The sequence below is a fragment of the Georgenia satyanarayanai genome (assembly GCF_023715365.1).
GTDB classification, from domain to species: Bacteria; Actinomycetota; Actinomycetes; order Actinomycetales; family Actinomycetaceae; genus Oceanitalea; species Oceanitalea satyanarayanai_B.
In genome coordinates this window covers 57068-113318 of sequence record NZ_JAMBNZ010000010.1, presented here as the reverse complement: position 1 = coordinate 113318, position 56251 = coordinate 57068, and the positions used below count along the sequence as shown (strand labels likewise).

Genomic DNA, 56251 nt, shown 5'->3' with positions numbered 1-56251 from the left:
CCGAGGCTGACCCGTCGACATCGCGGCCACCGTTGCCGCGGACCTCATGCGCCGGGCTGAGCTCGACTGGGGGTTCGGGGGCTGGGAAGGCCATCAGAGCCGGACGGGGCTCAACGGTCAGTAGTCCGCTCTCTCCGCGGCGGCGGTCGGGCCAAGTGATCCGTCCCGCGAGAGGAACCCGCGACGGCGATGCCCGACGCTGACGCGGCCCATCGCCCGCGCTCGCTCCTTGACCGTCCCGCAAGCCCCGTCCGGCGGTGTGGTCGGTCAGGGGGCGCTCTGCGAAGCGCTCAGGTCGAGGGTGACGGCTGCGGAGTCGTAGCGGTCGAGCACGATCGAGGTGAGCCGGGGGTCCGCGCCCAGCGGTGCCGTGACGACGTCGGCGCCGGCCTCCAGCACCCGGTCGTAGAAGTACCCCGGCGCGAGCAGGTACGCGGCGACTACGACCCGCGGTGTGGCCGCGTCCCCTTCCCGCTGTTCCGGGCCCGACGCGTCGGCGAGCGCGGCACGCGCGGCGGCGACGGCCTCGGGCACCGACGGCCGTGCCTTGGCCCCGTAGCCCACGGTCACCGGCCCCGGGTGCCAGTCGCGGAGCCCGTCAGCAACCCTCTCGACATCGCGGGCGGCACCGCTGCGGCTCGAGCCGGCGGCGGCGACCACGACGGCGTCGTGCGGTCGTACCCCGGCCTCGGTGAGCCGGTGCGCGAGGAGGTCCACCAGGCGAGGGTCCGGTCCGAGCGCCGGGCTGGCCACCGCTTGGCCGGGCTGTCCGTCGTGGTCCGCGACGGCCTCGGCGATGTCCACCTCGACGTGGTACCCGCCCGAGAGCAGGAGCGGCACGACCACCGCACGTCCCGATCCGCCGTCCCCCGTCACCACCGATGCCACGACGTCGGCCACCTCCGGCTGCTGCACGTCGACGAACGCCTCCCGCACGTTCAACCCAGGGCGCGCCGCGCGGACGTCGTCGAGGATGCTGCGGACCACCTGCCGGCCGGTGTCGTCGTTGGTCCCGTGCGAGCAGCCGACGAGCACGGGTGCCGCAGCGCCCGAGCGCTCCGGCGCCAGCCGGGCCGAGGTCTGCGTGGTCATGTGAGCACCAGTCTGTAGCCGCGTTTCACCACGGTCCTCACGAGGTCGCGGCGGCCGGTGGTCTCACGCAGCCGCGCGACGGCAACCTCCGCCGCGTGAGGGTCGCACGAGTCGCCGGGCAGGGCCGCGAGGAGCTCGTCGCGGGTCACGACCTCGCCGCCGCGGGAGGCGAGGATGCGGAGCACCTCCAGGGAGCTCGGCGACAGCGGCAGGACCTCGCCGTCGAGGACGGCGAGGCGCGAACGGATCTGCAGCGGACCGGCGACGGTCGCGAGCGCCACCGTCTCCGCGTGCTCGTAGTGGGCGACGAGGCAGCGCACGAGCGCGCCGAGGCGGCCCCGGTCGGGCTGCAGCGGGGTCACGCCCCGGCGCTCGAGCGGGCGGGCCGTCACCGGTCCGACCGCCGCCGCCACCATCCCGTCCCGGAACCGGTCGACGACGGGCGCACCGAGCCCCCGCTCCTCGGCCGCGCTCAGCCACGCCTCGGCGCCCGGCGCGGAGGTGAACACGACGGCGTCGATCTCGCCGGTCGCCGCCGCCAGCACCGAGGCGTGCAACGCGTCGGGGTCCGGAGGCGGGCCCCACCGGTAGACGACGAGACTCGCGACGGCCGCCCCAGCCTCGGCGAGCACGACGTCCAGCCCGTCGGCCCCCGCGCCGTGGTGCTGGATGGCGATACGCAGGCCAGCGACGCCCTCTCCGAGGAGGAGGTCGGCGATCTCGGCGGAGCTCTCCGACTCCGCCACCCAGTCGGCGGTGAGGCCGGCGGCCTGGATCGCACCGCGCGCCTTGGGGCCGCGCGCGACGATCCGCGCGCCGGCGAGGACCGCCAGGAGCGGGTCGGCGACGCCGTGGGCGTCGGCCGCCTCGATCCACGAACGGAACCCGATCCCCGTCGTCACGACGACGACGTCGGGCGGGTCGTCGAGGAGGGCGAGCGTCGCGGCGTGCAGCCGGTCGTCGTCGACGTGCGGAACCATGCTCAGTGCCGGCGCGTAACGCACCTGCGCGCCTCGGCGGCGCAGCGCCGCGCCGAGCTCCTCCTTGCGCCGGTCGGCCGTGACGAGCACCGTGCAACCCGCCATGACCTGCCGCAGCATGCGCTCGTTCGGCGCGGGTGCCGGCTCGACGGCCACCCCGCTCATGCGACGAGCACCTGGGCGAGCCGTCCCTCGGCGGCGACGTCCCCGACGACGATGACCGCCGGGGACCGGACACCGACCTCGGCCGCGCGCCTCACGACGTCGCCCAGCACCGCGCGCGTGACCCGCTGCCGCGGCGTCGAGCCGTTCTCGACGAGGGCGACCGGCAGCCCCGGGTCGGCCCCGGCCGTGAGGAGCTGGGCCATGAGGCGGGGCAGCTGCGACACGCCCATGAGGATCACCAGCGTCGCCGTCCGGTCACGCGCAGAGACCAGGGCCGCTTCGTCGAGGGTGTCGTGCCCGCTGGTGACGTGGAACGCGGCGACGGTCCCGCGGTGGGTCAGCGGGATGCCCGCCAGCGCGGGGACGCTCAGCGCGCTCGAGACGCCGGGCACGACCTCGACGGGGATCCCGGCGGCGTGGCACGCCGCGACCTCCTCACCGCCCCGGCCGTAGACGAACGGGTCCCCGCCCTTGAGCCGCACGACGCGTCGGCCTCTACGGGCCTGGGCGACGAGGATCGCGTTGATCTCCTCCGTGTCTCGTCGGGTCGTTCGCACGGTGAACCGTGCGTCAAGAAGAACGCACACCCTCGCGCGGGCCGGTGTGAGAAGCCGGAGAGAGCCGCCTACCGCCGTCGGCTCACGGCGCCGGGGCGAGGTGCTCGCGCAGCTCCCGGTCGATCGTGCGCGCCCAGCCGCGGATGGCGTTCCAGTCGCGCAGGTCGCCCTCGGGTGCCTTCGTCAGCCGAGTGACCGAGCGCTCACGCAGGTTGAGCACCGCCGGGTCGAGGCGGCCGCTGAAGACGGTCGCCCCCACGGGGTCGACCCCCGCGAGCACGGCGCGCTCGATCCGCAGCGGGTCGTCGGCCTCGGCGCCGGCCAGGCCGACGGAGAACACCCACGTGGGCAGGGCCGCGAGCGCCGCGGCGTTCCGCACGGCGAAGTCACGCGCCGGGCCCATCCACCGCGACATGTAGACCGCGGACCCGAGCACCACCGCCTCGGCGTCGCCAGCCTCAGCCGTCTCGACCGGCTCGCGTCGCACGACGTGGCCGAGGGACTCGAGCTCGGCGCCGATCGCGTCGGCGACCTCGGCGGTCGAGGAGTGCTTGGACGCGGCGACGACGAGGATGCGCATGCCTCCACCCTCACCCGCCCGGCGGCCAAGATCGAGGGACTTTCGTCCGCTTCTGCCCTGTTAGCGAGGGTCCTCGGCCCGCAGCCACTCGAGCACGGCGAGCACACGGCGGTGGTCGTCGGTCGACGGCGGCAGGTCGAGCTTCTCGAAGATCGCCGAGACGTGCTTCTCCACCGCCTTGGGCGTGACGACCATCGCCCGGGCGATCGCCGGGTTCGTCCGGCCCTCGGCCATGAGGGCGAGGACCTCCCGCTCCCGCGGGGTGAGCCGGTCCAGCGGGCGGGCCCGCCGCGCGGCGAAGAGCTGGGAGACGACGGTCGGGTCCAGCACGGTGCCACCGGCGACGAGCCGCTCCAGCGCCGCGGACAGCTCCGCGAGCGCGGACACCCGGTCCTTGAGGAGGTAGCCCACTCCCCCGCCGGTGGCGAGGAGGTCACCGGCGTAGGACTCCTCGACGTACTGGGACAGGACGAGCACCGCGGTGCCGGGCAGCTCCTCACGGACCGCGAGCGCCGCGCGCAGGCCCTCGTCGGTGAACGACGGCGGCATCCGCACGTCGACGACGGCCACGTCGGGCCGGTGCTCGCGCACGGCGGCCACGAGCTGCTCGCCGTCGCCGACGGCCGCGAGGACCTCGCACCCCGCCTCCTCGAGGAGACGGACGAGGCCCTCGCGCAGCAGGACCGAGTCCTCGGCCAGCACGACGCGCACGCGGCGGATGCTACGGGATCGCCGCGCTCACCACGGTGCCGTGTCCGTCCGCACTCTCGACGTGCAGCTCGCCGTCGACGCCGGCGAGCCGGTCACGCAGCCCGGCCAGGCCGTGGCCCTTGCCCGGGTGTGCCCCGCCCACGCCGTCGTCGGCGACGACGACGCGGAGCACGCCGTCGTCGTCGATGCCCACGCGCACGGCCACCCGGGTGGCGGCGGAGTGCTTGGCCGCGTTGGTCAGTGCCTCGGTGACGACGAAGTAGGCGGCGGACTCGCGAGCGGGGGCCAGGCGCTGGCCGGTGGCGAGGGCGATGTCGGTCTCGACGGGGATGGGGCTCTGCCCGGCGGCGGAGACGACGGCGGCGGCGAGGCCGCGGTCGACGAGGATCGGCGGCGCGATGCCCCGCGAGAGGGTCCGGAGCTCGACGAGGCTGCCCTGGACGTGCTCGAGGCTCTCGGTGAGCAGGGCGCTGGTGGCCTCGCGGTCCCCGTCGGCGAGGCGGCGCTGGGCGGCCTGCAGGTCCATCGACAGGCGCACGAGACGCTGCTGGGGGCCGTCGTGGAGGTCGCGCTCGATGCGCCGCAGGGTTTCCGCCTCGGCCCCGACGACGGCGGCCCGGCTCTCGGTGAGGGTGGTGACGCGCTGCTCGAGGGCGGCGTGGCTCGTGCCGGCGAGCGTGAGCCGTGCCCAGGCGTGGTGGACGTGGACGAGGCCACGCACCACCCACGGCGCGGAGGCGACGAACAGGACGCCGGTGAGCACGGTGACGGCGTTGTCGAGCAGCGGGCCGGGCGCGCCGAGGAGGTCGGCCAGGCCGATGTCGCCCTCGGGCAGCGCCCACGAGTAGAGCGGGTAGGTGAGGCCGCCGAGGCCCACGCCCCACCACGCGATGGTGAGGACGAAGGACGCGATGGAGATCGGGAAGTTGAGGAGCTGGAAGAGCAGGTCGAGCCAGGCCTGCCGGTCGGTGAGCCGCGCGCGGATCCACGCGGTCCCGCGCTGGCCGCCGCGGTAAGGCAGGACGGCGGGCAGCGGGAGGCCGACCCCGGCGAGGCGGCGGCGCTCGAGGCCGCCGAGCGCCTGCGCGGCGGCAAGTCCCGCGGCGATCACCACGAGGCCGAGGAGGAAGGCGGCGAGGGCGGTGAGCCCGACCGACACGGTGGTGACGAAAAGGATGAAGCCGACGACGGCGAGCGGGAAGGACAGCAGGAGGTAGCCGCTCTCCCGGGCGGTGCGCTGCAGGAGCCGGCGCGGACGAGCGCTCGCGGTCATCTCGGCGTCCTCTCGGTGGGGCCGACCACCGGTCGATCCTAGGGGGCGGGTGACGGACTGGGGTGTCGTGATCATGGCTCCAGCCTTCCGGGCGGCGGTCGCGCGGTCAGGAGGGCCACCCGGCGTCTTCCCGGTGGGGCATGCCCTACCCCTGCCCGCGGGAGCCGCCCCGGTCGCGGGCGGGCCCGGTGTCCAGTTCGATGGGCGGACCCTCTACGAACAGGAGCGTGTGATGGAACCCTGGGTCTGGATCGTCATCGGAGTCGTCGTGCTGGCGATCGTCATCGCCCTCGTGCTCTCGGCCTCCAAGAAGCGCAAGCAGCGGCAGCACGAGGAGCGGGTCCGCGAGGAGCGCAAGGCACGTGAGAACCGGGAGCACGCGCGCGACCTCCGGGCGCACGCGGAGGAGCAGGACATCGCCGCGCGCGAGCGGGAGGCCGCCGCGCTACAGCAGCAGGCCGACGCCCAGCGTGCCCGCCTCGAGGCGGACCGTCTCGAGCAGGCGGCCCGCAAGCGCACGGAGGACGCCGAGGAGGCGCGCCGGCAGGTGGAGCGGGAGCGTGCCCACGCCGACGCCCTCGACCCCGACCGCCCGGGCGGTAACTCCGCGCGGGAGGCCGCCGACGGGTCGGACGGCCACTCGGCCCGGACCGACGACCGCCACGACGGCGACGCCCGTCATGCCACCGACGGGACCGACGGCGACTCCCGGCGGGCCACCGACCAGCCGGACGACGACGCCACGCAGGGCAAGCACGCCGCCGGTGGTGGCGCGACGCCGGCAGGCGGTCACCGCTGAGACGACGTGAGGGGTTCGGGTCCGTGGCGGACCCGAAACCCTCACGTGCGCGGAGCTCAGACGATCCGCAGGCGGCGCTCGTCGCCGGACAGGCCGCGCGCGACCAGCTCGCGCAGCGCGTCCGGGGTGTCCGTGCCGGCCCGCACGTAGCAGCCCGACAGGGCGTCGATCTCCCCGCGGGCGATCATGACGACGAGCGCGACGACGTCGGCCGGGTCGGTCCAGTCGGTGCGGCCCTCGTGGAGGCGCATCGAGTCGGTCATGTCGGTGCGCACGACGCCCGGCGCGAGCTCGAACGCCCGCAGGCCCCGCTCGAAGCCGGCCTCGTGGAGAGCGCCACCGATGCGGAAAAGCGCCGTCTTGGAGACGGTGTAGGCGCTCGCCTCGGCGAAGTCCCGGGTGCCGGAGCCGGAGTTGACGTCAATCACCCGGCCACCGCCGCGGGCAAGCATCCCCGGCGCCGCGGCGTGGGCCAGGAGGAACGGCCCGCGCACGTTGGTCTCGACGACCGACCACCACCGCTCGGGGTCGGTCTCCCACAGCGGCACCTCGGCGTCGATGACGCCGGCGTTGTTGATCAGGAGGTCGAGCGACCCGAGCTCGTCCTCGGCGCGCCGGACGGCGGTCCGGACGGCGTCGGCGTCGGTGACGTCGGCGGTGAGGACGACGGCGCGGCGGCCGGCCGCCCGGACCTCCTCCGCCGTCGCCTCGAGGAGGCGCTCGTCGCGGGCGAGGAGGGCGACGTCCAGGCCGGCGCGAGACAGTCCGATGGCGAGCTCGCGGCCGATGCCGCGGGAGGCCCCGGTGACGAGCGCCGTCTGGGCGGCGGCGACCTCAGCCACGGAGCACCGCCCCGACCCGCTCGGCGGCGAGCGTGACGATCCGCTCGCGCACGGCGGCCGTCTCCTCCGCCGTCAGCGTCCGGTCCGCGGCACGCAGCCGCAGCGCAAAGGCCAGCGACTTCTTCCCCTCACCGAGCTGCTCGCCGGTGTAGACGTCGAAGAGGCGCACCTCCTCACCGAGCTCGGCGGCACCCTCGCGGACGACGGCGAGCACCTCGGCGGCGGGCACCGCGTCGTCGACGACGAGCGCGATGTCCTCCTTGCCCGGCGGGTAGGTGGACACGGGCGTGGGCTGGACCGGCTGGTCCCCGGCGGCGGCGGTCAGCGCGTCGAGGTCGAGCTCGAAGGCGACGGCGCCCGGGGGCAGGTCGAAGGCGGCGACGACGCGGGGATGCAGCTGGCCGGCGTACCCGACGACCTGCCCGCCGGCGGACACCGCGGCGCACTGGCCGGGGTGCCAGGGCGCGCGCTCGGCGGCGGCGAGCTCGATGCTCACGCCCACCGCGCCGGCCACCGCGTGGACGGCGTCGACGGCGTCGGCCCAGTCGGCGCTGCGGCCGGGGCCGCGCGCGCCGTCGGGGACGATCTTGCCGGTGAGGACGCCGGCGACGTGCCGCGGCTGGTGCGGGACGGCGGCGTGCAGGGCGGCGATCTCCTCCTCGGAGGGACGGCGGTCCACACCCGGCGAGGACGCGGCGCCCACCCCGGCGGGGCGGGTGACGAGGCCCAGCTCGAAGACCCGGGTGTCCTCCAGGCCGCGGCTGACGTTGCGGCGCACGGTGTCGAGGAGCGAGTCGAGCAGTGAGGTCCGCATCGCCGGTGCGTCCTCGGCCATGGGGTTGGCCAGGCGCAGGGCCAGGCGGCGCTCGTCGTCGGCCGGGAGCTGCTGGCGGTCGTGGGTGTCCCCGACGAAGGGGTAGGACAGCACCTCGACGAGGCCGACGTCGGCGAGGGCGCGGGCGACGTCGCGGCGGTGGCGCTGGCCCGGCGTGAGCCCGCGGCCTGCCGGCGCGGCCGGCAGGATCGAGGGGATCGCGTCGTAGCCGGCCAGGCGCGCGACCTCCTCGACGAGGTGCGCCGGGCCCACGAGGTCCGGACGCCAGCTCGGCGGGGTCACGGTGACGACGCCGTCGGCGTCCGCCTCGCTCACCGTCGCGCCGATCGTGGTGAGGAGCTCGACGACCTGCTCGGCCGGGTAGTCGACGCCGGTGAGGCGGCGCGGCTCGTCCAGACGCAGCCGGACGGGGGCGGGACGCGACGTCGTGTCGAGGTCGCTGACGGCCGGGTCGGCGGTGCCGCCGCCGTGCTCGACGAGGAGGTCGACGGCGCGCTGGGCGGCGACGGCCTGCAGCTGCGGGTCGACGCCGCGCTCGAAGCGCTTGGCGGCCTCGCTGGGCAGCTTGTGCCGGCGGGCGGTGCGGGCGACGGACACGGGGTCGAAGTGCGCGGCCTCGAGGAGGACGTCAGTGGTCCGCTCGCCGACCTCGGTCTCCGCCCCGCCCATGACGCCGGCGAGGCCGAGGATGCGGGCGCCCCGTGCGCCGTCCGGGGAGTCGGTGATGAGGAGGTCCTCGGGGTGCAGGGTGCGGCGCACGTCGTCGAGGGTGGTGAGATCCTCCCCCGCCGCGGCGCGCCGCACAACGACCGGCGCGCTCAGCGTCGCGAGGTCGTAGGCGTGCAGCGGCTGGCCGAGGTCGAGCATGACGTAGTTCGTCACGTCCACGGCCAGCGAGATCGGGCGCATGCCCGCCTGGACGAGCCGCTCGGTGAGCCACGACGGCGACGGCGCGGACGGGTCGATGCCGCGGACCACGCGGGTGACGAAGCGGTCGCAGCCGACGTTGCCGTTCACGGGAGCGGCGTCGTCGACCTCGACGGCGAAGCCGTCCTCGGTGGCGGCCGGCGGCGGGCCGGCGGGGAGGTTCTCCGGCAGGCCGAGGTCGGTGAAGGCCGCCCCGGTCGCGTGGGAGTACTCGCGGCCGACGCCGCGCATGGCGAAGCAGTAGCCGCGGTCGGGGGTCACGTTGATCTCGAGGATCTCCGCGCCCAGGCCGAGGAGCGCGATCGCGTCGGCGCCCGGCTCCGGCGTCGGCACGTCGGGGAGGAGCTCGCCCAGCACGATGATGCCGTCGTGGTCCTCGCCCAGGCCGAGCTCGCGCGCGGAGCAGATCATGCCGTCGGAGGTGTGCCCGTAGGTCTTGCGGGCAGCGATGTGGAAGTCGCCGGGCAGCGTGGTGCCGGGCAGGGCGACGACGACGTCGTCGCCGACGGAGAAGTTGTGGGCGCCGCAGACGATGCCGCGGGAGGGCACGTCCGCGGGCTCCTTGCCCTCGCCGGGGGCGTCGTTGTGCTCGGGCCCGACGTCGACGCGGCAGTAATTGATCGCCTTGCCGTTCTTGTGCTCCTCGGTGACGACCGTGAGCACGCGGCCGACGACGAGCGGGCCGGTGACGGCGGGCGGGATGATCTCCTCCTCCTCGAGGCCCACGCGCACGAGGTCGGCGGCGAGGTCGGCGGCGGTGGCGCCCTCGGGCACGGCGACGTGGTCGGCGAGCCAGGTCAGCGGGACGTACGGCATGTCAGTGCCCCTTTCCGGTGGTGCCGAACTGGAGGGAGAAACGGACGTCGCCCTCGACGATGTCGTGCATGTCAGCGATGCCGTGACGGAACATGAGCGTGCGCTCGGTCCCCAGGCCGAAGGCGAAGCCGGTGTAGACGTCCGGGTCGATGCCGGCGGCGACGAGCACCTGGGGGTTGACCATCCCGCAGCCGCCCCACTCGATCCAGCCGGGGCCGCCCTTCTTCTGCGGGAACCACAGGTCCATCTCGGCGCTGGGCTCGGTGAAGGGGAAGAAGCTCGGGCGCAGGCGGGTGCGGGCCTCGGGACCGAACATCGCGCGGGCGAAGTGGTCCAAGGTGCCCTTGAGGTGGGCCATCGTCAGGCCCTTGTCCACGGCCAGACCCTCGACCTGGTGGAAGACCGGGGTGTGGGTGGCGTCCAGGGCGTCGTTGCGGAAGGTCTTGCCCGGGCAGGCGATGTAGATGGGCAGCTCGCGGCTGAGCATGGTGCGCGCCTGCACCGGGGAGGTGTGGGTACGCAGCACGAGACCGGGGGTGTCCTGCTCGGACGTGCCCTGGACGTAGAAGGTGTCGGCCATCTGCCGCGCGGGGTGGTCCGGGCCGTGGTTGAGGGCGTCGAAGTTCAGCCACTCGTGCTCGACCTCGGGCCCCTCGGCGATGTCCCAGCCCATGGCGGTGAAGAAGTCGCCGATCTCCTCCTGGAGGGTCTCCAGGGGATGGCGCGCCCCGCGGGGGCGGCGCTCGACGGGCAGGGTGACGTCGACGCGCTCCTCGCGCAGCCGGCGCTCCTCCTCCACGACCTCGAGCGCGCCCTGGCGGGCGGCGATCGCCTTCTGCAGGCGGCCACGGGCCTGGCCGAGGAGCTTGCCGGCGGTGGCCTTGTCCTTGGGCTCGAGCCGGCCGATCTCGCGGTTGGCGAGGGTGAGCGCGGCGTGGTCACCGGTGTGGGCCAGGCGCGCGGCCTTGAGCTCTTCCAGCGTGGTCGCGGCCGTGACGGCGGCCAGCGCCTCCTCGACGGCTGCTGCGACGCCGTCGGCGTCGAGCGGGGACAGGGGTGGGGTGGTCATGCGAACCTTCCGAGCGTCGTCGTGCCTGTCGGCATCCAGCACAGGACTGTAGTCGTCGAGCCCGCTCGGGCTGCGCGCGCGTCAGCGCAGGACCCGAACGGGCCCACTAAATCGACGATCGCCGCGCATGGTGACCATCATCCCACAAGCCCCGATCCCGGCGAGAGCCCTTTCCCTGCCGAGAGCCGCCCCCCCATGCGCCGACAGCCGGATTCCTCCGCCGACACACCCACCCCCTTGCGCCGACAGCCGGATTCTCCGCGGACAACCGCGCTATCGGCCGAGCGGCAGCGCGGCCACGACCTCGTGCTGCGGCCCACCACCGCGACCAGCACCGGGGCGCGACTGGACGAGCTCGATCTCCCCCGCCTCCCACTCCGGGCCCCGGTAGAGGGACAGCGCGTGGGCGAGGGCGGGCAGGTCGACCGACGGCGCACGCGGTGCCTCACCCCGCCGCGACCGTCGTCGCCGGTCCGCCTCCTCCCGGTGCTGGCGGGCACTGAGCCGGGCCACCGTGACGTGGGCGCGGTGGCGGTCCCGCGGCTCGAGGTGCGAGACGCCCTCGGCGGCCGCGCCACAGTCGGCCATGAGGCGGACGAGGGCGGCGTCGTCGTCGAGGGCGCGCACCCCCACCCACAGGGTCGCGCGGGAGAAGATGCCCGCGCCGGCGAGCTGGAGCCGCAGCGGCCCATACTCGCTCCCGACGGCGGTGAGCGCGCCCGCCAGGTCCTCCAGCGCGCCGTCGGGCACCTCGCCGTAGAAAGCGAGCGTCACGTGCCGCTGCTCCGGCGCGACCCACCGCAGCGGCGGCGGACCGGCACCCAGCCACGGCGGAGAGACGGTCTGCAGCGCCTGCTCGAGGTGGTCGAGGACGTCGAGCGGCGGGCGCAGCGCGGCGAAGAGGCGCATCTGGGCATCGTGCCACGGCCGCCCGGGCGCGGCGTGTCAGCGGCGCTGGGCGCGGGCGGAGGCGTAGAGGCAGAGGGTCGCCGCCGTGGCGACGTTGAGGGACTCGGCCAGACCGTGGATCGGTACGCCGACGACGGCGTCGGCCAGGTCCCGCTCCTCCGGTCGGAGCCCGTGGGCCTCGTTGCCGAAGAGCCAGGCTGTCGGCCGGCGTAGGTCGGGCATGGCCGCGGCCCGGTTGCGCGGAGGAATCCGGCTGTCGGCGGGAAGGGTGGGGGCCGGGATTCGACTGTCCGGAGGAATCCGGCTGTCGGCGGGAAGGGTGGGGGCCGGGAGCCGACTGTCCGGAGGAATCCGGCTGTCGGCGGGAAGGGTGGGGGCCGGGATTCGACTGTCCGGAGGAATCCGGCTGTCGGCGGGGAGGGGGCCGGCGGGGAGGGGGCCGGCGCGGAGCGCCGCGTCGGCGAGGGTGTCGAGGTCCCACTCGCCGTCGGCGGCGGCGGCGAGCACCTGGACGCCGTCGGCCCGCAGCGACGCAACGGTCCTCGCGAGGTCCTCCACGGGCACGACCGGCAGGTGGAACAGCGAGCCCGCGGTCGAGCGCACGGCCTTGGGGTTGAGCGGCTCCACGCTGCCGGGGCCCAGCACCACGGCGTCGGCGCCCGCCGCGTCGGCGGCGCGGACGATGGTGCCGAGGTTGCCCGGGTCGGCCGCCCACGGCAGGACCGCCACGAGGCGCAGCCCGCGGTCGGGCAGCGACGCCGCCTCGGCGCGGACGACGGCGAGGACGCCCTGGGCATCCCCGCTCATCGCCGCGAGCACCTCGGGGGTGGCGACGTGGATGTGGGCCACCGCCCCGTGGGCCGCGGCGAGGATCTCCGGGTGCCGCTCGGCGGCGTCCTCGGTGAGGTAGAGGTCGCGCACCCGCTCAGGCGCGTGGCGCACGGCCTCCCGCACGCCCTGCGGTCCCTCGACGAGGAACTGGCCGTGGCGCAGACGCGCCGAACGCCCGGACAGCCGCTTGACCATCCGCACCCGATCGGATCGGGGGTTGGTCAGCAGGTCCGGGCGTTCGGTCATGAGGAACGTCAGGCGGCAGGCGCGTTGACGTCCTCGGGCAGGTTGGCCTTGGCCACCACGACGAGCTGCGCGAAGGCCGCCGCGTCGTTCACCGCGAGCTCAGCGAGCATGCGACGGTCCACCTCGACACCCGCGGCCTTGAGGCCCTGGATGAAGCGGTTGTAGGTCATGCCCTCGGAGCGGACCGCAGCGTTGATGCGCTGGATCCACAGCCGCCGGAAGTCACCCTTGCGGGCCTTGCGGTCGCGGTAGTTGTAGGTCAGGGAGTGAGTGACCTGCTCCTTGGCCTTGCGGTACAGACGCGAGCGCTGGCCGCGGTAACCGCTGGCGCGCTCGAGGGTCGTCCGGCGCTTCTTATGGGCGTTGACCGCCCGCTTGACGCGTGCCACGTCGTTTCTCCTTCAGTATGGGGCGGCTTGTTACTTGCCGAGAAGCTTCTTGATCCCGGGGGCGTCCGCCGGTGCGACCGCCTTGTCCAGGGCCAGACGGCGCGTGCGCCGGCTGGACTTGCCCTCGAGGAGGTGCCGGCGGTTCGCCTGCTCACGCATGAGCTTGCCGCTGCCGGTGACCCGGAAACGCTTCTTGGCACCGGAGTGCGTCTTGTTCTTCGGCATCGTCTTCCTCATTCGGGCCGCGCGTGGGCACGGCCGTGTCTGCCGGCTCACGCCGGTACCTGGCTCTGACGTAGCGGCTGCTACGCCTCCTGCGTGGCCTCGCCCGGGGCCTGGGTGGCCTCGTCGCTGGCCGGGGTGTTCTCGACGGCATCCGGGGCGTCGCCCGAGGCCTGGGCAGCCTCGTCAGCCTCGCGCTTGTCGCGGGCACGGCGCTGGTCGCTGCGGCCGCCCTGCTTCTTCTTGTGCGGGCCGATGACCATCGTCATGTTGCGCCCGTCCAGACGGGGCGAGCTCTCGATGGAGCCGAGGTCGCTGACGTCCTCCGCGAGGCGCTGCAGCAGCCGCATCCCCATCTCCGGGCGCGACTGCTCGCGGCCACGGAACATGATCATGACCTTGACCTTGTCGCCGCCCTCGAGGAACCGCACGACGTGACCCTTCTTGGTCGCGTAGTCGTGCGGGTCGATCTTGAGGCGGAACCGGATCTCCTTGAGCATGGTGTTGACCTGGTTGCGACGGGCGTCGCGCGCCTTCTGGGCCGACTCGTACTTGAACTTGCCGTAGTCCATGAGCTTGGCCACGGGCGGGCGCGCATCGGGTGCGACCTCCACGAGGTCGAGATCGGCCTCCTGGGCCAGACGCAGGGCGTCCTCCACACGGACAACGCCCACCTGCTCGCCGCCGGGTCCGACAAGGCGGACCTCCGGCACACGGATGCGGTCGTTGATACGGGGCTCGCTGATGTGCTGCTCCTCCTGCTCGTCGCTGTCTGCGAACGAAGAAGGCCTCCGTCCACAGGTGCGCACGGAGGCCTCACAGGGGTCGCCGCACGGTGTCACCCGTGCCGAGGGTTACCCCTCAGCGACCTTTGGACCCGGACTCTGTCGCTCTTGCGAGACTGTCGAGACAAGGTGGGAGAATCTCCGCTTGCACACCGGAACACGCGTTCCGGTCGGTCAGTCTGAGAGACTAGCACGCATGAGCAGCCGGACGCACAGGGACCAGGGCCCCGAGACCGCCCCGGTCCCCAGCGTACCCGCGGAGTTCCCGGCCGTGGCGGACCAGGACGAGCGGGACGGTGCGCGAGATCACCCGCCCCGGCCGTGGGTCGTGCCCGTCCTGGCCATCGCGCTCGTCCTCGCCCTCGCCGCGGCCGGCTACCTGCTCGCCCTCGCGCGTGCCTGGGAGGACCGGGCGGCGACGCTCGAGGAGACCGCCCGGGAGTTGGGCGGGGAGCTCGGCCAGGTGCGCGCCGACCTCGAGGAGTCGCGCAGCACCCTCGCGCTCGTGGAGAGCCAGCTCGAGGTCGCCCAGGAGCAGATCCACGAGCTCGCCGACGCCGTCGCCCAGACGGGCGACGACCGCGAGGTGCAGCGGCAGGTGGCCGAGTACCAGGCCCAGCTCTCGGCGAACGCGGCCGCCGTGGCCGGGGCGATGGACGAGTGCATCGCCGGCCAGGAGGACCTCATCACGCACCTGGAGGAGGCGGCTCGGCCCGCGCCGTCGCCCACGCCGTCACCCTCGCCGTCCGCCTCGGACGGTGAGGACGTCCCCGACGAGGAGCCCACGGCTCCAAAGGTCGACGTCGCCGCGCTGCGCGCGGAGGTCGCGGGCCGCTGCGCCCTCGCGGAGGAGGCTCACACGAGCCTGCAGGAGAGGCTGGCGGACCAGTGAGGACCGCGCGCCGCGCAGCGCTCGGCCTCGCCACGCTCGCCGTCCTCGCTGGCTGCGGCGTCGTGCCCGCGATGCCCGGCGACCTGCCCGAGGACTTCGTCCCCGACGTCGAGGCGCCCCACCTCGCCGACCCCGGCGCCCTCTCCCCCGACGGCGTGGACGCGGCCGAGCGGATGGCGGTCCGCATCCGTAACGTCGGGTGCGGGGAGCTGACGACCGGGTCGGGCTTCGCCCTCGACGAGCGCACCGTCATCACCAACCGGCACGTCGTCGATGACGCCGACCGCCTCCAGGTGACGACCTACGACGGCCGGGAGATCGACGCGGTCTCCGCCGGCGTCGCCGATGTCGCCGACCTCGCCCTCCTGCGCACGTCCGAGCCCCTCACCACGGTGCCGGGCCTCGCGGAGGTCGACGCCGCCGTCGGGGACGAGATCACCGTCGTCGGCTACCCGCGCGGTGGCCAGCTGACGACGGCGGCCGGCTCGGTGCTCGGCTACGAGCTCGACACCCTCGGCTCGGACCTCGGCATGGTCGGCCGGTCCAACGCGCGCGTGGACCACGGGTCCTCGGGCAGCGCGGTCCTCGGCAGCGACGGGCAGGTCGTCGGGGTCGTCTACGCGATGGACGTGTGGGGCAACAGCTACCTGGTGCCGGTGAGCACGCTCCACGACCTCCTCGCCGAGGAGGCCTTCGAGCCGATCACCTCGTGCCGGGACTCCGCGGGGGACTGAGCGTCAGCCCGCGACGGACATCGGGTAGAGCTCGAGGGAGTCGACCCGATCGGTGAAGACCGGGTCGGCGCTCAGCGCCTCCTGGGCGCGGGTGACGGCGTCCATCATCTGCTCGCGGCTCAGGCCCGGCGCCAGGGCGAGGAGCGCCCGCAGCTCGCTGCGCTCCCCCCGCTCGAGACGGACGGCGGTGAGCTCGGTGATCCCGCGCAGCGCGTCCACGGCCACCTGGGTGAGCTCGGGGTCGCGCCACGACGGCAGCCACGGCTCGTTGTGGACGATCGACCACACGGCGGGGCGCCCGAGGAGCACCGTCACCGGTCCGGCGGCGTCCAGGACGAGCATCGAGTCGGCGTCGGACACGGCCGCCAGCGCGGCACGCACCCCCTCGACCGGGACGGGCCGCGCGGCCGCGTCCCACCCCTGCATCGCCTCGACGGAGCTGAAGACGGGCAGCGCGGCCCGTCCGTCGGGGGTGCGCACGGAGACCATGGCGGCCGAGGCGCAGGCGTCGGTCTGCGGGTCCCCCGAGCCGTGCTTCGTGTGCCCGGCGACGGAGCCGTCCTCCTCGCGGCCGGGGTGGGCGTGGGCGACGACGGGCACGATGACCCGCGCCGTGCGCAGGACGTCGGCGACGGCGACGAGCCGCTCCGCCTCGTCGGCGGTGGCGAGCGCCGCGACGAGCTCGGCGGGCGCGGTGCCGTCATCACCCGAGAAGGGGTTGGCCTTGAGGGTGCGCCCGGCCCACGGCTGCCCGGCGGAGTCCGCCTGGCCGCCGGGCATCATCGCGGGGGGCAGCGGGCTCACGGACGCCCCGCGACGTCCAGCGCCTCGGGAAGGGTGAAGGCGCCGGCGTACAGGGCCTTGCCGACGATGGCCCCCTCGACGCCCGCGTCGACGAGCGTGCGCAGCGCCGCGATGTCCTCGAGGGAGGAGACGCCGCCGGAGGCGACGACGGGTGCCTCGGTCCGCTCGCACACCTCACGCAGGAGGTCGAGGTTCGGGCCGGTGAGCATGCCGTCCTTCTTGACGTCGGTGACGACGTAGCGGGCGCAGCCGTCGGCGTCCAGGCGCGCGAGCACATCCCACAGGTCCCCGCCCTCGCGGGTCCAGCCGCGCGCAGCGAGGGTCGTGCCGCGCACGTCCAGGCCGACGGCGATGCGGTCACCGTGGCGGGCGATGGCCTTGGCGGTCCACTCGGGGTCCTCGAGCGCAGCGGTGCCGAGGTTGACGCGGCGGGCGCCGGTGTCCAGGGCACGCGCGAGGCTCTCGTCGTCGCGGATGCCCCCGGACAGCTCGACGGCGACGTCGAGCTCTGCGACCATCCGGGCGAGCAGCTCGGCGTTGGAGCCGCGCCCGAAGGCGGCGTCGAGGTCGACGAGGTGGATCCACTCCGCCCCCTGCTCGGCCCAGGTGCGGGCCGCCTCCCCCGGGTCGCCGTAGGAGGTCTCGGAGCCGGCCTCGCCCTGGACGAGGCGGACGGCCTGGCCTTCGACGACGTCGACGGCAGGGAGCAGCTCAAGGCGGCGGGACATGCACATTCTCCTCGGTCGGCGCGACGCGCGGCGCGTCAGCGCAGGGTGCTCAGCCAGTTGCGGAGCAGCTGGATGCCGGCCTCGCCGGACTTCTCGGGGTGGAACTGGGTGGCCGACAGCGCGCCGTTCTCGACGGCGGCGACGAAGGGGGTGCCGTGCTCGGCCCACGTGACGAGCGGGCGCTCCAGCGGCGAGCCGGACTCGAAGTCCGACGTCGGGTCCTGCTGGACGGCGTAGGAGTGGACGAAGTAGAAACGCTCGTCCTCCAGCCCGTCGAACAGCATGGAGCCCTCGGGAGCGCGGACGGGCGACCAGCCCATGTGGGGGACGATCGGGGCGGCGAGCCGGTCGACGGTGCCGGGCCACTGGTCCAGGCCGGACGCGTGCTCCCCGTGCTCCTTGCCCGCGGCGAACATCACCTGCATGCCGACGCAGATGCCGAGGACGGGGCGTCCACCGGCGAGGCGGCGCTCGATCATGCGGGGTCCGCCGACCTCGCGCAGCTGTCGCATGACCGCAGCGAAGGCTCCCACACCGGGGACGACGAGACCGTCCGCCTCGGCGACGACGTCGGGGTCCGAGGTGAGCTCGACGTGGGCCCCGGCACGCTCGATCGCCCGGACTGCTGAGCGGACGTTGCCCGAGCCGTGGTCGAGGACGACGACGTTCGGCTGGCTGGTCACCGCAGAAGTCTACGCGTTCAGGGGCGCGGCTTGCGCAGACCCTTGGCGAACATCCGGGCCGCCTTCCAGCGGGGGAGGTCACCCGAGCGCGCGTGCCCGGGCACGTCGGTCACCCGGACGCGGCCCAGGACGAGGTCCTCCACGACGTCGTCGGCGCCGGCGAGGACGAGGCCCACGGCAACGTCCTCCCCGCGCTCCCCGCCGGCGTACCGGCGGGCGGTGAGCTGCCCGGACAGGCCGCGCTCGAAGCCGGCGTCCTGGGCGAGGGAGGCGGTGATGAGGACGACGCCGGCCTTGGTGAGCCGGGACAGGGTGCGGGCCACCTCGTCGGCGGCGGCGGGCACCTCCTCACCGGTGGCGCCGAGGAGCTCGCCGATGTCCCAGTCGTCCGACGGTGGCGCCGCCGGTGCAGCCTCGAGCTCGACGACGGCGACGGCCCCGGAGCGCGAGGGCACGACGTGGACGTCGACGTCCTGCATGGCGCACAGCCCCGCGAGCGCCGACGCGGACGCGACGGGCGTGAGGACGACGGCGACCGCCGGGATCTCGCTCACAGCGCGCCCTTGGTCGAGGGGATCCCCTCGACGCGCGGGTCGGGTGCGACGGCGAGGCGCAGGGCTCGCGCCACGGCCTTGAACTGCGACTCGACGATGTGGTGCGGGTCGCGGCCGGCGAGGACGCGCACGTGCATGGCGATGGCCGCGTGGTGGGCGATCGACTCGAAGACGTGGCGGGTGAGGGAGCCGGTGAAGTGGCCGCCGATGAGGTGGTACTCCTGCCCGGCGGGCTCGCCGCTGTGGACCAGGTAGGGACGGCCGGAGACGTCGACCACGGCCTGGGCCAGGGCCTCGTCCAGCGGCACGAGGGCGTCACCGAAGCGGGCGATGCCCCGCTTGTCCCCCAGCGCGACCTTGAGCGCGTCGCCCAGGGTGATCGCGACGTCCTCGACGGTGTGGTGGGCGTCGATGTGGGTGTCGCCGGTCGCCCGGACGGTGAGGTCGATGAGCGAGTGCTTGCCCAGCGCGGTGAGCATGTGGTCGTAGAAGGGCACCGTCGTCGAGATGTCGGTCCGGCCCGTGCCGTCCAGGTCGAGCTCGACGACGACGCTCGACTCCGAGGTCGTGCGCTCCAGTCGCACGGTTCGCGTCCCAGTCACAGCCCGAGCACCTCCTGTAGGGCCGCCCTGAAGGCGGCCATCTCCGCAGCGGTACCGATCGATACCCGCAGCCATCCTGGCGGACCGACGACCCTGATGAGAACTCCCCGGTCCAGCAGCCCCTGCCACACCCTCTCACGGTCCTCGAGGTGGCCGAAGAGGACGAAGTTCGCGTCCGAGTCCGCGACCGTGAGGCCCTGCGCGCGCAGCCACGTCACCGTGCGGTCGCGCTCGGCCCGCAGCTCGGCGACCTGCGCCATGAGCGCGCCGCGGTGGCGCAGGGCGGCCCGCGCGACGGCCTGGGTGACGGCGGACAGGTGGTAGGGCAGGCGCACGACCCGCAGGACGTCGACGAGCGCGGGCGCGGCCGCGAGGTAGCCCACGCGGGCGCCGGCGAGACCGAAGGCCTTGGACATCGTCCGGCTCACGGCCAGGTGCGGGTAGCGGTCGAGCAGCGCCAGGGCGCTGGGCGTGCCCTGGCGACGGAACTCGGCATAGGCCTCGTCGACGACGACGACGGACGCCGTGGGGGCGCCGTCGGCACCCGCCGGCCCGGTCGTGCGCGCCGCCTCGGCGACGGCCTCGATCGTCGCGAGCGGCAGCGCGGTGCCGGTGGGGTTGTTGGGGCTGGCGAGGAGCACGACGGCGGGGCGGTGCTCGCACAGCTCGGCGACGGCGTGCTCGGGGTCGAGGGTGAAGTCCTCCTCCCGGCGGCCGGCCACCCACGCCGTCATCGTGTCGCGGGCGTACTCCGGGTACATCGAGTACGTGGGCGCAAAGGACAGCGCGGTGCGCCCAGGGCCGCCGAAGGCCTGGAGGAGGTGGAGCATGACCTCGTTGGAGCCGTTGGCGGCCCACACGTTCTCGGCGCCCAGGCCGGCGGCGCCGGACTCGACGTGGAGGTAGTCGGCGAGGTCCGCGCGCAGCGCGAGGAAGTCACGGTCCGGGTAGCGGTTGAGCCCGGAGCCCACCTGCGCGACGGCGGCGGCGAGGTCGGCGACGACCTCGGCCGACGGCGGGTGGGGGTTCTCGTTGACGTTGAGGAGCACCGGGACGTCGAGCTGCGGGGCCCCGTAGGGGGTCAGGCCCGCCAGGTCCGGGCGCACCGGGAGAGAGGTCGGAGGCACCGCAGCAGTCTACGGCGGGCGCCGCGGCACCGGCCGGGGGTCTCGCGTGCCGGGAGCCGCCGTCAGTAGTAGACGGCCAGCGCGCCGTTCGGCCCGTCGATGACCTGGACGGGGGTGTCGAAGACCCGCGTGAGGACCGTGTCGGTCATGATCGACTCGCAGGTGCCGAACTCGGCGACCTTCCCGTCCTTGACCGCGCAGATGTAGTCCGCGTAGTGGCTGGCGAAGTTGATGTCGTGGAGGACGACGACGATCGTGCGGCCCAGCTCGGCGGCGGCCCGGCGCAGGTGCTTCATCATCTGCACGGAGTGGCGCATGTCGAGGTTGTTGAGCGGCTCGTCGAGGAGGACGAACTCGGTGTCCTGGCACAGCACCATGGCGACGTAGGCGCGCTGGCGCTGCCCGCCGGAGAGCTGGTCGAGGTAGCGGTCCTCCAGGTCCCCCAGCTCGAGGAAGTCGATGGCCTGGCTGACGAGCTCCTCGTCGACGGCGGTGAGGCGGCCCTTGGAGTAAGGGAAGCGGCCGAAGGCGACGAGCTGGCGCACGGTGAGCCGGGTGATGAAGTGGTTCTCCTGGCGCAGCACCGAGACGATCTTGGCGAGGTCCTTGGACGCGGTGCTCGTCACGTCGTAGCCGGCGATCTCGATGGTGCCGGCGTCCAGGCCCAGCAGCCGCCCGATCATCGTGAGGAGCGTCGACTTGCCCGCCCCGTTGGGGCCGATGAGGGCGGTGATACCGCCGGCCGGGATGGTGAGGTCGACGGGGCCGATGACGACCTCGCTGCTGTAGTCCTTGCGGACCTCGCTCAGGGTGATCACAGGCGTCCCTTCCGCAGGATGACGACGAGGAAGACGGTGCCGCCGACGAGCTCGATGATGATCGAGACGACGCCCTGGGCGTAGAAGACGTGGTTCATGACGAAGTACGCGCCGGCCAGGACGACGAAGCCGACGAGCACGGCCACCGGGAAGACGTGGCGGTGGTCGTGGGTGTCGGCGAACTGGTAGGCGAGGGTCGCCACGAGGAAGCCGAAGAAGGTCATCGGCCCCACGAGGGCGGTCGAGACGGCCATGAGGACGGCGACGAGGAGCAGCACCTTGACGAGCTCGCCGCGGTGGCTCAGGCCCAGCGACGTCGTCGCGTCCTTGCCCAGCGCCAGCACGTTGAGCCGCCGGGCCCGCGCCCACAGGAGACCGCCGGCCACGAGGACGAGCGGGACGGCCACCGGCAGGTAGGAGGCGTCGGCCTTGGTCACGGAGCCGAAGAGTCGGGCGGTGAGGACGTCGAACTCGCTCGGCGTGAGCAGCCGCTGCATGAAGGTCGACACCGAGCCCAGGCCTCCGCCGATGACGATCCCGATGAGGAGCATCACGTGGAGGTTCCCGTGCTTGCCGGACAGCAGCCAGCCGTACAGGGCCACGGCCAGGCCGACCATGAGGCCGATCTGGAGGACGAACTGCGGCAGGCCGGTGAGCGCGACGATGCCGGCAGCGCCGAGGAAGTAGACGGCGGCGGTCTGGACCGCGACGTAGAGGGACTCGAAGCCCATGATCGAGGGCGTGATGATGCGGTTGTTCGTCACCGTCTGGAAGCTCACGGTCGCGATCGCCTGGCAGAAGGCGACGATCGCCATGACCAGGACGTTCTTCAGCCGCAGCTGGGCGATGCGCCAGAAGCCGTCGGAGCCGGCGGGCATGGGGTTGTCCCACACGACCAGCCCGGCCGCCAGCGCGAGCGCGAGGACGGCGAGGGTGACGACGACGGCCACGTAGCGCCGTCGGGAGCGGGTCGTGGGCAGCGACCCGGAGGCACGCCGGCGCGGGGCGACGGCGGGTAACGGCGGCGTGGTGCGCGTCGGCCGGGGCGTGGTCCGCGTCGTCGCGGGCAGGAGGCTAACCACGACGACGCTGCCGGAGGATGAGGAGGACGAAGACGGCGGCGCCCAGGACGCCGAGGATGAGGGACACGGGGACCTCGAAGGGCATGATGATCGTCCGGCTGACGAGGTCGCAGGCGGCGACGATGCCGATGCCGAGGAGGCAGACCCACGGCAGGTTGCTGCGCAGGTCGTCACCGCGGACGAGCGAGACGATGTTGGGGACGATGAGGCCGAGGAACGGCAGGTTGCCGACGACGACGGTCACCACGCCCGTGGCGACGGCGATGAGGCCGGTGCCGAGCAGGATGACCCTGTTGTAGTCGAGGCCGACGTTGGTGGCGATCTCCTTGCCCAGGCCCGCGACGGTGAAGCGGTCCGCGGCGATGAACACGATAACGACGACCACCGCGACGATCCACAGCGGCTCGTACTGGCCGCGCAGGACGGAGGTGAAGCTGCCCGCGAACCACACGCCGAGGTTCTGGAGCATGTCGGTCTGCAGCGCGATGAAGGTCGACACCGAGCCGACGACGGCGCCGAGCATCATCCCGACGATCGGCACGATGAGCGAGGAGCGCAGCGAGACGCGGCTGAGGAAGAGGAAGAAGAGCATCGTGCCGATGAAGGAGGCGACGATGGCCCCGCCCATGCGGGCGGCGATGCTCGCGCCCGGGACGAGGATGGTGACCGCGAGCAGACCCAGGCCCGCCCACTCGGTGGTGCCCGTCGTCGTCGGCTCGACGAAGCGGTTCTGGGTGAGGAGCTGCATGACCAGGCCCGACATCGCCATCGCGGCACCGGCGAGGACGAGGGCGATGGTCCGCGGGACACGCGTGATGGCGAACATCTGCGCGCCGTCCGCGGCCCCGACGACGTCGTAGACGCCGGTGAACAGGGAGACGACGAGGAGCGCGCCGACGACGGCGACGCCGACGAGGAGCCGCCAGTCGAGCAGGCGGCCCTCGGGCCGGGTGCGGGCCCCGGCGGCAGTGGTCGTCATCGTCATCCTCGTCGTGGGGTGGTGGGACCGGCTCGCGCCGGCCCCACCGGGGGGTCTCAGCGACCGGCCTCGAAGGCGTCGGCCAGGGTGTTGAAGAACTCGGTGTACGTCTGGATGCCCTCGTTGGTGTAGGTGTCCGCGGGCATGTAGACGAGCTGGTCCTCCTTGACCGCGGTGACACCGGTCAGCGCCTCGGAGGCCTCGAGGACCTCGGCGGCCGGCGCGTACTCCGGGTCGTCCGCGGCGACGGCCGCGTCACGGTCCATGACGAGGATCCAGTCGGGGTCGGAGTCGGCGATGGCCTCGACGGAGATGTCGTCACCCTGGTGGTCCTCGCTGGCCTCGGGGACCTCGAGGGCCGGGGTGAGGCCGAGGACGTCGAAGACCGGGCCCAGGGTGCGGCCGGTACCCGGGGCGGAGTAGCCGATCTCCCCGCCGGAGGTGATGACGGCCATGACGGTGTCGGCGGGGTCGTAGGCGGTGCGGGCGCGCTCGATCGCGGCGTCGAGGTCGGCGTTCAGCGCCTCGGCCTCGGCCTGCTTGCCGAAGATCTCCCCCAGCACGGTGGTCTGGCGCTTGAGCTCGTCGGTGAAGGGCTCCCCCTCGCGCGGGTCCAGCTCCAGGACGACGGCCTCGGGGGCGAGGGAGACGAAGTCGTCGTGGTAGTCCGCGAAGCGCTGGCCGTTGATGATGAGGTCCGGCTCGGCGGCGACGACGGCCTCGAGGTTCGGCTCGCGGTGGTTGCCGAGGTCGATGATCGACTCGTCCTGCGCGTAGGGGATCGAGTCGGGCATGAGGGCCACCGCGGCGGCGCTCAGCTCGACGTCCCACGCGGCGAGGGTCTCGAAGGTCCGGTTGTCGGTCGCGACCACCGACTGCGGCGGTGTGGCGATCGTCTGCGTGCCGTTGTTGTCCTCGACCTCGACCGTCGCCGTGCTCGCATCGTCGGCGGCGTCGGCCTCGGTGGCGCCGTCGGCCTGGCCGCAGGCGGCCAGCGCCAGGGCCGCGACGACGGCCGCGCCGGCGAGGCGCGCCGGGCGACGAACGGGGGAAGCGATGCTCATGGGTGTCCTTCACTCGTGGGCTGTGGCGGCCGGTGGCGCCGGACCGGCCAAGGCCAATCTAACGGTTAGGTGAGCCTTACCTACAAGCCCTGCGACCTATTTCGCACCGGGGTCGTTGCGTAATTCGTCCTAAGGGAGGAGAGAAGTCCGCGCAGGGACGCCGTTCGAGCGCACGCACGGACGTTTCCGAATTCGCCGTAGTGTGAGGTACCTCACCGCCCAGCCCTGCTGCCCACCCCTCGCGCCCAGCGCTGAGTTGTTCCTGGGAACCCACGCGCGCCGACCTCCGCCCGGGCGGCCCTGACCGCGGGTGTCGGAGGGACGTGGGAGCGTAGGGACCGGGAGGCGACATGGACACAGTGACGACCGAGGCCCGGGCGCAGGCCGCGCTCCAGGCCCTCGTGGGACGGCCCGACGCCCGACTGCGGGCGGACCAGTGGCGGGCGATCGAGGCGCTCGTCGTGGACCGCCGGCGCGCCCTCGTGGTCCAGCGCACCGGCTGGGGCAAGTCGGCCGTGTACTTCGTCGCCACCGCGCTGCTCCGCGCGGGCGTCGAGGGCCGTCCCCCGGCCGGTGCCACGGTCATCGTCTCCCCGCTGCTCGCCCTCATGCGCGACCAGATCGCCGCGGCCGCCCGCGCTGGGATTCGCGCCGTCACCGTCAACTCCGCCAACGTCACCGAGTGGGAGTCGGTGCACGCCGCCATCGCCGCGGGAGAGGTGGACGTCGTCCTGTGCTCCCCGGAGCGGCTCAACAACCCCGGCTTCCGCAGCGAGGTGCTGCCGCAGCTCGCGGCCACCGCGGGTCTCGTCGTCGTCGACGAGGCCCACTGCATCTCCGACTGGGGCCACGACTTCCGCCCCGACTACCGTCGCATCCGCACGCTGCTGGAGGACCTCCCGGCCGGCGTGCCGGTGCTCGCCACCACCGCCACCGCCAACGATCGCGTCAGCGCCGACGTCGCCGAGCAGCTCGGCACCGGTGACGACGACGACGTCCTCGTGCTGCGTGGTTCCCTGGACCGCGAGTCGCTGCGCCTGGGCGTGCTCAGCCTGCCGGACCAGGCGCAGCGGGTGGCGTGGCTCGCCGAGCGCATGGCCGCGTGGCAGGGCTCGGGCATCGTCTACACGCTCACCGTCGCGCAGGCCGAGCAGGTCGCCGAGCAGCTGCGGGGCGCCGGCCTGGAGGTCGAGTCCTACACCGGGCGCACGGAGCCCGCGCGCCGCGAGCAGCTCGAGGAGGACCTGCGCGCCAACCGGCTCCGGGCGCTCGTCGCCACCTCCGCCCTCGGCATGGGCTTCGACAAGCCCGACCTCGCTTTCGTCGTCCACCTCGGTGCCCCCTCCTCCCCCATCGCCTACTACCAGCAGGTGGGCCGTGCGGGGCGCGGCGTCGACCGTGCCGACGTCGTGCTCCTGCCCGGCCCGGAGGACCGTGACATCTGGGCCTACTTCGGCTCCCTCGCCTTCCCGCCGGAGCACGCGGTGCGCGAGGTGCTCGCCGCCCTCGGTGACGAGCCGCTGTCCACCGTCCGTCTCGAGCCGCTCGTCGACCTGCGCCGCACCCGCCTGGAGACGATGCTCAAGGTCCTCGACGTCGATGGCGCGGTCGATCGCGTCGCGGGTGGCTGGCGGACCACCGGGGCGCCCTGGGAGTACGACGCCGAGCGCTACGCCCGCGTCGAGGCCGCCCGCGAGCGCGAGCAGCAGGCCATGGTCGCCTATGTCGGCCTCGGGGCCGGGCAGTGCCGGATGGCCTTCCTGCGCGCCCAGCTGTCCGACCCCGAGCTGGAGGAGGGCTGGCGCTGCGGGCGCTGCGACGTGTGCGGCGGCCTGGACCTGGACGCCACGGTGGACGAGGCCCGGCTCGAGCAGGCGCGTGCCGTCCTCGACCGGCCAGGCGCGGACGTCGCGCCCCGCAAGCAGTGGCCTACCGGGATGTCGGCCGTCGGCGTGCCCCTCCAGGGCCGGATCCCTGCTGAGGAGCAGGCGGCCCCGGGGCGCGCGGTCGCGCGGCTCGACGGCCTGGGCTGGTCCGCCGCACTGCGCGAGATGCTCGAGCCGTCCCCGGACCGGCCCGCCGGCCGCGAGGCGCGTGGCGGCCACGACGGCGAGCTGCCCACAGGCCTGCGCGGCGCCGTCGAGCGGGTGCTCACCGACCAGCTCGCCGCGATCCGCGAGCGCGGTGGGCAGGTGGAGGGCGTCGTCGTCATCTCCTCGACCACCCGGCCGCAGCTTCTCGACCATCTCGCTCGAGGGGTCGCGCACCTGGCCCAGGTGCCGCTCGTGGGGGCCGTGGCCCCGGACCCGGCACGCCCGCCGGGCCGGCACGACGTCAACTCCGCCACCCGGCTGGCCGGTGTCCACCAGCGGCTGCGGCTCGACCTGCCGGAGGCGGCCCTCACGGGGCTGCCCGGCCGCTCGGTCCTCCTCGTCGACGACCTCACCGACTCCGGCTGGACCCTCACCGTGGCGGCCCGGCTGCTGCGGCAGGCGGGGGCCGCGGCCGTGCACCCCTTCGTCCTCGCCCAGCGCTGACCGGCGCCCCGCCGTACGATCGGGCGCAGCCGACCGGAGGAACCATGCCCTCGTTCACCGTTGACCTCAAGGACGCCGTCGACCCTCTCGTGCTGGCCGTGGACGTCGGCTCGACCGCGAGCCGTGGCGGGCTCTACGACGGTCGGGGCCTGCCCGTGGACCGGATGAAGCACAAGGTCCCGCACGCCTTCACCACGGCCACCGACGGCACCTCCGTCATCGACCCCCTCCAGGTGGTCGACGAGGTCGCGGCGATCATCGACGCCCTCGCGCGCCCCGAGCTGGCCGGCCGCATCGCCGGCGTCGCGCTGGACACCTTCGCCTCCTCCCTCGTGGGCGTCGACGCCGCGGGCGAGCCGCTCACCCCCTGCTACACCTACGCCGACTCCCGCTGCGCACCGCAGGTGAACACGCTGCGTGCCGAGCTCGACGAGGCACAGGTCCAGCAGCGCACGGGCACGCGCCTGCACTCGAGCTACCTGCCCGCCCGGCTGCGCTGGCTCCACGAGACTCACCCCGGCGTCGTCGCGCGCGTGAGGCGATGGATGTCCCTGGGTGAGCTCGTCGTGCTGCGCCTCACCGGGACCACCGCCGTGGGGACGTCGACGGCGGCGTGGACGGGCCTGCTGGACCGACTCACCGGCACCTGGGACGAGGGCATGCTCGCCGTCGCGGGCATCACCCCGGACACCCTCTCCCCCGTCCACCACCCCGACCAGCCGCTCACCGGGCTCACCACCCGCTGGCCCGCGCTCGCGGGAGCGGCGTGGTTCCCTGTCGTCACCGACGGCCTGGCCGCGAACATCGGCACGGGTGCGACCGATGCCCGGACAGTCGTCGCGTCCTTCGCCACGAGCGGTGCCGTGCGGGTCCGCGTCCCGGCCGAGGTGCCCGAGCTGCCCTCGGGGCTGTGGGCCTACCGGGTGGACGCCGAGCACGCGCTGCTCGGCGGTGCGCTCAACGACGTCGGGCGTGCCGTGAGCTGGCTGGAGGCCACGCTCAAGCTGGACGGCGTCGACCTCGACGGCGTGCTCGCCGCCGACCCCGACCCGACGACGCCACTGGCGCTGCCCTTCCTCACCGGCGAGCGCAGCACCGGATGGGCGGCCGACGCACGCGCCGTCGTCGCCGGCCTGTCAGCCGCGAGCACGCCCGCGGCGATCGCCCGCGGCCTGCTCGAGGGCGTGGCCCTCAGCTACGGCCGGGTCGTCACCGAGCTCACCAGGGTCGCCCCGAGGCCCGAGCAGATCCTCGCCAGCGGCCGGATGAGCCAGTCGCTGCCGCACCTGCTCCAGCTCCTCGCCGACGTCACCGGGGTGCCGGTGACGCCGGTGACGATCAAGCGCTCCACCCTTCACGGGACGGCGCTGCTCGCGCTGGAGTCCCTGGCGCCGCAGGTGGAGCGGGCGGCGCCCACCACGGCGGCCACCGTCGAGCCGGTGGCCGGGCGCGCCGACTACTACGCCGAGCGCGCCGAGCGCTTCGCCGCGCTCTACTCCGCCGTGGTGGGCTGACCGCTCACAGGTGGTAGGTGATGTCCGCAGCGCCGCGGAGCTGCTCGAGGAGTGTCTGGACGGCCGCGCTCTCGTGCTCCTGCTGGAGCTGCGCCTCGATCTGGGGGCGCACCTCCTCGAACGGGGGCAGCTCGCCCTCGGCCCCGCCCTGCTCGGCGGCGGAGTCGTAGAGCTCGCGCGCGTCTTCCTCCGAGGGGCTGAACTCCCCGGCCTCGTCGGCGAAGAGCTGCTCGAGAGCCGTCTGCTCCTCGATCTGTGCGACGGCCTCCTCGCGGCCCAGCCCCTGCTCCTCGAGGGCGGTGAAGAGCTCGTCGGCCGAGCCCAGCCCGCTGGAGGCGGCGATCTCCTCGGTGGCGGCGTCGATCTCCTCCTGCGTGGGAGAGATGTCGCGGGCCTCGGCCTCGGCGAGGAGCAGCTCGGTGTCCACCAGGCCCTCGGCGGTCGTCTGCTTGAGGGCCTCCTGGTCGACCTCCTCGCCCGTCATCTGCGACTGCATGAACGCCTGCTGGAGCTGGCCCTCGTACACCTGGGTGAACTCCTCCAGGGTGACCTCGGTGCCGTTGACCTCGGCGACGACGTCCGGCAGGCCCTCAAGGTCGGCCGCGGGGGGCGTGGGAGCCTGTGGTGCTGCGCTCTCCTCGGCGGCAGTCGTGCTCGTCCCCGCGGTGGGTTCGGCGTCGTCGTCGCCCGATCCGCAGGCCGTCAGGGCCAGCAGGAGGGCAGCGGTCGCCACGGCAACCTTGGTTCGCATGGGGATTCCTCTCGAAGACGAGGGTCCAGCGTGCGCGCCGCACCGCCCACCACGCAAGTCCCCGCTGCCCCGCGGCCCTTCGCGCCGGCAGTCCGCCCAGCGCCGCCGGGCGACCTGCGGCTGACGGCGGGGGCTGTGCGCCCTCGGCGAACGAGTCAGGCGAGCCGGAGGTCGACGGCGTCGGCGTGGGCCGGCAGGTCCTCGGAGACGGCGAGCGCGCGCAGCGGCCCGGCGACCTTCCGCAGCGCGGCGGCGTCGTACTCGATGACCTGCACCGGCTTGAGGAAGGCCATGACGCTCAGGCCGGAGGCGAAGCGGGCCGTGCCGCCGGTGGGCAGCACGTGGTTGGAGCCCGCGAGGTAGTCCCCGAGCGGCACCGGGCTGTAGGGCCCGACGAAGATCGCCCCTGCGTTGCGGATGCGCTCGGCGACCGCAGCGGCGTCCGCGGTCTGGATCTCGAGGTGCTCCGCGCCGTAGGCGTCGCACACGGCGATCCCCTGCTCGAGGTCGGTGACGAGCACCGTGCCGGACTGCGGGCCGGACAGGGCGGTGCGGACACGCTCGGCGTGCGTGGTCGCGGCGGCCTGGCGCTCGATCTCGGCGTCGACGGCGTCGGCCAAGTCGGGGCTGTCGGTGACGAGGACGGAGGCGGCGGCGGGGTCGTGCTCGGCCTGGGAGATGAGGTCGGCGGCCACGTAGCGGGGGTCGGCCCCGGCGTCGGCGAGGACGGCAATCTCCGTCGTGCCGGCCTCCGCGTCGATCCCCACCCGGCCCATGACGGCCCGCTTGGCGGCGGCGACGAAGATGTTGCCGGGCCCGGTGACGACGTCGACGGGCGCGCACAGCTGTGCGCCGTCGGGGGTGCCCTCCTCGCCCGCGGCCCCGTGGGCGAGCATGCCCACGGCCTGGGCACCGCCGACGGCGTAGACCTCCTCGACCCCGAGCAGCGCGCAGGCGGCGAGGATCGTCGGGTGGGGCAGGCCGCCAAAGGCCTGCTGGGGCGGGCTGGCGACGGCGAGCGAGCGCACGCCGGCCACCTGCGCGGCGACGACGTTCATGACGACGCTCGAGGGGTAGACCGCGAGGCCACCGGGCACGTAGAGCCCCACCCGGCTCACCGGCACCCAGCGCTGGCGGACGTGGCCGCCGGGCAGGATCTCGGTGTCCCGCTCGGTAGGCAGCTGCGCGGTGTGGCCGGCGCGGTTGTGCGCGATCGACAGCTCCAGGGCCTCGCGCACCTGCGGGTCGAGACCCTCGAGCGCCTCGGCCAGGGCCTGGGCCGGGACCCGCAGGTGCTCGGGCCGCACGCCGTCGAAACGCTCGGCGAGGTCACGCAGGGCGGCGCCGCCGCGGGCGCGGACGTCCTCGATGATGGGGAGCACCTGCGCCATCGCGGCCTCGACGTCGAGCGTGGCGCGCGGGAGCACGTCGACGAGGGCGGCTGGGGCCAGGTCGCTGGCGCGGAGGTCGATTCGCCTGAGCATGGACCGATCGTATGCCGCGCGGCAGGGCGCGGCGGGGGCCGTCCAGCCCACGACAGGGCATGATCGGTGCCATGGAAGCGCAGCACGTCGTGCCCGTCGAGGGGGAGATCCGGCTCGGCCAGTTCCTCAAGCTCGCCTCGCTCGCCGAGTCCGGCGCCCATGCCCGCGAGCTCATCGCCGACGGCGAGGTGAGCGTCGACGGCGTCGTGGAGACCCGCCGCGGCCGCCAGCTCGCCTCCGGCGCACGCGTCGAGGTGAGCACACCCGGCGGGGTGCTCGTCGCCGTCGTCGGCTGACCACTACAGACCCACCGTCCCGAATCTGTGCGGGTCCGCACCCCGTCCCGCGCCCGCCACTCGTTAGCGTGGCCGGTGTTCCCCACGAGAGGTATGCCATGACCACGACCACCCCCGCCGCCGTCCTTGCCGATTCCCTGCCCGCCGGCCTCGTCCGTGACGCCTCCCTCGTCGCCGCCGGCGCCGCCGTCACCGGCGTGCTGTCCCAGGTGGTCGTGCCGCTGCCCTTCACCCCCGTGCCGCTGTCGCTCGGGACCTTCGCCGTCCTGCTCGTGGGGGCGTCGCTCGGGCCGGTGCGCGGGACGCTGAGCATGGTGCTCTACCTCGTCGCCGGGGCGGCCGGCGTGCCGTGGTTCGCCGAGCAGTCGGCGGGGTGGCACACCGCGTCCTTCGGCTACGTCATCGGTTACGTCCTGGCTGCCGGCATCGTCGGGGCGCTCGCCCGCCGCCGCGCGGACCGCAGCCCGCTGTCGATGGCCGGCGCCGCCGTGCTGGCGACCCTCGCCGTCTACGCCGGTGGCGTGCCCTGGCTCATGGTGAGCCTCGGCGTCGGCCTCGGGGAGGCGCTCGTCCTGGGCGTGCTGCCCTTCCTCCTCGGTGACGTCCTCAAGGCCGCGGCCGCCGCCGGGCTGCTGCCGGCCGCCTGGCGTCTCCTGCGCCGCAGGGGCTGACCGGGCTGCAGGTGAGCGGGCGGCGCCCCGGGTCGCCTCGCCCGAGCTCGTCCACGGCGTCCGGCTCACGGGGTTGCGCGTGGCGGCCTCTCACGCCGACGGCTCAGCCCCGAGGCGGGACTGCTAGACGAGGCAGCCGGGTCCCAGGAGGGTCTTGAGGTCACCGAACAGCGCCGTGGAGGGCGCGACGCGGAAGGAGTCCTCCAGGCGCATCGTCGTCGACCGGCCGGGGCTGGTGAGCCGCAGCCGCACCTCCGAGCTGCCCGGGTGGTCGGTGAGGATGCCCTTGAGCCGCTCGACGAGCGGCGCCGTGCACCGGTTGGCGGCGAGCGTGAGCTGGACCGGCCCGTCGGTGGCCTGGGAGACGTCCGGCAGGGTCATCTCCGCGGCGTAGATCGTCGGGATGTCGTCGCGGCGGTTGAGACGGCCGCGCACCGTGATGATCGAGTCGTCGGCGAGCATCGTCGAGACCGTCGAGTAGGTCTGCGGGAAGAACAGCACCTCGATCGAGCCCTCGAGGTCCTCGACGGTGGCGATCGCCCACGGGTTGCCGTTCTTCGTCATCTTCCGTTGCAGGGAGGTGACGAGGCCGGCGACGGTGACGTTGGAGCCGTCGGGGCGGGTCTCGTCGGTGAGGAGCGTGGCGATCGAGACGTCCGCGGCGCGCTGGAGCACGTGCTCGAGCCCGAACAGCGGGTGGTCCGAGACGTACAGGCCGAGCATCTGGCGCTCGAAGGCGAGCTTCTCCGGCTTGTCCCACTCGGGCAGGTCGGGGATGTCGATGGTGAAGCCGGCACCGCCCGCCCCGCCCTCGCCGCCGAGGCCCGCGAAGAGGTCGAACTGGCCGACCGCCTCGTTGCGCTTGACGTCGATGACCATGTCGATGGCCTCCTCGTGGCGGGCGAGGAGGGCGCGGCGGGTGTGGCCCAGGGAGTCGAAGGCCCCGGCCTTGATGAGCGACTCGATGGTGCGCTTGTTGCACACGACCGCGGGCACCTTGTCGAGGAAGTCCTGGAAGGAGGTGTACTCCCCCTTCTCCTCCCGGGTGGAGATGATCGCCTCGACGACGTTGCCCCCGACGTTGCGCACCGCGGCGAGGCCGAAGCGGATCTCCTCCCCGACAGCCGCGAAGGAGCCCACCGAGGTGTTGACGTCCGGCGACAGCACGCTGATGCCCATGTGGCGGGCCTCGCCGAGGTACAGCCCCAGGCGGTCCTTGTTCACCTGGGTGGAGGTGAGCAGGGCGGCCATGAACTCCGTGGGGAAGTTCGCCTTCAGGTACGCGGTCCAGTAGGAGATGATCCCGTACGCCGCTGAGTGCGCCTTGTTGAAGGCGTAGTCGGAGAAGGGCAGGAGGATGTCCCACAGCGTCTTGACCGCGGCCGGGGAGTAGCCGCGCTCGAGCATGCCGGCCTCGAAGCTGGCGAACTGCTTGTCCAGCTCGGCCTTCTTCTTCTTGCCCATGGCGCGGCGCAGCAGGTCGGCCTGGCCGAGCGTGTACCCGGCGACCTTCTGCGCGATCGCCATCACCTGCTCCTGGTAGACGATCAGGCCGTAGGTGGTGCCGAGGATCTCGGCGAGCGGCTCCTCGAGCTCGGGGTGGATCGGCTCGATCTCCTGCTGGCCGGTCTTGCGCAGCGCGTAGTTCGTGTGGGAGTTCGCGCCCATCGGGCCGGGCCGGTACAGCGCGCCGACGGCGGAGATGTCCTCGAAGTTGTCCGGGCGCATGAGACGCAGCAGGGTGCGCATGCCGGCGCCGTCGAGCTGGAACACCCCGAGCGTGTCCCCGCGCCCGAGCATGGCGTAGGTGAGGGGGTCGTCCAGCGGGAGGCGCTCGAGGTCGGGCACCTCCTTGCCGTTGCGCTCGATGTTCTCCAGGGCGTCATCGATGACGGTGAGGTTGCGCAGCCCGAGGAAGTCCATCTTGAGCAGCCCGAGGTTCTCGCACTGCGGGTAGTCGAACTGCGTGATGATCGCGCCGTCCTGCGGGCGCAGCATGACCGGGATGATGTCCTGGAGCGGCTCGCTGGACATGATGACGGCGCAGGCGTGCACACCCCACTGCCGCTTGATGCCCTCCAGGCCCTGGGCGGTCTCCACGACGGACTGGGCGTCGGGGTCCGCGGCGTGGAGCTGGCGGAACTCCTCAGCCTCCGCGTAGCGCTTGTCGCGCGGGTCGAAGATGCCGGCGAGGGTGATGTCCTTGCCCATGACCGACGGCGGCATCGCCTTGGTGAGCTTCTCCCCCATCTGGAACGGGAAGTCGAGCACGCGCGAGGCGTCCTTGAGGGCCTGCTTGGCCTTGATGGTGCCGTAGGTGACGACCTGCGCCACGCGGTCGTCGCCGTACTTGTCGGTGACGTAGCGGATGACCTCACCGCGCCGGCGCTCGTCGAAGTCGACGTCGAAGTCGGGCATCGAGACGCGGTCGGGGTTGAGGAAGCGCTCGAAGATGAGGCCGTGGACGAGGGGGTCGAGGTCGGTGATGCGCAGCGCGTAGGCGACCATCGAGCCGGCGCCGGACCCACGGCCCGGCCCCACGCGGATGCCCTGGGACTTGGCCCAGTTGATGAAGTCGGCGACGACGAGGAAGTAGCCGGGGAAGCCCATCTGGGTGATGACCTCGACCTCGTACCGCGCCTGCTTCTCGACATGGTCCGGCACGCCGTCGGGGTAGCGGTACGTCAGCCCCTTCTCGACCTCCTTGACGAACCACGAGTGCTCGTCCTCCCCCGCGGGCACGGGGAAGCGCGGCATGTAGTTCGCGCCGTCGGCGGCGGTGCGGAAGGTGACGTCGCACTGCTCGGCGACGAGCAGGGTGTTGTCGCAGGCCTCGGGCAGGTCGCGGAAGACCTCGCGCATCTCGGCGGCCGGGCGCAGGTAGTAGGTGTCCCCGGTGAAGGCGAAACGGCTGCCGCCCTGGTCGTAGCTCGGCTCGGTGAGCTTGCTGCCCGACTGCAGGGCGAGCATGACCTCGTGGGTGCGTGCGTCGTCCGGGCGCGTGTAGTGGGAGTCGTTGGTGGCCAGGAGCGGCGCGCCGATGTCCTTGGCCAGGCGCAGGAGGTCGCCCGTGACGCGGCGCTCGATGTCCAGGCCGTGGTCCATGAGCTCGACGTAGTAGTTCTCGCGGCCGAAGATGTCCTGCAGCTCGCGGGCGGCGCGCAGCGCCTCGTCGTACTGGCCGAGGCGGATGCGGGTCTGCACCTCGCCCGACGGGCAGCCGGTGGTGGCGATGAGGCCCTCGGCGTGGGTCTCGATGAGCTCGCGGTCCATCCGCGGCCACTTGCCCATCTGGCCCTCGATGGAGGCGCGCGAGCCGAGCCGGAAGAGGTTGTTCATCCCCCGGTTGTTCTTCGCCAGCAGGGTCATGTGCGTGTAGGAGCCACGGGCGGAGACGTCGTCCTTGGCCTGGTGCTCCTCGCCCCAGCGCACCCGGGACTTGTCGAAGCGCGAGGTGCCGGGCGTCACGTAGGCCTCGAGCCCGATGATGGGCTTGACGCCGTGCTTCTGGGCGCTGGACCAGAAGTCGAAGGCCCCGAAGAGGTAACCGTGGTCGGTGATCGCCAGGGCGGGCTGGCCCATCCGGGCGGCCTCGCCCAGCAGCTCGTCGACCTTGGAGGCACCGTCGAGCATCGAGTACTCGGTGTGCACGTGGAGGTGGGTGAAGTTGTCAGATCCTCCAGCAGCCATGCTCGCCAGTCTAGGTCGCGGGACCGACACGGCCGGCCACCTCGGGGCGAGACCCAGGTCGCGCGGCGTGTCGCTTCGCGCCCATGCTGATACCGGCGTGAGGCAGCCGCGACGACGCCCGCAGCGGCCGCGCGGGACGTCTCCGCTGCCCCGCCGGTTCGGGTCAGGACTCGACCAGATCCGGCTCCCAGCGCGCGGCCCGCGCCAGCGACGACAGCGCAGCGGTGGCGGGCGTGGCGCGCACCATGAGGTCGCGCAGCGCCACGAGCGGCGCGGGGCGCAGCTCGTGCCCGAACCGGCCGCTCCAGCGGGAGGCGCGCGCCACCGCCTGTGACCGCGGCCGCCGGGTGCGGTCGTAGACGCGGAGCGCGGTGGGGACATCGTCCTCGTACCGGGCCAGCGCCCGCCCGAGCACGACGGCGTCCTCCAGTGCCTGCGCCGCGCCCTGCCCGAGGTTCGGTGTCATGGCGTGGGCGGCGTCCCCGAGGAGAGCGGCAGCGCCGGTGACGTAGCTGGGCAGTGGCACCGCGAGGTGATGCAGGCCGTGGCGCAGCACACCGCCCGGCTCGGTGGCGGCGAGCAGCTCGGGGATCGGGGCGTGCCAGCCTGCGAAGCGCCTGCGCAGATGGCCGACCTCGTCCGCGAACCGGTGCCCGACGGGGGCGCCGGCGACGGCCGCGAACCAGTAGACCCGCCCGTCCACCAGGGGCACCGTGCCGAACTCCGTGCCCGGTCCCCAGCTGACGGCACCGACGAGGTCGAGCGGCCACCGGTCTGCGGTCACCGCGCGCCAGGCCGTCACGCCCGTGGAGGCGGGAACCGGGTGGTCGGGCCAGAGCGCGCGACGCACGGCGGACCTGATGCCGTCGGCACCGACGACGAGGTCCGCCGTGATCGTGTGCTGCTCGCCGTCACGGACGAAGGTGACCGACGCGGGCGGTCCGCGCGTGAGGCCGAGAACCTCGGCGCCTGTGAGGAGCGTGCCGACGGGCAGCGCCTCGCGGAGCACCCGGTGCAGCTGCTCACGGTGGATCCCGATGACCGAGGTGCCGAGCTCCCGTTCCAGGGCGGCGCTGTCGACCCGCGCGAGCCAACGTCCTGAGCGGTCCCGGATCCCGCCGCCGCCCTGGGGCGCGGCGGAGGCGCGGACAGCGTCGGCGAGGCCGAGCTCGCGCAGCGCCCGTTGTCCGTTCGCCATGATGGTGAGACCGGCGCCGATCTCCCCGCCCTCGGCGGAGCGCTCCAGCACGGTGACGTCCCAGCCCGCCTGACTCAGCGCTGTCGCTGCGGCGAGCCCACCGATACCGCCGCCGACGACGACCCCGGTGCGTCCACGATCGACCACGACGACTCCTCTCGGCGTGCAGCGCCCGGCAGGGCTCGCCACCGGTTAGACGTCAATCATGCCGCAGCCCGGGAGGCGTCGGACGGGCCTCCCCGTCGTCGTGGCCGACGACGCCGACGGCCCCCGGCCGGCGCCGGGACAGGCGCTCAGCGGGAGACGCTCCTGGCCATGTCCTGGTGCCAGATGTCGGCGTCGAGGTACCGCTCGCCGGACACGACGGCGAAGCCCAGCCGCTCGTAGAAGCCCATCGCCGACTCCTGGGCACTGAGGACGACCTCGACGGCGGGCGGCTCGCCCGCGGCGTGCCGCTCGAGGGCGAGGTCGCCCAGTGCGGCGACGAGTCGCGCGCCCACCCCGCGGCCGCGTGCGGCGGCGTGCACGGCCAGGCGTCCGAGGTGGACGTGGCCCGGGGCGTCGAGGAGCAGCCGCCCGGTGCCGAGCACCTCGCCGGTGGTCTCGTCCACGGCGAGCACGTGGGTGGTCGTGGGGGCCTCGTCGAGCTCGTCGACCTCGATGTCCGCCGGCACCCCTTGCTCGTCGACGAAGACGGCGAAGCGCACCGCCCACGCGGCCTCGAGCTCGGCGCGGGTGGTGACGGTGCGGACCTGGACGCTCACCGGCGTCCCTCGCGCACCATCTCCAACGCCGCCGCGAGGTCCTGCGGGTACTCGCTCGTGACAACGAGTGGTCGGCCGTCGCGCGGGTGGGCGAAGCCGAGGCGCACGGCGTGCAACCACTGCCGCGTCAGTCCCAGCCGCTGGGCGAGCACAGGGTCGGCACCGTAGGTCGTGTCCCCGAGGCAGGGGTGGCGGACCGCGGAGGTGTGGACCCGGATCTGGTGGGTACGTCCGGTCTCGAGGTGGATCTCGAGCAGGGACGCCCCGGACATCGCCTCGAGCGTCTCGTAGTGCGTGACGGCCGGCTTGCCGTCGGCGACGACGGCGAAGCGGTAGTCGTGCCGCGGGTCGCGCCCCACGGGCGCGTCGATCGTCCCGGCGAAGGGGTCCATGTGGCCCTGGACGAGGGCGTGGTAGACCTTCTCGACCGTGCGTTCCTTGAAGGCGCGCTTGAGGACGGTGTAGGCGAGCTCGGACTTGGCCACCACCATGAGGCCGGACGTGCCGACGTCGAGCCGGTGGACGATGCCCTGCCGCTCGGCCGCCCCGGACGTCGAGACGCGGTACCCGGCGGCGTGGAGGCTGCCGACGACGGTCGGCCCCTGCCAGCCCGGACTGCCGTGTGCGGCCACCCCGACGGGCTTGTCCACGACGACGACGTCGTCGTCCTCGTAGGCGATCCTCAGGCCGGCCACCGGCTCGGGCGGCGGCGCCGACGGCGCGTCGGGCAGAGTGACCTCGAGCCACCCGCCCGCCACGAGCCGGTCGGACTTGGCCAGGGTGCGGCCGTCGAGCACGACCCCGCCCTCGGTGGCCAGCTCGGCGGCGCGGGTACGGGACAGGCCCAGGAGCCGTGCCAGGGCGGCGTCGACCCGCTCGCCGGCGAGGCCGTCGGGAACGGGCAGGGAGCGCGTCTCAGGCATCGTCGTCGGAGGTGGCGAGGCGGATCTCCCGGCGACTGCGCGGGCGGCGCCGGGAGGTGGAGTCAGAACCCTCCCCGGACGTCGCCTCCCCGCCGGCCGGCCGTGTGTCCTCGGCAGGCCGCACCGCGGACCACGTGGGCGTCAGCGGCGCAGGAGCCGGTACCTCACCACGCGTCGCGGGGAAGGTGGGCGCGGAGCCCGCCCCGCTCACCCAGGTGGCGACGTCCACGCCGTCGTCGTCGGTGGCGCGCGGCACCTCCGGGGAGAAGTCGGTCTCCTCGACAAGCGGCTCCTCGCTCACCGGCTCGGCGTCGTCGTCGGCGGGTGCGACATCGTCGTCCTCCCGGTGGGTGACGGCGCGGGTGCCGTCGACCTCGATGCCGAGAAGCGCGAGGAGCGCGATGAGGACGGCGGCGAGCACGATGGCGATGTCGGCGGCGTTGCCGACGAACCAGCCGTTGTAGTTGATGAAGTCGACGACGTGGCCGCGGGCGAAGCCGGGCTCGCGCAGCAGCCGGTCGTAGAGGTTGCCGAGAGCACCGCCGAGCAACATGCCCAGCGCCACCGCCCAGGCCGCGGAGCGCAGGCGCCGCGCGACCCGCAGGACGACGACGACGACGACGAGGGTGATGACGGTGAAGATCCACGTCATCCCGGTGGCGAAGGAGAAGGCCGCGCCCGGGTTGTAGATGAGCTGCCAGCCGAGGAGGTCACCGACGAGTGGGACGTGCACCCCCTGGGTCAGCCGGTCCTCGGCGAGGTACTTCGTCACCTGGTCGATGGCGGCGATGCCGAGGGCCAGGGCGACGAGGAGGATGACCATCCCGCGTCGGCCCCGCTGCTGCTGGGTCATGCGTTCCCTTCCTAGACGTGCGACGACGGCGGCGGCCCGGTGGGCCGCCGCCGTCGTGTCACGCTCAGCGACCGAACTGTGCCGAGCCGGAGTCACCACGCCCGGAGACGTTGCCACGACCCTCGACGTCGGAGAGGAGCGACTCGAGGTAGCTCTTCAGACGCGTGCGGTAGTCGCGCTCGAAGACGCGCAGCTCGTCGATCTTGCGCTCGAGGAGCGAACGCTCCTGCTCGAGCTGGGCGAGCGTGCGGTTGTGGGTGTCCTCGGCCTCGCGCACGATGCGCTCCGCCTCGGTGCGCGCCTCGTGGAGGATGCGCTCACCCTCCTGCTTGCCGTTGTTGACGTACTCGTCGTGCACGCGCTGCGCCAGGGCGAGCATGCCGGTGGCCGAGGTCGGCTCGTCGGCGTTCTCGGTGACGCTCTCGGCCGGCGCGGGTGCGGCGGCCGCGGCGGGCGGCGTGAAGGAGGGCTGCGGCTCGGGCTCGGGCTCCGGCTCCGGCTCGGGCTCGGGCTCCGGCTGCGGCTCCGGCGCCACGGCGACTGCCGTGGGCTGCTCGCCGCTGCTCAGCTCGGCAACGCGGCGCTCCGCCGCGGCGAGCTTCGCCTTGAGCTCCTCGTTCTCACCGCTGAGCGTGCTCAGCGTGTTGACGACCTCGTCCAGGAAGTCGTCGACCTCGTCCTGGTCGTAGCCCTCCCGGAACTTCGTCGGCTGAAACTTCTTGTTCAGCACGTCGTCTGCTGTGAGCAGCGCCATAGTCGTCACCTCAGTAAGTCAGTCGTTCGGTCGTGAGCGTCGCGCGTCCCACGGGTCCACGTTAGCGGAACGTTACTAGAGCCAGCACCTCACGGGGTTCACATGTGTCACGCGAGTGACAGGGAAGCGGCCACGCGCATCGAGATGCTCACTCCCATGAACAGGATGATGAAGCCTAGATCGAGCGCCACCGGCCCCAGTCGGAGCGGCGGGATGTAGCGGCGCAGCCAGTTCAACGGCGGGTCGGTCAGTGTGTACACGAGCTCGGCCAGCACGAGGAGGATGCCCCGTGGCCGCCAGTCGCGGGAGAACACCTGCACCCAGTCCAGGACCAGCCGCCCGATGAGGACGACCAGGTAGAGAAGGAGCAGGAAGTAGACGATCGAGAAGACGAGTTGCACGTCTCAGCTCTGGTTGAACAGGCGGCCAGGGCCGGTCTCGGGCTGGCCCGAGTCGGTGGCGACCTCCACGCTGGCCGGGGAGAGCAGGAACACGCGGTTGGTCACCCGCTCGATCGAGCCGTGCAGGCCGAAGACGAGGCCGGCGGAGAAGTCCACCATGCGCTTGGCCTCGGTCTCGCTCATGCCGGTGAGGTTCATGATGACGGGCGTGCCGTCGCGGAAGGCCTCGCCGATGACCCGCGCCTCGTTGTAGGTCGTGGGGTGCACCGTACTGATCCGGCGCAGGTCGTGCTCGACGGGCTCGGGGGCGGGCACCACGCGCATGGGCGTGACCTGGGCCCGCGGCTCCTCGCGCTCGGGGCGGGCCTCGGGGGCCGCCGGCTCCTCGTGGCGGGGGACGTCGAGCTCGTCGACGTAGTCCCCCTCGTCCTCGGACAGTCCAAGGTATGCCATCGTCTTGCGCAGTGCTCCGGCCATGACTGCTCCCGTCTCGAGTTCTGCGATCACACCTCGTGCCGCTCCTTGTCGTGACGCTAGACCAGGGCCGTGCCCACTCCGCGCACCGTGGTGCGGCGTGTCGTCGCCGGGTTTCGCGCGTTCTCAGGCGGGACGGACGACGCCGACGAAGCGGCCGGTGACGCCGTCGCGCCGGAAGGAGTAGAAGCGCTCGTCCTCGCGGGTGCACGCGTCGACGTGCTGCACGCGCCGGACGCCGGCGGCGGCGAGCTGGGCGAGCACGCCTGCGGGGATGTCGAGGGACGGGGTGCCCCACGCCGTCGTGGCCGACGCGGCAGGGACGACGGCGGCCACCACCTCGCGCAGCTCGGCCGGGACCTCGTAGCAGCGGCCGCAGATGCTGGGGCCGAGGGAGGCGTACAGCTCGGGGACCGAGGCCCCCTCGCCCGCGAGCGTGGCGAGCGTGGCGGGGACGACGCCGTCAGCCAGGCCCTGGCGGCCGACGTGGACGGCGGCCACGAGGTCACCGCTCGGTGTCGCGAGGAGGAGGGGCACGCAGTCGGCGACCATGACAGCCACCGCAGGGGCGCCGGTCCCGCTGCGGCGCGCGACGAGGGAGTCGCACTCCCCGAGCGTGGATCGCCCCGCCCCGGGCGGCCGGGTGACGAGCCGCACGCGGGCCGAGTGCCGCTGGCTCATCCAGGCGACGTGGTGGCCGGCCCACCGGTCGAGCAGGTCCCGGTTGGCGATGACGCGGTCCTCGTCGTCGTCCACGTGGAAGGCAAGGTTGAGCCCGCCGCTGCCGTCTGCGGCCGCGTACGGGCCGCAGGAGACGCCACCGGCGCGCGGGGTGAAGCCACCACGCGCGCCGGGACCGAGGTCAGCGGGCTCGAGCACCGCTGGTCAGCGCAGGAAGTCGGGGATGTCGAGGTCCTCCTCGCGGCGGCTGCGCACCGGCTCCTCGTCGAAGACGCGGGGCACCTCCAGGCCGCGACGCTCGCCCTCGCTGCCCGCGTAGGCGGGCACCGGCTGGGCGGGCTGCTGGACCGGCTCGGGGCTGGCGGCGGCGGGTGGCTCCGGGGCGCTGGGCGCGCTCGGGAGCGTGGCCGGGGCGGCGGCGCGGCGCGGCGGGGCAACCGGTGCCGGGGCCTTGGTGCCCGGGTCGTCGAAGCCCGCCGCGATGACGGTGACGCGCACCTCGTCGCCGAGGGCGTCGTCGATGACGTTGCCGAAGATGATGTTCGCCTCGGGGTGGGCGGCCTCCTGGACGAGGCGCGCGGCCTCGTGGATCTCGAAGAGCCCGAGGTCGCTGCCACCCTGGATGGAGAGCAGGACGCCGTAGGCGCCGTCGATGCTCGCCTCGAGGAGCGGGGAGGAGATCGCCAGCTCGGCGGCCTGGACCGCCCGGTCCTCACCGCGCGCCGAGCCGATGCCCATGAGCGCACTGCCGGCGCCCTGCATGACGGACTTGACGTCGGCGAAATCGAGGTTGATGAGACCCGGGGTGGTGATGAGGTCGGTGATGCCTTGGACACCGGACAGGAGGACCTGGTCGGCGCTCTTGAAGGCGTCCAGCACCGACACGTTGCGGTCGGAGATCGACAGCAGGCGGTCGTTGGGGATGACGATGAGCGTGTCGACCTCGGCGCGCAGCGCCTCGATCCCGGCCTCTGCCTGCGTCGAGCGACGGCGCCCCTCGAAGGTGAAGGGCCGGGTGACGACGCCGATGGTCAGGGCGCCGAGCGAGCGCGCGATCCGTGCGACGACAGGCGCCCCACCGGTACCGGTGCCGCCGCCCTCGCCGGCGGTGACGAAGACCATGTCCGCGCCGCGGATGACCTCCTCGATCTCCTCGGCGTGGTCCTCGGCGGCCTTCTTGCCGACCTCGGGGTCCGCGCCGGCGCCGAGCCCACGCGTGAGCTCACGCCCCACGTCGAGCTTGACGTCGGCGTCGCTCATGAGCAGCGCCTGTGCGTCGGTGTTGACGGCGATGAACTCCACGCCCTTCAACCCGACCTCGATCATCCGGTTGACGGCGTTGACACCGCCGCCCCCGATGCCCACCACCTTGATCACTGCTAGGTAGTTCTGCGGTGCCGCCACGTCGGCCCCCTCACTTGAGTTTGCTGCTGGTCCTCGGCCAACCCTCAACCTCTAGTTGAGCGTTAGACTTATGTCATTCTTGCGCACCCGAGACGGTAGGTGCACGGTGCTGCCCCGGCAACGACCACCGTGGGTGTGTCGCGCCGGAAGTCCCGCAGGCTGCCGCACGGGCATGTGCCACAACGGCGCTCCGGATCGGCAGGCGGCAGCCGCTGCAAGCCCCGGCGCTTGTGCTGCGGGTGGAGCGGGGCCTGATCCGTGCCCTTTGTGGCACATGCCCACGCCTCCCGCCCCTCGGGGCCGCCGGAGGGGTGGGCGGTCAGTCGGAGAGGGTCGGGGCTCGCGGGACCGTGACGTCGTAGACCGAGGCCTCCCGCTCGCGCAGGACGGCGAGGACCGCCGCCTTGAGCTCGGACTCCTCCACGCTCCCCCAGCGGACGTCGGCGCCGTCGGTGAGCGTGAGGCTGATGGAGGCCGGGTTGACCGCTCCGGCGGTGCCCACCTCCGCGCGCAGGCCCTCGGGCAGCTCGGCGAGCACGGTGAGGACCGCGCTCAGGGTCTCCCCCGCCCGCTCCCCCTCCAGCGGCACGGTGACCCGTGGCAGACCTTCCGGGGCCTCCTGCGCCCTGCCGACGACCACGCCGTCGACGTCGAGCAGGACGAGGCCGTCCTCCGCGGTGGCCGCGGCGACGGGCTCGCGCGGGACGACGTCGACGGCGAGGCCGCGCGGCCAGTGCCGCGTCACGGTGACCGAGCGCACCGTGGTGATCGAGCGCACGTCCTCGGCAAGGGCGCCGGTGTCGAGCCGGGTGAGCGGGGTGCCCGCACGCTCCTCGACGAGCGTCAGCACCTCCTCGCGCGGCACGGTCGTGCCCTCCCCGACGCCGGAGACGGTGACCTCCGCGACGTCGAGGGCGAGCAGCGGCGAGACGAGCAGCGCCCACGCGACCCCACCGACGAGCGCGAGCACGCCGACGGCGAGCAGCACGTTGCGCCAGGCGAGGCGCCGCCGCGCGCGGGTCTGCTCGGCGAGGCGCTCGAGGAAGCCGGGCCGCCGGGGCAGGGCCGGGTCCGGCTGCTGGCGCACCGGCAGCCAGCGCCGGCGCTCGGTCGGCTCGCCGGTGGCTGCCCTCGCGCGGGCGGGAGGCTCCGGGCGCCGGGGGGCGACCTCGCGCGGCTCGTCGGCGGGCTGGTCCGGCTGGTCCGCGTCCGGACCGCGGCGCGGCTGGCGCGGCGCTGTCGGCGGCCTCACGCCCGCTCCGCCAGGAGCGCCAGGACACGAGGGGCGAGCTCGGTGACGTCCCCGGCGCCCATGGTGAGGACGAGGTCGCCGGGGCGCGCGAGGGAGGCGACGGCGGCCGCCGCGTCCTGGCGGTCGGCCACGTACCGGGCGCCCCCGGCGAGTGCGGTGATGAGTGAGCCGTCCACGCCTGCGACCGGGTCCTCCCGGGCGGCGTAGACGTCGGTGACGACAACCTCGTCCGCGGCACCGAGCGCGGCGGCGAACTCCGCGGCGAAGGTCTGGGTGCGCGAGTACAGGTGGGGCTGGAAGAGGACGACGACGCGCCCCTCGCCCGCGGCGAGCCGCGCCGCGGCGAGCGTGGCAGCCACCTCGGTCGGGTGGTGGGCGTAGTCGTCGACGACGCGCACGCCGGCGACCTCCCCGCGCGCCTCGAAGCGGCGTCCGGTGCCCCGGAAGGCGCCGAGCGCGGTGGCCAGGGCCTGCGGTTCGGCACCGAGGGCGACGCCGGCGCACCAGGCCGCGGTCGCGTTGCGGACGTTGTGCGCCCCGGTGACGGCGAGCTCCAGGCGCACCGGCGGCTCGCCGGCCCGCTCCAGGGTGGCGAAGGCGCCGGCTGCGCCGACGGTGAGGCCGGCGATCCGCACGTGGCCCTCCCCCACGCCCGGCGCCGCGCCGGTGCCGTAGGTGAGCACCCGTCCGGGTGCGTGGCGTGCCAGGCGCAGGGCGCCGTCGTCGTCCGCGCACGCGACGAGGAGGCCGGTGACCCGGGCGGCGAAGTCGACAAAGGCCTGCTCGAAGGCCTCCCGCGAGCCGTAGTGGTCGAGGTGGTCGGGCTCGACGTTCGTCACGACGGCGACGGCGGGACGGTAGTTGAGGAAGGAGCCGTCGGACTCGTCGGCCTCGGCGACAAAGGCGCGGCCGGTGCCCAGGTGGGCGCCGGTGCCGAGCCCGGCCACGTGCCCGCCGATGGCGTAGCTCGGGTCCGCGCCCACCTCGGTGAGGGCGACGGCGAGCATGGCGGACGTCGTCGTCTTCCCGTGCGCGCCGGCGACCGCGACGAAGTCCTGGTCCCCCGCGGCGACGACGAGCGCCTCGGAGCGGTGGACCACCGGCAGGCCGAGCTCGCGGGCGCGGACGAGCTCGGGGTTGTCCGGGCGGACCGCGGTGGACACGACGACGGTCGCGCCGGCGGGCACCTGGGCGGCGTCGTGCCCGGCGTGGGCGCGGACACCAAGGCCGCGCAGCCGCTCGAGGGTGGCGCTGTCGCGCGCGTCGGAGCCCGAGACCTCCAGGCCGCGGGCGGCGAGGAGCTCGGCGACGGGAGCCATGCCCGCGCCGCCGATGCCGATGAGGTGGTACCGGCTCACGGCGTCACCCGGGCGGCATCGACGACGAGCTCGGCGAGCCGCGCGGCACCGTCGCGGATGCCCGCCCCCGCCGCGGCGCGTCCCATCGCGGCGAGCCGGCCGGTGTCGGCGAGCAGCTCGCGGAGCGGGCCGGTGACGTAGCCGGGCGTGAGCTCGGCGTCGGCGACGATCACCCCGCCGCCGGCGGCGACGACGTCGGCGGCGTTGCGCCGCTGCTCGCCGTTGCCGATCGGCAGGGGCACGTAGACCGCACCGATGCCGAGGGCGGCGAGCTCGCTCACGGTGCCGGCGCCGGAGCGCGCGAGGACGAGGTCGGCGACGGCGTAGGCGCTGGCCATGTCGTCGAGGTAGGGGCGCACGTGGTAGTTCGCCAGCCCGGCGGTGGCGGCGCGCACCGGCTCGTCCTTGCCCTGCCCGGTGAGGTGGAGGACCTGGACCCCGGCGTCGGTGAGGGCGCGGGCGCCGGCGGAGACGGCCTCGTTGACGCGCTGGGCGCCGAGGGAGCCCCCGGTGACGAGGAGGGTGCTGCGCTCTGGCTCGAGCCCCAGGGCGGCCGCGCCGGCGGTCCGTCGGGCAGCGGCGTCGCTCTCCCGCTCGGCGACGAGCGCGGCGATCGCGGCGCGCAGCGGCAGGCCGGTGAGTACGGCCCGCGGGAGCGAGGTGCCGGGGAAGGAGACGGCGACGTGCCGGGCCCACCGGGCACCGAGGCGGTTGGCGAGCCCCGGCCGGGCGTTCTGCTCGTGGACGACGACGGGCACCCCCAGCCGCCGCGCCGCGAGGTAGGCGGGGGTGGCGACGTAGCCGCCGAAGCCGACGACCACCTGCGCGCGGGAGTCGGTGATCGCCTCCGCCGCCGTCCGGACCGCGGAGCCGAGCCGGCCGGGCATGCGGAGCAGGTCGGGCGAGGGGCGGCGCGGCAGCGGCACCCGGGGGACGTGGCGCAGAGGCAGCCCGGCGTCGGGCACGAGGCGAGCCTCGAGGCCCACCTCGGTGCCGAGCACGGTGATCTCCGCGCCTCCCGGCAGCGCCTGGAGCGCGGTGGCCGTCGCCAGGAGTGGGTTGACGTGGCCGGCGGTCCCGCCGCCGGCGAGGAGGGCCCGCAGCTCACCCACGGCCGCGCCCCACGACCGCCAGCGAGCGGCGCACGACGCCGCGGCGCGCGCGCAGCGCGGCTCCCGCACCGGGCTCGTCGCGCGCGAAGGCGAGGACCACGCCCATGGCGAGCAGCGTGGCGATGAGCGCGGAACCACCGGCCGAGACGAGTGGCAACGGCACGCCGATGACGGGGAGGAAACCGATGACGACCCCGATGTTGATGAGCGCCTGGCCCAGGATCCAGGCCGCGATCCCGGCGGTGGTGATCCGCACGAAGGGGTCGGGGTGGTTGCGGATGATGCGGAACATCCCGGCGGCGAGGACCGCGAAGAGGCCGAGCACGATGAGCGTGCCCCACAGGCCGAGCTCCTCGCCGAGGATCGCGAAGATGAAGTCGTTGTGCGCCTCGGGCAGGTAGGCCCACTTCTCCCGCGAAGCACCGAGGCCGACACCCGAGATCCCACCGGTTCCCAAGCCGTACAGGCCGTGGAGCGTCTGGTAGCAGGCGGCGGACGCGTCGCACTCCCCGCCGAAGACCGCGGTGATGCGCTGCATGCGGTTGGGCGAGGAGATGACGAGGAAGGAGACGACGGCGGCGCCGCCGACGACAGCGGCACCGAACCACTTGAGCGGTACCCCCGCGACGAACATGGCCCCGACGACGACGAGCGCGAGGACCATCGCGGTCCCGAGGTCGCGCCCGGCGAGGACGAGTCCGAGCGCCAGGACGGAGACGACGAGACCGGGCACGAGGAGATGCTTCCAGTCGTGGAGTAGGCGAGCCTTGCGGGCGAGCACGAGCCCGAGCCACACGGCCAGCGCAAGCTTGAGGAACTCCGAGGGCTGGACCGTCTGCCCCACGCCGGGGATGTAGATCCAGTTCGTGTTGCCCTTGATGCCCCGTGCCAGCGGCGTGAAGATGAGCGCCTGCATGACCATGCCCAGGCCGAGCGCGGGCCAGGCCAGGCGCCGGTACACGGCCACGGGGACCCGGCTCGCCGCGATCATCAGGGGCGCTCCGACGAGTGCGAACTTCGCCTGGTCGAGAAAATAGCCGTACGGGCTGCCGGTCTCCCGGATCGACTGGATCGACGAGGCGGAGAGCACCATGACGACGCCGATGGCGAGAAGCAGGAGGCTGGCCCCACCGACCAGGTAGTAGCTGAGGACCGCCGGACCGCGGGCAGCCGGGCGCGTGGCGTCCCGCGCGCCGGCCCGCAGCGGGCCGGTGGCCGTGGCGGCAGCCCGCGGGAGGCGGCCCGGCTGCACGGCGGTCACCCCGGCTCCCCGGGAAGCGCACGGACCGCGGCGGCGAAGGCGTCCCCGCGGGCGCCGTAGCTCGCGAACTGGTCCATCGACGCGCACGCCGGGGCGAGCAGCACGGTGTCGCCCGGGCGGGCGAGCCGTGCGGCCGCGGAGACGGCGTGGGTCATCACCTGCCCAGTGTCACCAGCCTCGACCTCGGTGACGGGCACATCCGGGGCGTGTCGCGCAAGTGCCTCGCGGAGCGCGGCGCGGTCCACGCCGATGAGGACGACGGCGTGCAGGCGGTCGGCGACCTCGCGGACGAGCTCGTCGAAGGTGGCGCCCTTGGCCAGTCCGCCGGCCACCCACACCCCGCGCCCGGTGGGCAGCGCCGCGAGGCTGGCGCGGGCGGCGTGGGCGTTGGTCGCCTTGGAGTCGTCGATCCACGTGACGTCCCCGCGGGTGGCGACGAGCTCGATGCGGTGACGTCCGCCGTCGTAGGCACGCAGGCCGGCGGTCACCGCGGCGGCGGGCACCCCGTGGGCGCGAGCCAGCGCGGCGGCGGCGAGAGCGTCGGCGACGACGTGCCCCGGCACCTGCCCGCCCGGCAGCGGCGCGAGGTGCGCGAGGTCGGCGAGCGTGGCGAGGGAGGCCGCCGTCGTCTGCCGGCTCGGCTCGAAGGCGCGGTCGCACAGGACGTCCTCGACGATCCCGAGCTCGCCGACCGCCGGGGCGGCGAGCACCGTGCCGACGGCGCGCGCCCCCTCGGCGACGTCGGCCTGCTCGACCATCGCGCGGGTGGTGGCGTCGGTGTAGACGCAGGCCGTGCGAGTGCGCTCGTAGACGCGGGCCTTGGCATCGCGGTAGGCGGCGAAGGAGCCGTGCCAGTCGAGGTGGTCGGGGGCGACGTTGAGGCAGACGGAGGCCTCGGGCGCCACGCTGTGGGTGAGGTGGAGCTGGAAGCTCGAGAGCTCGACGGCCAGGGCGTCCACCCCGCCGTCGGCCACGGCCTGCACCACCGGGGTGCCGACGTTGCCGACCGCGGGGGCACGCAGGCCGGCGGCGGTGAGGATGGAGCTGAGCATGCCGACCGTCGTCGTCTTGCCGTTGGTGCCGGTGAGGGTGAGCCAGGCGGGCGCCGTCGCCGTCGCCGTCTGCTGCACCTGCCAGGCGAGCTCGACCTCGCTCCAGCAGGGCAGGCCCGCGGCCTGTGCGCGGGTGAGGAGCGGGGAGGTCGCGGGGACGCCCGGGGACACGACGGCGAGGTCCGCCCCGGCGGCGAGCACGGCGTCGGCGAGGGCGGCGTCGTCGGCGGCTGCGAGCAGCTCCACGCGGGAGCCGAGGGCCGCGCGAGCCGCCTCGACGGCGGCCTCGCTGCGGTCGACGCCGGTCACGCGGGCCCCGAGGGTGGTGAGGACGTCGACCGCCGCGCGCCCCGACGCCCCGAGGCCGACGACGACGACGTGCGCGTCACCCAGCCCGCTCACGCCGTCACCCACTCCGCGTAGAAGATGCCCAGGCCCAGGGCCACGCACAGGGCCGCGACGAGCCAGAAGCGGATGACGATCGTCACCTCTCCCCAGCCACCGAGCTCGAAGTGGTGGTGGAGCGGGGCCATGCGGAAGACGCGTCTCCCGGTCGCCTTGAAGAAGCCGATCTGGATGACGTCGCTCATGACGATGACGACGAAGAGACCGCCGATGACGATGGCGAGGAACTGGGTGTGGGTGAGGATCGAGAAGCCGGCGATCGCACCGCCGAGGGCGAGGGAGCCGGTGTCGCCCATGAAGATCTGCGCCGGGGAGGCGTTCCACCACAGGAAGCCGAGGCAGGCGCCGATGAGGGCCGCACCGATGAGCGAGAGGTCGCGCGGGTCGCGGACCTCGTAGCAGGCCGACCACGCGGCGCTCGGGTCGGAGAGGAACTGGCAGTTCTGGTTGGACTGCCACATCGCGATGACCGTGTAGGCCGCGAAGACCATCGCCGAGGCACCGGTGGCCAGGCCGTCCAGGCCGTCGGTGAGGTTGACGGCGTTGGACCACGCGGTGATGAGGAAGTTCGCCCAGAGGATGAAGAGGATGAGCCCCAGGAACGCGCCGGCGAAGGCGAGGTCGATCGAGGTGTCGCGCACGCCGGAGATGTGGGTCGAGCCGGGCGTGCGGAAGTTCTCGTTGGGGAACTGGAGCGCGAGGACCGCGAAGGTGACGCCGACAAAGGCCTGGCCGACGATCTTCCAGCGGGCGCGTAGGCCGAGCGAGCGCTGCCGGCTGATCTTGATGTAGTCGTCGGCGAATCCGATGACGCCGAGGCCGACGATGAGGAAGAGGAGCAGCAGCCCCGAGGCGTTGGGCGGGCGCCCCGCCGAGAGGTTGGCGATCCCGTAGCCGATGACGGTGGCGAGGATGATGACGACGCCGCCCATCGTCGGCGTGCCACGCTTGGTGTAGTGCGCGGTGGGCCCGTCCTGGCGGATGAACTGGCCGTAGTTGCGCTTCGTGAGGAAGCGGATGAACAGCGGGGTGCCGAACAGGGCGACGACGAGGGCCGTGGCCCCCGCCACGAGGACGGTCACCACGCGGCGCCACCCCCCTGCGTCAGCCGTTCCGCCAGGCGCCACACGCCTGAGCCGTTGGACCCCTTGAGCAGCACGAGGTCGCCCTCCTGGAGGAGCTCGTCGAGAAGGGCCGCGGCGGCATCGGCGTCGGCGGGACAGTGGGTCTGCGGGCCCTCGCCCGCACCGCGGCGCACCGGCTCGCCCGCCGGGCCGAGGGCGACGAGGACGTCGACCCCCAGCTCCGCGGCGAGCCGACCGACGTCCTCGTGGGCGCGCTCGGACTCGTGGCCGAGCTCGAGCATCTCCCCGACGACGGCGATCCTGCGGCGGGCGGGCATCGCCGCCGTGGCGCGCAGCGCGGCGGCCATGGAGTCGGGGTTGGCGTTGTAGGCGTCGTCGAGGACGACGACGCCGTCGGGCCGGTGGGTGATCGCCATGCGGTGCGCGCTGACGCGCTCGGCAGCGCTCAGCGCGTGGGCGACGGCGCCGGCGTCCAGCCCGAGGGCGAGCGCGGCGCCGGCGACGGCGAGGGCGTTGGAGACCTGGTGCTCACCGAGGAGCGCGAGGCTCACCGGGTGGCTCGTGCGCACGCCCGAGGCGTCGGTGTGGAGGACGAAGGAGGGCCGGGCCTGCGCGTCGAGGGTGACGTCGGAGGCGCGGACCTCGGTGCCCTCGCCACGGCCGAAGAAGGTCACCGGCCCCGGCGCGGCGGCGGCCATGGCGGCCACGCGTGCGTCGTCGGCGTTGAGGACGGCGGTGCCGCCCGGGAGGAGGCCGGCGACGATCTCGGCCTTGGCGCGGGCGACGGCGTCGATCGTCCCGAAGCCGCCCATGTGGGCGTGCCCGACGACGAGGACGACGGCGACGTCCAGCGGGGCGATCCGGGTGAGGTAGTCGATGTGCCCAGGGCCGCTGGCCCCCATCTCGAGGACGAGGTAGCGGGTCTCCCGGGTGGCCGAGAGGACGGTGAGCGGCAGGCCGATCTCGTTGTTGAACGATTCGCGCGGCGCGACGGTGGGCCCGGCGTGGGCGAGCACCTGCGCGAGCAGGTCCTTCGTCGTCGTCTTGCCGACGGAGCCGGTGAGGCCGACGACGCGCAAGGAGCCCTCGGCGCGCAGGCGCGCGAGCACCTCGCGGGCGAGCTCCCCGAGCGCGGCGACCGAGTCCTCCACGAGGACGTGCGGGGCGTTCACGGCGTGCTCGGCGACGACGACGGCCGCTCCGGCGGCGTGGGCCGCGGCGGCGTGGTCGTGCCCGTCGGTGCGCTCCCCGCGCACGGCGACGAAGACCGAACCGGGACCGGCCAGGCGGGAGTCGGTGACGACCGCTCCGGTGAGGAGGAGCTGGGGGTCCACGCCCACCGGGCGTCCGGCGACGGCCTGGGCGAGCTGGGCGACGGTGAGCTGGATCACGGCTGCCCCCACCGGAGCTGGTCGTCTGGAGTCACGTCTCGACAATCTATCCGCAGCCGGCTCACTCTGCCCGCATCGGGAAGAGTGACGCTGGCGTCGTTGACGGAGGGATGCCGAGGTGCTGCAGCGTGTAGCCCGCGATGTCCTTGAACGCCGGCGCGGCGATGATCGAGGACGGCGCCTGGTGGCGCGGGTGGTACACGACGATGCCGACGGCGAACTGCGGGTCGTCCGCAGGGGCAACGCCGACGAAGTTCGCGACCGTGCGGGTGAGGTTGCCGTTCTCGTCCGGCACCTGCGCGGTGCCGGTCTTGCCGGCGAGGCGGTAGCCGTCGAGCTGGCCGAGCACCCCGGTGCCCTCCTGGTTGACGACGCCCTCCATCATCGTCACCATCTGCGCGGCCGTCTCCTCGCTCACCACCTGCCTGCCCTCGGGCACCTCCGCGGCGTGGAAGCGCCCCGTCGCGTCCGTCGTGCCGTCCACCAGCCGCGGCGCGTGGTAGGTCCCCCCGTTGCCCAGCGCGGCGGCGATGGCGGTGTTCTGGAGGAGGTTGACGGCCAGGCCCTGGCCGAACATCGTCGTGTAGCGCTGGCGGCCGTCCCAGGACTCGGGCGCGGCGAGCATGCCGGGGCTCTCGCCCGGCAGCTCGATGCCCGTGCGCTCCCCCATCCCGAAGGCACGGAAGTACTCGTAGCGTTCCTCGTCGCTGATCCGGTCACCGATCTGCACGGTTCCGGTGTTCGAGGAGGTCGCGAGGATCCCCGCGACGGTCATCTGCTCGGTCGCGTGCGGGTCGGCGTCGGAGAACGTCTGACCGGACGGCGTGGTGAACCGGTCAGGTGTGGTGAACGTCGTCGTCGGGGTGACCGCTCCGGTGTCGACGGCAGCGGCGACGGTGGGGAGCTTGCCGGTCGAGCCGTTCTCGTAGGCGGCCTGCACGGCGCGTGAGCCACGGTTCTCCGGGGGGCTGGCCTGGTAGTTGCTGGGGTCGACGGCGTCAGAGTCGGCGATGGCCAGGATGCGGCCGGTGCCGATCTCCTGGACGACCATCGCGCTCCACGCCGCCTTGAAGGTGTCGTTCGTCTCGTCGATGATCTGCTGCGCGCGGAACTGGACGTCCCGGTCGATCGTGGTGTGGACGGTGTCGCCCGGCTCGGCGGGGACCGTCTCGCGCAGCCCCGTGGGGATGGACTGACCGGTGCGGCCGATCTCGACCACGCTGCTGCCCGGCATGCCGCGCAGCTGCTCCTCGAAGGTGAGCTCGAGGCCGGCGAGCCCCTCGTTGTCGCGCCCGACGTAGCCGAGGACGTTGCCGGCGGTGTTGCCGTTGGGGTAGAGCCGCTCGGTGGTCTGCTCCGGCTCGATGCCGGGGATCTTCAGCGCCTGGACCTCGCGCCACTCCTCCGGGGTGAGGCCGCGGGCGATGTAGGCGAAGGTCGAGTCACCGACCATGTCCGCGCCGAGCTCGGCGGGGTCCCGGGCCAGGACCGGGGCGAGAAGAGCGGCCGCGGCGACGGCGCCCTCCTTCTCCTCACCGTCGATCTCCGCCTGGAACTCGCGGACCTTCAGCTGGTTGACGCCGACGTTGTAGCGCTGGACGGAGGTGGCGAGCACCTCCCCGTTGGCGTCGAGGATGTCACCGCGCATGGCCTGGATCGTGGCGTGCGAGAGGCGGCTGTTGAGCGCGTCCTCGGCCAGGCGCGGACCCTCGAGGGCCTGGACGTAGACGAGGCGGCCGGCGAAGACGATGACGATCGCGAGGACGACGGCGAGGACGGCGTTATGACGCCGGACGAGGGTGCGGCCACTCACTCCGCGTCACTCCCGCCCAGGATCGTGCCCTCCCGCAGGGAGATGAAGTCGACCCGCTCGGCGGGCTCCATGCCGAGCTCCTCGGCGCGGCGCTGGAGGCTGGCGGGCGAGCCGGCCTCCTCGACCTGCTGCACGAGCGCGGTCTGGGCCTCCTCGAGCCGGTTGAGGTTCTGCGTGGCGTCGTGGATGGCATAGGCGTCCACGGCCATCTGGGTGTTGATGAGCAGCGCGGCGACGAGCGAGCCGAGGAGGATCGTCGCGCACAGCAGGAGGTAGGGCACCAGGGACCGGGCCGGCGCGGGGCTGCGCACGACCTGGAGCCGCGGGCGCCAGGACCGGCGCGGCTCGACGGCGGCGGTACGGGCGGGCATCGCACTCATGCGGCGCTCCTTGTTCGTGGACGCATGTGGTCGGGAGTGGGGCGGGTGCGCTCGGCGGCGCGCAGGCGGACAGAGGTGGCCCGGGGGTTGGCGGCGCGCTCGGCGTCGTCGGCCTCCTCCGCGCCGCGCGTGAGCAGCGTGAGGTAGGGCTTGTGGGTCTCGGGCTCGACCGGGAAGTCCGGCGGCGCCGAGGACGTCGCTCCGCGGGCCAGGGCCCGCTTGACGGCCCGGTCCTCCAGGGAGTGGTAGGCCATGACGACGATCCGGCCGCCGACGGCGAGCGACTCCAGCGCGCGCGGCAGCGTCCGCTCGAGGACGGCGAGCTCGTCGTTGACGGCGATGCGCAGCGCCTGGAACGTCCGCTTGGCGGGGTTGCCGCCGGTGCGGCGGGTGGCGGCGGGGATGGCGGCGCGGACGAGGTCGACGAGCTCGCCCGTCCGCAGGATCGGCTGCTGCTCCCGGCGGCGGACGATGGAGGAGGCGACGCGCTTGGCGAAGCGCTCCTCCCCGTAGTCACGCAGGATGCGACTCAGCTCACCGACCGACGCCGTGGCGAGGAGCTCCGCGGCGCTCATGCCGCGCGTGGGGTCCATCCGCATGTCGAGCGGGGCGTCCTGGGCGTAGGCGAAGCCGCGGTCGGCCTCGTCGAGCTGGAGGGAGGAGACGCCGAGGTCCATGAGGATCCCGTCCACTCCTCCGGGCGCGTGCTCCGCGGCCACCCGGTCGATGTCGTCGTAGACGGCGTGGACGGCGGTGAAGCGCTCCCCGAAGGGGGCGAGCCGGTCACCGGCGAGCGCGATGGCCTGCGGGTCACGGTCGATGCCGACGACCCGGGCCTCGGGGAAGCGCTGCAGCGCGAGCTCGCTGTGCCCGCCCATGCCGAGGGTCGTGTCGACGAGCACGGTGCCCGGCCGCTCGAGGGCCGGGGCGAGGAGGTCGAGGCAGCGTGCGGCGAGCACGGGGACGTGGCGCTCGGCGGCGCTGCGGTCCTCGGTCATGGCCCTCCTCCCTGTCTCGGTCTGGTGCTGCTCGGTCGTGCCACTGGGGCGGTCGGGGGCCCTCCACCACCCGACCAGGACTCCCGCCGCCGGGCTCTGGCGCCGGGGAAGTGCGTCAGAGTCGCGGTGAGAGACCTCGTCGTGCGGAGGTCGGGTGCGTCAGAAGAGTCCGGGGACCACCTCCTCGGCCGTGTCGGCGAAGGCGTCCTCGGAGGCGGCCAGGTAGTCGTCCCACGCGGGGGCGGACCAGATCTCCACCCGCGAGCCCGTCCCGATGACGGCGAGCTCGCGCTCGAGGCCGGCGTACTGGCGCAGGTGGGGCGGGATGGTGATGCGGCCCTGTTTGTCGGGCTGCTCGTCGGTGGCTCCGGCGAGCAGGACGCGGGAGTAGTCACGCACGCGCCGGTCGGTGATCGGCGCCTTGCGCAGCTGCTCGTGGATCTCCTCGAACTCCCGCATCGGGTAGGCCGCCAGGCAGCGCTCCTGGCCCTTGGTGAGGACCAGACCCCCGGCGAGCTGGTCGCGGAACTTGGCGGGCAGGATCAGGCGGCCCTTGTCGTCCAGGCGCGGGTGGTAGGTGCCGAGGAACACGCAGTCCACCACCCTTCACCGAACCACTCGCCGCCATTGCGCCCCACATTACTCCACTTCCCTCCCCCGTCAATGGAAAGACGCGTCACGCCACCCACTTCCCACGGCGTCGCCGCAGGTCAGCCGGGGTGGAGAGAAGTGGAGGAGATCTTCACCGGAGACGGCGTCGGCGCGTCGTCACCCGGCCCGCATGGCCGGTGATCCGCCTGCCCGCCCGCCGGGGAGCACGGTGGAGGGCGGTGGGCCCCACCGGTGGAGCGATGTGGGGGGCGGCCGGAGGAGCGATGTGGCGCGGCCGACGGAGGGAGGGGCCCTCAGACGCCGAGAGCCGGACTCCTCAGGTGAGGAGTCCGGCTCTTGCGAGAAGGGAGTGGGTCAGCGGCCGTGCTCGTCGCGGCGGCGGTCCCAGCGCTCCTCGAGACGCTGCATGAAGCCGCCGTGGCGCGGCGGCGCGGCGGCGGGCCCTCCGGCCCGCGGCCGGGAGGACGGCGCCTTGGGCGCGCCGTTCCGCGGCTTGGAGATCGCGAGCATGACTCCCCCGAGCATCGCGACGAAGCCGAGGACACCGAGCCACACGAGGGAGGCGGCGACGCCTCCCACGAGCATCGCGAGGCCGGCGAGGACGGCCAGCGTCCCGAGGGCGAGGCGACGGCCCGAGTAGCGCTGCTCGGAGGTGAAGGTGCTCACCAGGCGGGGGTCGGAACGGAGCTGCTGCTCCATCTGGCTGAGCACCCGCTGCTCATACTCAGAAAGAGGCATCGGTCCTCCGATCCTGGTCGAGGTGCCCTCCACGAGGGCGACTGACCCAAGTTTAGGTCCCCGGAGCGCCGGGGGAAAGCCGACCGGAGCCCGACTCTTCCCAGCGGCGCTGCCGACTGCCCCCCGCCGTCGGCTCCGGCCCTTCGGACGGGCCCGCTCCCGGCTCCGCGGAGCGCTCGAGAAGGGATGCCGGACGCAGCGCCGCGGGCCCGAAACGCCGTCGGATCGTGTCCATCGCCGTCTCCGCCTCGCGCCGGTTGTCGTCCTCGTCGAGGCGGAGCTGGACGCCCTCACCGGCCGGCTG

General features: G+C 73.7%; 56 protein-coding genes (1 of these 56 only partly in view). 7 read left to right on the top strand and 49 right to left on the bottom strand.

Going from position 1 to position 56251, the window contains the following annotated elements; genetic code table 11:
- Positions 1 to 267 precede the first annotated feature (267 nt).
- From M3148_RS12900 to M3148_RS12875, 6 genes are all read right to left on the bottom strand, one after another.
- Positions 268 to 1092: a sirohydrochlorin chelatase gene (locus M3148_RS12900; protein WP_251305103.1), complete on the bottom strand. Its 825-nt coding sequence runs from the start codon at positions 1090 to 1092 to the stop codon at positions 268 to 270.
- On the bottom strand, positions 1089 to 2237 hold the full coding sequence (locus M3148_RS12895) for a uroporphyrinogen-III synthase (protein WP_251305102.1): 1149 nt from the start codon (positions 2235 to 2237) through the stop codon (positions 1089 to 1091). The genes M3148_RS12900 and M3148_RS12895 overlap by 4 nt, the downstream gene beginning before the upstream one ends.
- A complete protein-coding gene (cobA, locus tag M3148_RS12890; protein WP_308203249.1) occupies positions 2234 to 2794 on the bottom strand; it encodes a uroporphyrinogen-III C-methyltransferase in 561 nt (186 codons plus the stop codon). The genes M3148_RS12895 and cobA overlap by 4 nt, the downstream gene beginning before the upstream one ends.
- A gap of 82 nt (positions 2795 to 2876) precedes the next feature.
- Complete coding sequence (locus M3148_RS12885; RefSeq protein WP_251305101.1) at positions 2877 to 3374, bottom strand: flavodoxin domain-containing protein; 498 nt, start codon at positions 3372 to 3374, stop codon at positions 2877 to 2879.
- Positions 3375 to 3434: 60 nt separating this feature from the next.
- Positions 3435 to 4085 carry a response regulator transcription factor gene (locus M3148_RS12880; protein ID WP_251305100.1) on the bottom strand — a complete coding sequence of 217 codons (651 nt, stop codon included), beginning with the start codon at positions 4083 to 4085 and terminating at the stop codon, positions 3435 to 3437.
- A gap of 10 nt (positions 4086 to 4095) precedes the next feature.
- Positions 4096 to 5358: a sensor histidine kinase gene (locus M3148_RS12875; protein WP_251305099.1), complete on the bottom strand. Its 1263-nt coding sequence runs from the start codon at positions 5356 to 5358 to the stop codon at positions 4096 to 4098.
- Between the two features lie 232 nt (positions 5359 to 5590).
- Here M3148_RS12875 and M3148_RS12870 point away from each other — a divergent pair, with 232 nt between their 5' ends.
- On the top strand, positions 5591 to 6157 hold the full coding sequence (locus M3148_RS12870) for a hypothetical protein (protein WP_251305098.1): 567 nt from the start codon (positions 5591 to 5593) through the stop codon (positions 6155 to 6157).
- 56 nt (positions 6158 to 6213) lie between these two features.
- On the opposite strand, the gene M3148_RS12865 is transcribed toward M3148_RS12870, so the two are convergent.
- From M3148_RS12865 to infC, 8 genes are all read right to left on the bottom strand, one after another.
- Positions 6214 to 6999: an SDR family NAD(P)-dependent oxidoreductase gene (locus M3148_RS12865; protein WP_251305097.1), complete on the bottom strand. Its 786-nt coding sequence runs from the start codon at positions 6997 to 6999 to the stop codon at positions 6214 to 6216.
- On the bottom strand, positions 6992 to 9577 hold the full coding sequence (gene pheT / locus M3148_RS12860; protein ID WP_251305096.1) for a phenylalanine--tRNA ligase subunit beta: 2586 nt from the start codon (positions 9575 to 9577) through the stop codon (positions 6992 to 6994). Before pheT ends, M3148_RS12865 begins: the two co-directional genes overlap by 8 nt.
- A 1-nt stretch (position 9578) precedes the next feature.
- Entirely contained in the window at positions 9579 to 10646 is a 1068-nt protein-coding gene (gene pheS, locus M3148_RS12855) for a phenylalanine--tRNA ligase subunit alpha (RefSeq protein ID WP_251305095.1), read from the bottom strand.
- Between the two features lie 273 nt (positions 10647 to 10919).
- Entirely contained in the window at positions 10920 to 11555 is a 636-nt protein-coding gene (gene thpR / locus M3148_RS12850; RefSeq protein WP_251305094.1) for an RNA 2',3'-cyclic phosphodiesterase, read from the bottom strand.
- 36 nt (positions 11556 to 11591) lie between these two features.
- Positions 11592 to 12632: a TrmH family RNA methyltransferase gene (locus tag M3148_RS12845; protein WP_251305093.1), complete on the bottom strand. Its 1041-nt coding sequence runs from the start codon at positions 12630 to 12632 to the stop codon at positions 11592 to 11594.
- Between the two features lie 8 nt (positions 12633 to 12640).
- Positions 12641 to 13021 carry a 50S ribosomal protein L20 gene (gene rplT / locus M3148_RS12840; protein ID WP_251305092.1) on the bottom strand — a complete coding sequence of 127 codons (381 nt, stop codon included), beginning with the start codon at positions 13019 to 13021 and terminating at the stop codon, positions 12641 to 12643.
- Positions 13022 to 13051: 30 nt separating this feature from the next.
- Positions 13052 to 13246: a 50S ribosomal protein L35 gene (rpmI, locus tag M3148_RS12835; protein WP_251305091.1), complete on the bottom strand. Its 195-nt coding sequence runs from the start codon at positions 13244 to 13246 to the stop codon at positions 13052 to 13054.
- Between the two features lie 80 nt (positions 13247 to 13326).
- A complete protein-coding gene (infC, locus tag M3148_RS12830) occupies positions 13327 to 14052 on the bottom strand; it encodes a translation initiation factor IF-3 (protein WP_440136946.1) in 726 nt (241 codons plus the stop codon).
- A 172-nt stretch (positions 14053 to 14224) separates the two neighbouring features.
- Here infC and M3148_RS12825 point away from each other — a divergent pair, with 172 nt between their 5' ends.
- Together M3148_RS12825 and M3148_RS12820 are read left to right on the top strand one after the other, a co-directional pair.
- Positions 14225 to 14920 carry a hypothetical protein gene (locus M3148_RS12825; protein ID WP_251305126.1) on the top strand — a complete coding sequence of 232 codons (696 nt, stop codon included), beginning with the start codon at positions 14225 to 14227 and terminating at the stop codon, positions 14918 to 14920.
- Positions 14917 to 15654 carry a trypsin-like peptidase domain-containing protein gene (locus tag M3148_RS12820; RefSeq protein ID WP_251305090.1) on the top strand — a complete coding sequence of 246 codons (738 nt, stop codon included), beginning with the start codon at positions 14917 to 14919 and terminating at the stop codon, positions 15652 to 15654. Before M3148_RS12825 ends, M3148_RS12820 begins: the two co-directional genes overlap by 4 nt.
- Before the next feature lie 3 nt (positions 15655 to 15657).
- Here M3148_RS12820 and M3148_RS12815 read toward each other — a convergent pair whose 3' ends face one another.
- From M3148_RS12815 to M3148_RS12770, 10 genes are all read right to left on the bottom strand, one after another.
- Positions 15658 to 16458, bottom strand: a complete 801-nt coding sequence (locus M3148_RS12815) for an SseB family protein (protein ID WP_251305089.1) — start codon at positions 16456 to 16458, stop codon at positions 15658 to 15660.
- The gene (gene priA / locus M3148_RS12810) at positions 16455 to 17186 is read right to left on the bottom strand and encodes a bifunctional 1-(5-phosphoribosyl)-5-((5-phosphoribosylamino)methylideneamino)imidazole-4-carboxamide isomerase/phosphoribosylanthranilate isomerase PriA (RefSeq protein WP_251305088.1); all 732 of its coding nucleotides are present in this window, start codon (positions 17184 to 17186) and stop codon (positions 16455 to 16457) included. Before priA ends, M3148_RS12815 begins: the two co-directional genes overlap by 4 nt.
- A 35-nt stretch (positions 17187 to 17221) precedes the next feature.
- Entirely contained in the window at positions 17222 to 17869 is a 648-nt protein-coding gene (gene hisH, locus M3148_RS12805; protein ID WP_251305087.1) for an imidazole glycerol phosphate synthase subunit HisH, read from the bottom strand.
- A 17-nt stretch (positions 17870 to 17886) separates the two neighbouring features.
- Positions 17887 to 18423 (bottom strand): hypothetical protein, encoded by a 537-nt coding sequence (locus M3148_RS12800; RefSeq protein WP_251305086.1) that lies wholly within the window; start codon positions 18421 to 18423, stop codon positions 17887 to 17889.
- On the bottom strand, positions 18420 to 19025 hold the full coding sequence (gene hisB, locus M3148_RS12795) for an imidazoleglycerol-phosphate dehydratase HisB (protein WP_251305085.1): 606 nt from the start codon (positions 19023 to 19025) through the stop codon (positions 18420 to 18422). Before hisB ends, M3148_RS12800 begins: the two co-directional genes overlap by 4 nt.
- A complete protein-coding gene (locus M3148_RS12790) occupies positions 19022 to 20152 on the bottom strand; it encodes a histidinol-phosphate transaminase (protein ID WP_251305084.1) in 1131 nt (376 codons plus the stop codon). The genes hisB and M3148_RS12790 overlap by 4 nt, the downstream gene beginning before the upstream one ends.
- 62 nt (positions 20153 to 20214) lie before the next feature.
- Entirely contained in the window at positions 20215 to 20970 is a 756-nt protein-coding gene (locus M3148_RS12785; RefSeq protein ID WP_251305083.1) for an iron ABC transporter ATP-binding protein, read from the bottom strand.
- Positions 20967 to 22052, bottom strand: a complete 1086-nt coding sequence (locus M3148_RS12780; protein ID WP_440136944.1) for an iron chelate uptake ABC transporter family permease subunit — start codon at positions 22050 to 22052, stop codon at positions 20967 to 20969. The genes M3148_RS12785 and M3148_RS12780 overlap by 4 nt, the downstream gene beginning before the upstream one ends.
- Positions 22045 to 23037 (bottom strand): ABC transporter permease, encoded by a 993-nt coding sequence (locus M3148_RS12775; RefSeq protein WP_440136943.1) that lies wholly within the window; start codon positions 23035 to 23037, stop codon positions 22045 to 22047. The genes M3148_RS12780 and M3148_RS12775 overlap by 8 nt, the downstream gene beginning before the upstream one ends.
- A 50-nt stretch (positions 23038 to 23087) precedes the next feature.
- The gene (locus M3148_RS12770; protein ID WP_251305081.1) at positions 23088 to 24095 is read right to left on the bottom strand and encodes a siderophore ABC transporter substrate-binding protein; all 1008 of its coding nucleotides are present in this window, start codon (positions 24093 to 24095) and stop codon (positions 23088 to 23090) included.
- Between the two features lie 350 nt (positions 24096 to 24445).
- Between M3148_RS12770 and M3148_RS12765 the strand changes: the two genes are divergently transcribed.
- Both M3148_RS12765 and M3148_RS12760 read left to right on the top strand, forming a co-directional pair.
- Positions 24446 to 26632, top strand: a complete 2187-nt coding sequence (locus tag M3148_RS12765; protein ID WP_251305080.1) for a RecQ family ATP-dependent DNA helicase — start codon at positions 24446 to 24448, stop codon at positions 26630 to 26632.
- A gap of 44 nt (positions 26633 to 26676) precedes the next feature.
- Positions 26677 to 28146 (top strand): gluconokinase, encoded by a 1470-nt coding sequence (locus M3148_RS12760; RefSeq protein WP_251305079.1) that lies wholly within the window; start codon positions 26677 to 26679, stop codon positions 28144 to 28146.
- A gap of 4 nt (positions 28147 to 28150) precedes the next feature.
- On the opposite strand, the gene M3148_RS12755 is transcribed toward M3148_RS12760, so the two are convergent.
- Together M3148_RS12755 and hisD are read right to left on the bottom strand one after the other, a co-directional pair.
- Entirely contained in the window at positions 28151 to 28897 is a 747-nt protein-coding gene (locus tag M3148_RS12755; RefSeq protein WP_251305078.1) for a SurA N-terminal domain-containing protein, read from the bottom strand.
- 155 nt (positions 28898 to 29052) lie between these two features.
- On the bottom strand, positions 29053 to 30381 hold the full coding sequence (hisD, locus tag M3148_RS12750) for a histidinol dehydrogenase (RefSeq protein WP_251305077.1): 1329 nt from the start codon (positions 30379 to 30381) through the stop codon (positions 29053 to 29055).
- Between the two features lie 71 nt (positions 30382 to 30452).
- On the opposite strand from hisD, the gene M3148_RS12745 reads away from it, so the two are divergent.
- Together M3148_RS12745 and M3148_RS12740 are read left to right on the top strand one after the other, a co-directional pair.
- Positions 30453 to 30677 carry an RNA-binding S4 domain-containing protein gene (locus M3148_RS12745; protein WP_251305076.1) on the top strand — a complete coding sequence of 75 codons (225 nt, stop codon included), beginning with the start codon at positions 30453 to 30455 and terminating at the stop codon, positions 30675 to 30677.
- 98 nt (positions 30678 to 30775) lie between these two features.
- A complete protein-coding gene (locus tag M3148_RS12740) occupies positions 30776 to 31348 on the top strand; it encodes a biotin transporter BioY (protein WP_251305075.1) in 573 nt (190 codons plus the stop codon).
- 123 nt (positions 31349 to 31471) lie between these two features.
- On the opposite strand, the gene dnaE is transcribed toward M3148_RS12740, so the two are convergent.
- The 23 genes from dnaE to dinB form a co-directional block, all read right to left on the bottom strand.
- Positions 31472 to 35038, bottom strand: a complete 3567-nt coding sequence (gene dnaE, locus M3148_RS12735; RefSeq protein ID WP_251305074.1) for a DNA polymerase III subunit alpha — start codon at positions 35036 to 35038, stop codon at positions 31472 to 31474.
- A gap of 163 nt (positions 35039 to 35201) precedes the next feature.
- Complete coding sequence (locus tag M3148_RS12730) at positions 35202 to 36383, bottom strand: FAD-dependent monooxygenase (RefSeq protein ID WP_251305073.1); 1182 nt, start codon at positions 36381 to 36383, stop codon at positions 35202 to 35204.
- A gap of 146 nt (positions 36384 to 36529) precedes the next feature.
- Positions 36530 to 37000 (bottom strand): GNAT family N-acetyltransferase, encoded by a 471-nt coding sequence (locus M3148_RS12725; RefSeq protein ID WP_251305072.1) that lies wholly within the window; start codon positions 36998 to 37000, stop codon positions 36530 to 36532.
- Positions 36997 to 37923, bottom strand: a complete 927-nt coding sequence (locus tag M3148_RS12720; protein WP_251305071.1) for an RluA family pseudouridine synthase — start codon at positions 37921 to 37923, stop codon at positions 36997 to 36999. Before M3148_RS12720 ends, M3148_RS12725 begins: the two co-directional genes overlap by 4 nt.
- Positions 37916 to 38776, bottom strand: coding sequence for a signal peptidase II (locus M3148_RS12715; RefSeq protein ID WP_251305070.1), 861 nt, complete (start codon positions 38774 to 38776; stop codon positions 37916 to 37918). The genes M3148_RS12720 and M3148_RS12715 overlap by 8 nt, the downstream gene beginning before the upstream one ends.
- 64 nt (positions 38777 to 38840) lie before the next feature.
- The gene (locus tag M3148_RS12710; protein WP_251305069.1) at positions 38841 to 39530 is read right to left on the bottom strand and encodes a DivIVA domain-containing protein; all 690 of its coding nucleotides are present in this window, start codon (positions 39528 to 39530) and stop codon (positions 38841 to 38843) included.
- A gap of 107 nt (positions 39531 to 39637) precedes the next feature.
- Entirely contained in the window at positions 39638 to 39931 is a 294-nt protein-coding gene (locus tag M3148_RS12705) for a YggT family protein (protein ID WP_251305068.1), read from the bottom strand.
- Between the two features lie 3 nt (positions 39932 to 39934).
- Positions 39935 to 40408, bottom strand: coding sequence for a cell division protein SepF (locus tag M3148_RS12700; protein ID WP_251305123.1), 474 nt, complete (start codon positions 40406 to 40408; stop codon positions 39935 to 39937).
- Between the two features lie 123 nt (positions 40409 to 40531).
- Entirely contained in the window at positions 40532 to 41284 is a 753-nt protein-coding gene (locus M3148_RS12695; protein ID WP_251305067.1) for a polyphenol oxidase family protein, read from the bottom strand.
- Positions 41285 to 41290: 6 nt separating this feature from the next.
- Positions 41291 to 42490, bottom strand: a complete 1200-nt coding sequence (gene ftsZ, locus M3148_RS12690; RefSeq protein ID WP_251305066.1) for a cell division protein FtsZ — start codon at positions 42488 to 42490, stop codon at positions 41291 to 41293.
- Between the two features lie 319 nt (positions 42491 to 42809).
- The gene (locus M3148_RS18365; RefSeq protein ID WP_251305065.1) at positions 42810 to 43742 is read right to left on the bottom strand and encodes a cell division protein FtsQ/DivIB; all 933 of its coding nucleotides are present in this window, start codon (positions 43740 to 43742) and stop codon (positions 42810 to 42812) included.
- A complete protein-coding gene (gene murC, locus M3148_RS12680) occupies positions 43739 to 45100 on the bottom strand; it encodes a UDP-N-acetylmuramate--L-alanine ligase (protein WP_251305064.1) in 1362 nt (453 codons plus the stop codon). The genes M3148_RS18365 and murC overlap by 4 nt, the downstream gene beginning before the upstream one ends.
- Positions 45097 to 46203, bottom strand: coding sequence for an undecaprenyldiphospho-muramoylpentapeptide beta-N-acetylglucosaminyltransferase (gene murG / locus M3148_RS12675; protein WP_285884565.1), 1107 nt, complete (start codon positions 46201 to 46203; stop codon positions 45097 to 45099). The genes murC and murG overlap by 4 nt, the downstream gene beginning before the upstream one ends.
- A 1-nt stretch (position 46204) precedes the next feature.
- Complete coding sequence (gene ftsW, locus M3148_RS12670) at positions 46205 to 47473, bottom strand: putative lipid II flippase FtsW (RefSeq protein WP_308203248.1); 1269 nt, start codon at positions 47471 to 47473, stop codon at positions 46205 to 46207.
- On the bottom strand, positions 47470 to 48927 hold the full coding sequence (murD, locus tag M3148_RS12665; protein WP_251305062.1) for a UDP-N-acetylmuramoyl-L-alanine--D-glutamate ligase: 1458 nt from the start codon (positions 48925 to 48927) through the stop codon (positions 47470 to 47472). The genes ftsW and murD overlap by 4 nt, the downstream gene beginning before the upstream one ends.
- Positions 48924 to 50015, bottom strand: a complete 1092-nt coding sequence (mraY, locus tag M3148_RS12660; RefSeq protein WP_251305061.1) for a phospho-N-acetylmuramoyl-pentapeptide-transferase — start codon at positions 50013 to 50015, stop codon at positions 48924 to 48926. Before mraY ends, murD begins: the two co-directional genes overlap by 4 nt.
- Complete coding sequence (locus tag M3148_RS12655; protein ID WP_251305060.1) at positions 50009 to 51406, bottom strand: UDP-N-acetylmuramoyl-tripeptide--D-alanyl-D-alanine ligase; 1398 nt, start codon at positions 51404 to 51406, stop codon at positions 50009 to 50011. Before M3148_RS12655 ends, mraY begins: the two co-directional genes overlap by 7 nt.
- A 61-nt stretch (positions 51407 to 51467) precedes the next feature.
- On the bottom strand, positions 51468 to 53219 hold the full coding sequence (locus M3148_RS12650; RefSeq protein ID WP_251305059.1) for a peptidoglycan D,D-transpeptidase FtsI family protein: 1752 nt from the start codon (positions 53217 to 53219) through the stop codon (positions 51468 to 51470).
- On the bottom strand, positions 53216 to 53599 hold the full coding sequence (locus M3148_RS12645; RefSeq protein ID WP_251305058.1) for a hypothetical protein: 384 nt from the start codon (positions 53597 to 53599) through the stop codon (positions 53216 to 53218). The genes M3148_RS12650 and M3148_RS12645 overlap by 4 nt, the downstream gene beginning before the upstream one ends.
- Positions 53596 to 54597, bottom strand: a complete 1002-nt coding sequence (gene rsmH, locus M3148_RS12640; protein WP_251305057.1) for a 16S rRNA (cytosine(1402)-N(4))-methyltransferase RsmH — start codon at positions 54595 to 54597, stop codon at positions 53596 to 53598. Before rsmH ends, M3148_RS12645 begins: the two co-directional genes overlap by 4 nt.
- A gap of 159 nt (positions 54598 to 54756) precedes the next feature.
- Entirely contained in the window at positions 54757 to 55188 is a 432-nt protein-coding gene (gene mraZ, locus M3148_RS12635) for a division/cell wall cluster transcriptional repressor MraZ (RefSeq protein ID WP_251305121.1), read from the bottom strand.
- Positions 55189 to 55563: 375 nt separating this feature from the next.
- Positions 55564 to 55947 carry a DUF3040 domain-containing protein gene (locus M3148_RS12630; protein WP_251305056.1) on the bottom strand — a complete coding sequence of 128 codons (384 nt, stop codon included), beginning with the start codon at positions 55945 to 55947 and terminating at the stop codon, positions 55564 to 55566.
- A gap of 52 nt (positions 55948 to 55999) precedes the next feature.
- Positions 56000 to 56251, bottom strand: the 3' portion of a protein-coding gene (gene dinB / locus M3148_RS12625) for a DNA polymerase IV (protein ID WP_251305055.1). The gene runs 1071 nt beyond the window's last position; 252 of the gene's 1323 nt are visible here — the last part of the coding sequence; its start codon lies off the right edge, out of view; it ends in the stop codon at positions 56000 to 56002.

Excerpts from the sequence above, each read along its gene's own strand:
- M3148_RS12900 (WP_251305103.1), bottom strand. The coding sequence starts at position 1,092 with ATGACCACGCAGACCTCGGCCCGGCTGGCGCCGGAGCGCTCGGGCGCT.
- M3148_RS12895 (WP_251305102.1), bottom strand. The coding sequence starts at position 2,237 with ATGAGCGGGGTGGCCGTCGAGCCGGCACCCGCGCCGAACGAGCGCATG.
- M3148_RS12885 (WP_251305101.1), bottom strand. The coding sequence starts at position 3,374 with ATGCGCATCCTCGTCGTCGCCGCGTCCAAGCACTCCTCGACCGCCGAG.
- M3148_RS12875 (WP_251305099.1), bottom strand. The coding sequence starts at position 5,358 with ATGACCGCGAGCGCTCGTCCGCGCCGGCTCCTGCAGCGCACCGCCCGG.
- M3148_RS12870 (WP_251305098.1), top strand. The coding sequence starts at position 5,591 with ATGGAACCCTGGGTCTGGATCGTCATCGGAGTCGTCGTGCTGGCGATC.
- pheT (WP_251305096.1), bottom strand. The coding sequence starts at position 9,577 with ATGCCGTACGTCCCGCTGACCTGGCTCGCCGACCACGTCGCCGTGCCC.
- pheS (WP_251305095.1), bottom strand. The coding sequence starts at position 10,646 with ATGACCACCCCACCCCTGTCCCCGCTCGACGCCGACGGCGTCGCAGCA.
- thpR (WP_251305094.1), bottom strand. The coding sequence starts at position 11,555 with ATGCGCCTCTTCGCCGCGCTGCGCCCGCCGCTCGACGTCCTCGACCAC.
- M3148_RS12845 (WP_251305093.1), bottom strand. The coding sequence starts at position 12,632 with ATGACCGAACGCCCGGACCTGCTGACCAACCCCCGATCCGATCGGGTG.
- rpmI (WP_251305091.1), bottom strand. The coding sequence starts at position 13,246 with ATGCCGAAGAACAAGACGCACTCCGGTGCCAAGAAGCGTTTCCGGGTC.
- M3148_RS12825 (WP_251305126.1), top strand. The coding sequence starts at position 14,225 with ATGAGCAGCCGGACGCACAGGGACCAGGGCCCCGAGACCGCCCCGGTC.
- priA (WP_251305088.1), bottom strand. The coding sequence starts at position 17,186 with ATGTCCCGCCGCCTTGAGCTGCTCCCTGCCGTCGACGTCGTCGAAGGC.
- M3148_RS12775 (WP_440136943.1), bottom strand. The coding sequence starts at position 23,037 with ATGACGATGACGACCACTGCCGCCGGGGCCCGCACCCGGCCCGAGGGC.
- M3148_RS12770 (WP_251305081.1), bottom strand. The coding sequence starts at position 24,095 with ATGAGCATCGCTTCCCCCGTTCGTCGCCCGGCGCGCCTCGCCGGCGCG.
- M3148_RS12765 (WP_251305080.1), top strand. The coding sequence starts at position 24,446 with ATGGACACAGTGACGACCGAGGCCCGGGCGCAGGCCGCGCTCCAGGCC.
- M3148_RS12760 (WP_251305079.1), top strand. The coding sequence starts at position 26,677 with ATGCCCTCGTTCACCGTTGACCTCAAGGACGCCGTCGACCCTCTCGTG.
- M3148_RS12755 (WP_251305078.1), bottom strand. The coding sequence starts at position 28,897 with ATGCGAACCAAGGTTGCCGTGGCGACCGCTGCCCTCCTGCTGGCCCTG.
- hisD (WP_251305077.1), bottom strand. The coding sequence starts at position 30,381 with ATGCTCAGGCGAATCGACCTCCGCGCCAGCGACCTGGCCCCAGCCGCC.
- M3148_RS12745 (WP_251305076.1), top strand. The coding sequence starts at position 30,453 with ATGGAAGCGCAGCACGTCGTGCCCGTCGAGGGGGAGATCCGGCTCGGC.
- M3148_RS12740 (WP_251305075.1), top strand. The coding sequence starts at position 30,776 with ATGACCACGACCACCCCCGCCGCCGTCCTTGCCGATTCCCTGCCCGCC.
- dnaE (WP_251305074.1), bottom strand. The coding sequence starts at position 35,038 with ATGGCTGCTGGAGGATCTGACAACTTCACCCACCTCCACGTGCACACC.
- M3148_RS12720 (WP_251305071.1), bottom strand. The coding sequence starts at position 37,923 with ATGCCTGAGACGCGCTCCCTGCCCGTTCCCGACGGCCTCGCCGGCGAG.
- M3148_RS12715 (WP_251305070.1), bottom strand. The coding sequence starts at position 38,776 with ATGACCCAGCAGCAGCGGGGCCGACGCGGGATGGTCATCCTCCTCGTC.
- M3148_RS12710 (WP_251305069.1), bottom strand. The coding sequence starts at position 39,530 with ATGGCGCTGCTCACAGCAGACGACGTGCTGAACAAGAAGTTTCAGCCG.
- M3148_RS12700 (WP_251305123.1), bottom strand. The coding sequence starts at position 40,408 with ATGGCCGGAGCACTGCGCAAGACGATGGCATACCTTGGACTGTCCGAG.
- M3148_RS12645 (WP_251305058.1), bottom strand. The coding sequence starts at position 53,599 with ATGAGTGCGATGCCCGCCCGTACCGCCGCCGTCGAGCCGCGCCGGTCC.
- rsmH (WP_251305057.1), bottom strand. The coding sequence starts at position 54,597 with ATGACCGAGGACCGCAGCGCCGCCGAGCGCCACGTCCCCGTGCTCGCC.
- M3148_RS12630 (WP_251305056.1), bottom strand. The coding sequence starts at position 55,947 with ATGCCTCTTTCTGAGTATGAGCAGCGGGTGCTCAGCCAGATGGAGCAG.